Source organism: Megasphaera sp. UBA4233 (genome assembly GCF_002395615.1).
GTDB classification, from domain to species: domain Bacteria; phylum Bacillota; class Negativicutes; order Veillonellales; family Megasphaeraceae; genus Megasphaera; species Megasphaera hexanoica.
In genome coordinates, this window is sequence record NZ_DGXL01000030.1 from 4,002 (window position 1) to 61,672 (window position 57,671).

Below are 57,671 nucleotides of genomic sequence, written 5' to 3' on the forward strand. Positions count from 1 at the left end.
GAAGGAGCATGATTGGAAATCATGTGTACGGCTACAGCTGTACCGAGGGTTCAAATCCCTCTCTCTCCGCCAAAGCAATGAAACGGCTCTGTACGATATATAGCGATACATAAATCGCTTAGTACAGGGCCGTTTTCGTGTTTATAAAAATATTTCCGTATCGCATATTATCACAAAAGAACTATAGGTATTCCCTATCTATTCCCTATTAGGGAATTTTTGAGCATTTCGTTTAAAAAAAATAGGGAACGAAGGCCTATAAACCGCACAACCATGCGCTTTTCAATGGTTAGGTTATTTTTTCAATAGCTTCGACGGCTTCGTTTTCCATGGCATCGGTAACGTGCGTATAGACTGACAATGTCGTTGCCGGTTCGTTGTGACCGACACGCTGCATGATTGCTTTGAGAGATACCCCGGCTTCCGCCAGTATACTGATATGGGTATGCCGGAAGATATGCGTGCTCAGGTGTTTGTCATAATGGATCTGACGCAGAATCTTATTGACGTATGATAGATCTATGGGACCGCCATCAGTATTGGTGAAGATATATGATTCGTCATCCTTGTCATGTTGTGTTGGTTCCCAAAGGCGCCGGCGTTTATTCCGTAGCTGGAAATGTTCCAGGATTTCCCTGGCACGTTTATCCAGCTTGACATGCCGGATAGAGTAGATATTTTTCGGACTGCCACGATGTGGAATGTCTCCCTTTTTCCGTGCCCATACAAGGGTAGCATTGACATATATCTCATGCCCATCATAATCCTTGTCACGCAGTGCTGCCAGTTCCCCGAAACGCAGCCCTGTCAGTGACTGGAATTCGCAGATCAGTGCCACGGTGGGAGATTTTTCACGGATCCGTGATAATACATCATGCAGTTCCTTCCTGGACAAGAACTTTTCCCGTTTATGCTCAACGTCTTCCACAGACTGCTGTGGTTTTGGTACCGATATCCGGCGGACAACGTCGGCCGAATCTATCTGCCCCAGGCGTTCAGCTAGAAGGAATGATGCATTCAGTACAGTATATACTTTCTTGCCATATGCATAGGAAAACCGTTTTACCAGTCTGGTGATGACATCCTGCAGGTATACAGGAGTTATCAGTTGTACCTGGGTATCTTCCGGGAAGTATTCATGCAGCCGTTTTTGTACCATCTGATAGCCGAGAAGAGTAGAATCTTTTACGAATCCCTGCCGGCTGTTGATGTACGATTGAATGATATCGAAAAGCAATACATTTGTCCCGTGGCAATTGGTCTTTTCCTGTATCATCAGTTGTAGCTTTTCGGCAGCGGCCTTTTTGGCCATATTGGATTTCGATGGCATCGTCACGGATACTTTTTTCCGTTTGCCTGTCAAAGGTTCAACGTATGTTTCCCGGAAAGCATAACCGGTCTTTGTTTTTTCCATCCACATAATATCAACCTCCTTATGGATATAAAAGGCTGATTCGTGGTATACTGTAAACGTAAATCAGCCCATTGGGTGGCTTTTTACATTGCCGGTACGGTACTGGTAATACCACCGGCGCATCCCGTCTTCTGCTGGTAACAGGAGACGGGATTTTTTTATTGTTTGATAATTTCGATGTATCGTTCTAATTCGGCCTTTTCGTATTTGGCGATGAGCGATACCATTTTTTCTGGATTTTTATTGTCGGCGTGGTACGCGTCGAAGCAGTCGTAATACTTGCGTCGGTCCGTGAATTTGATGTCGACGGGGAGCAAGCCGTTTTTTATTAGCTCAAAGTTTAGCAGTAAGCGGCCTGTGCGCCCGTTGCCGTCGATGAACGGATGAACGGATTCAAATTCAAGATGGAGCAGTGCCACGGCTTCGATGATGTGCCTTTCCTGTTTCCATTCTTCATACTGTTGGATCAGCTGCTCAACGGCCGGCTGCACCATGTACGGCTGCGGCGGTGTATGGAGCGCGCCGAGAATTCGGACTGGGACGTTGCGATACTTGCCGCGGTTTTCCCTGTCGTTCATCAAGACGAGGGAATGGATCGTCTTGATGTCCGATTCCGTCAGCGGCGTGTTGTGCGACGCCAAGTCGATGATATAGTAAAAGGCGTCCTTGAAGCCGATGACATCGAGATGGTCGCGCAGGGGCTTTTCGGCAATGGTAATGCCTTCCTGCAGGATAAGGGCCGTCTCACGAAGCGTCAGCGTATTGCCCTCGATAGCGTTGGAATTGTACGTCGTCTCGATGATAAATTCATCGCGCAGCCGTTGCAGTTCGGTTTTACTCAGCGGGCGCAGGCCACGCAGTGTATTTTTTAGGGTGTCGATTTCGGTTAAGATTTGGTTCATGATATGTGCCTTTCAATATTTTATATTCTCTCTAAGGTTACGCGTTCAAATGAGTCAAGGTGCGTAATAGGGCTTTTATATATTAACTCGGACTCACTGCGTTTTTCATTGGCCGTATATCGAATTTTGTACTGCCAACCATCACAGTTTGCATATAAGTCTCGAATTTCCTCAACATTGTCGTAAGTCACTATCCAATGACGCTGTTCAAGACCTTGTATGATTTGAGATAGTTCGGCGTGATACCCTACATCAAGTGCGTTTTTGTAAAGCTTTTTCCCTTGTTTGAAATATGGTGGGTCGAAGAAAATAAATATGTTTGCATCAAATGGTTCAATGATTTGATGAATAAACTCTCGACCATCTTGATTATAAAGATGTATTCTGTTGCGCAGAGCATATATTTTTTGTATTTTTTTGACGAGCTTCGGCTTGTTAAAACGACAGTCAAGCTTATACTTAGCGGTTTGATTTAAGCCGCCAATAGGGCCGCCTTCAATAATTCCCGACCGATTTGTACGATTTAAGAAAAATGTTGCCCATGCTAAATCGAAATTATACCCATGAATATTTTTTAGTCGGTTGTATATGGCACGTTGTTTATGCCATTCTTCCAAGGTTACAGGAGTGTTTAATATTTTTTTTACCATGTTATCGGCGTGGTTAAGGATCGCATACCATACGGAATAGATTGCCGGATCGTAATCATTTAGTATGACTTGGCTTACCTTATTATTTAAGAGTAACGACATGGCCACGCCTGCACCGCCGCAAAAAGCTTCACAATATGTTGCATTTTCTAAATGGTTTATTTCTAAAATATGAGAAATGTATTTGAATAGCTGGGATTTTCCGCCAGGATAGCGTAATGGTGAATTATTACTTGGCATATTGTCACCTCCTTTGAAATTAAGTATATCAAAATCTATATAGGTTGGCCATTGCTAGTTATAGGGGAGGAAGGAAAATCCTTTTTGATAGTTTGTTATAAGCTTTTTCTAACTGATTGCGAAATTCGTTTAGTTCTTTTTCATGTTGTAAGGCATAGAAATGAAATAAGTTTGTTGCATCGAAAGTGGTCTGATATTTTTGAAACCATTTTTTATATGAATCTCTATTTACCGTATCTGGATCAGTTAAAGTCTCATGCTGGAAAAGTGTTCTGGTTATTCCGTGTAAGAAACAATCTTCTCGATCAAAATATTGGTCAGAACTTTCAGAAGAATTTCTTAAAAAATGATTTAAAGTTTGCTCAGGCGACATTCGACCAGGCAGTATTAATATAGTATAAACTTCATTATTTTTTAAATTTTCTATGGCGTGAAGTGTTGATTGATCTTGAGGGATATCGCCGTCAAAGATAACAATTTTGGTACTGGCATAGAGCGGATCTCCCTTAATTAAAGATATCATGGAATTTTTTCCAATTTTTATAGGTAAAAAGCTAAAATGATTTTCTAGTGTTGTACCTTTTATTATATTTTTTATGAACCATCTAGCTTCATCATCTTCTGTCAAAATTTGAGCCTTATGTGTATCTTGAAGAATTGGATCTTCTAGAAGCAGTGAACGAATAACGTCGTATCGGGGATTTCTAAGTGTTTTTACTTCTTCTACATTATTAGCAATACTCATATAATACAGTTCGATAACATTGTTATTATCGATAATATTATGTGCTGTTTTTTTTGAAATATAACTTAGCAAGCTTAAACTATGTGTAGTACAAACAATTTGTAAATCTAGTTCCTTTGCTGATTTTAAGAGATAATCGAATAATCTGTTTTGTGCGGAAGGATGTAACGTAGCATCTATTTCATCGATCAATAAAAGCCCGCCGTTATAATGCTCCTTACGAGACTCTTTCAGTAATCTAAAGGAATCTACTGCAAGTAAAATTTGCCCCAGATTATCCTGCCCTGCTGAATTAGTGAGATAGTCATAATTTGAAGTAGTGATTCCGACGACTTGTTTTCTAGCAGTCTCATCAATAGATATTGTACTTGTTTCTTTTATGTCATTAGGAAGTGAAAGGATTTGTGTATAAGCTTTATTTCTCTTTTCTGTGAGAGTGGGGAATTTATCTGTATATTTTTTCCTTTTTAAATCTTGGGTATCAGACTCTCCCAAAGGGTAAAATCTTGAAAGCCCTAAAAATAAAGTTGGCCAATTTTTCTTTTTAGAATGTCGCTTTTTACTTTTCTTATCTACATATTCAGGGATAATTCTTGGTCGTAATTTAATTTGCTTTTCTGCTGTTTTAAGATCAGTTTTTTTGTGTGTTTGCCAGGTTATTCTACAGACTCTAGAGTCACCGTCATCGAAATTAATAGTTAAGATATTAGATTGAGTTTGGTCAAAATCTTGACTCATTTTAAAAATTTCACTAAATTCAGTACGAAATTGCTTTTGTAGAATTGGGCGCCCGTCTTTAATTTTCAACTCACTAGAATTACCTAATATTCCTAGTAATGTTGATTTTCCAACTGCGTTAGTCCCAGAAAAAATGGTGATATATCTTCCTAAAAGAAAATCCTGATTCTTGAAAAGACGAAAATTGTTAATGCTTAATTTGCTAATTTTCAAAATAAATCACTCCTATAAGTCATTGCGATTAAGAGATTATTTCTGATGTCTTTTAAGCAATAAAAAACTCAAACTCTGACAAATCTACGATGTTTTGTTTCTGCGTATGAATCATCTTTTCAAGCAGGTCAGCCTGTTCTTCATTGGTAAAGTCATTGCCTTGAATATGCGTCAGTTCGTGCAATACGGCTGCCATTTGTCGTTTATGGCATAGGTTGGTATTAATCAGGATGGTATAGCTGCCGTCCTCGTTTTCGTGTGTAAGTGCCCGGATGTGGAAGGGCAGTATCTGATACGTCAATACAATATTCACTCTTCGTTCTTGCCTTCCTTTGCTTTCAATCCATGAATCAGATTCAGGACAATATCGATATCGTCTTTACTCAGGTCTTTGCTGGCATCGAACAAGATGCGCTTCTCCGGGTTTGTACGCAGCTCTTCAGCCAGCTGGGCAACTTCCGGGTCGGTGTAGTAGCCATCATTTGTAGGGGCGTCTGAGTCCCAGCCCATAAGTGCTCCAGGTGTAGTATGTAAGGCTATTGCGATTTTTTCAATTTTATCTGATGGAATATTTCCAATTACCCCTGATTCGTACCGCTGAATTGTTTGTTTACTAACGCCAACAATTTTGGCGACATCATCCAAAGTCATATTCTGCTGTAATCTTGCTTTTTTTATATTTCTATTTAACATCGCCATAATAAGTCCTCTCTTTTTGATATCATTAGTATGTGTCTTGCAACTGCATTATATCACAAAAATTACTTATTACGCAACAAAAAAGTGTTAAATTAGGTCGAAAATCACTTGACACGAAACAATGTAGAATGTATACTTTAACTATGAAAGTTACGTATTACGTAACAAGAAAGGGGGTGAATATAAATGGTTGATACAGACGCATTACGTGGAATTATTGCCCGCGAAAGAAAATCTCAAGTACAAGTTGCTGAATTGTTAGGAATTTCACCTAAAACCTTTTATGAAAAAATGAAAAAAGGAGTATTTGATTCAGACGAGATGTATAAAATGGTTAAAGAACTAAACATCAAAAATCCTGTAGAAATTTTTTTTGCTGATGAGGTTACGCGTTAAGTGACAAAATTAAACAGTAAGGAGGCACGTAAATGACGAACGAAGAAAAATTAGCCATTGTATTGCAATTAGTGAATGGGCTAAAAGCGAACGAATGGCGACGTATCAAAGCCATCATTGACCGTCAATATAAAGAAAAGGGCACCAAGCTGGCGCTTGATGACCTTTCCTGCGAATCAATAAAAAGATGGTTTGATATGGAATCTTCAAAAAATTAATTATCTGGAGGCTAAAATGGAAAACTATATTTTTATTTGTCTAATGATTTTAGTTTCAACCATTATTAATGTTACCGTTGCAGGATGGTTGGCCGTAAAGATGGGAGAGTTTATGTGGGAAAAAATCCAAAAACTATAGGCAAATCTTTTTAAAGACATCTCCAAAGGGTGTAATAGAAAACGACCCACTGGAAACTTCCATGCTACTGTAATTGTCTGGATGCTCTTGAACTATCTTTGTACCTTGTTTATATTCATCAAAAACTTCGTAGGCCTTGTAAATAGTTTCGTCAACGAGTGATGAAACATGGCTCAACTCAACAATTCCAAGGCGGGATAAGTTATTGATAGAAATTGCATTGTTTTCGAAGTTAGTTTCTATCAAACCTGGAATGTAGATAATGTCTTTGCCTAAAGAAGTATAGGACTTACGATCATTGGCATATAGTCTGAATTCAGCCAATGGGCCTACCTTAGGTAATATTTTCAATAGTTTGGCGTCGTTAGCAGACATTTGCTTAATGATTTCTACAAAAGCAATATGAACTTTATCAGAACTTCGTGCATCAAATTCAGCCGCTATTAATTTAGCAAACATTTTTCGTACATCCGTTTTTTCTACGTAATATTTTGATGCCTCTAATGCAGGCCCGATAACACTAATGTCGGGATTATTATTAATTGAGTCGTTTGGGATTTTACTTACTTCATCATCGATGTCTTTTGCATAACGGCGAATATTCGCTTCAACAGTTTGCTTGAGTTTTTCATCCCATCTACCAAAGGTTGCTTGCCAAAGCAGATTTAGCGTTTTTGCAGGAGCGTCAGCTCCTTTGGTAGTGAGTGAGGTCAGAGCTGCTGTTGCTACTGATACGATGATTGGATCCATTAGAATCTCTCCTTTTTTAAATAAACAGAATTAGAAGTTTATGAGCAAAAATTAATACGTATAGTCATCACTTCCCTTCATGGTCATTATACCAGATGGGAGCAGAAAGGAGATGACATAGATGGATGATTTGATTATGGAAGAGCGCCGAAAGAAAGTACAAGCATTAGATTACTTTGAAAAGGCACTGGCATTAGACGATAAACATTTCCAGTTTGATCTACTTGGAAATGAATTAGTAGAAGTAACAGACCTGCTGTCCGGATCGGTACAGTATGTAAATATCGCCTGTGATAATGTACCTGCTATGATATACGACATTTTAAAGCAGGCAGGAGATTGGATTTTATAAAGAAAGGAGATTGCCACATGACAAAAAATGTAGAAGTGGTCCGGCTGGAACAGCTATATGCCAGTCCGGCCAATCTGGCAAAGCTTTATGATTTGGGCATGACTCATACACGGGCTCTTATCAATGAGATGCGGGCCAGTAAAAAATGGCGGACCAGTGTCGTCGCATATAACCGTATGATCCGCGTCAACATTGCCGATTTTGAAAAATTCTGGAAGACAAAAAGCTTTGTTCAGTGAGGAGGGAAAAAACATGAAACAGGAATTACAGACGCCGGCACCATGGATTAATTCCCGACATAACCCAGAGCCAGAACTGGAACAATCACCGGACAATCAGGACGACTGGCTCCTGGAAGACATAATGAGACTGGAAAGCCAGGCGGACACAGCGATATCTATCGCCATGTTCCTGGGCGGATTACTCGTGATGATCCTCATGGTGGGATACATTATGTGGGTCAACAATTTGATTGTCCATTAAAAAAAAATGGCCGCTGTCTGCACCACCAGACAACGACCACATACAAAAACACTCAAATTCATTATACCAGATGGAGGTAACTTATGGAACTGCAAAATCAGAATAAAGAAAAAATCACCAATGCTTTTGAAGAACTGACATTGTTTTTAATACAGGACGCAATGCATAGTTCTGTAGCGACAATAAATCCTGATACTCTTAAGGAAATCAGAGAAAATGTGATGATAATTACCGCGCATCTTTGACGGTCGAACATATTTCCCTAAATACCTTAGATATTAACCGAATTCGCTCGTCTGTTCGAGACGATTGATTATGATTGTCAGTACATTCATCAAAGTATCCTTTTTGAATCATTGCGACTACGATTTCTTTTGTTATTTCTTCCGCGCTCATTAGGCTCACCTCCTTATGAGTGTGATTATACCATAGAAAGGATGAGATATATGTCAGTAAAAATCAGACAACTGGAAATTGAAAATGTAAAACGTGTCAAGGCTGTTACGCTGACGCCGACGGAGAACGGGCTGACCGTCATCGGCGGCCGGAATGGCCAGGGAAAGACTTCCGTATTGGATGCCATTGCCTGGGCTCTGGGGGGCAATAAACTCAAGCCGTCGGAATCACAGCGCATCGGCAGTGCCGCTCCACCGTCTATCCACATCGAACTCAGTAACGGCCTGGTAGTAGAACGCAAAGGCAAATCATCTGCACTTCATGTCATCGACCCGTCAGGGAAGAAAGCCGGTCAGCAGCTCTTAGACAGCTTCATTGAAAAACTGGCCCTGAACCTTCCAAAATTCATGGACGCCCGGAATGATGAAAAGGCGGAAACACTGTTACAGATTATCGGCGTCGGTGACCAGCTGGCCGTTTTAGACCGGGAAGAAAAATCTCTGTATAACCAGCGCCTGGAAGTCGGCCGGATTGCTGACCGGAAAAAGAAACACGCGGAAGAACTGGCCTGGTATCCCGATGCGCCGGCAGAACCGATCAGCGCATCCGAGCTCATCCAGAGACAGCAGGCCATCCTGGCAAAGAATGGAGAAAACCAGCGCAAGCGGGAAAAAGAAGCCCATTACAACAAAGTACTGGCAGAAGCGCAGATTGCCTTTGACCGGGCAAAAGCGGCACTGAAGCAGGCCGAACAGGATTGTGTAACAGCAAGGAAGGCAGCCGAAAACCTGCTGAAGCGCTATCCATCTGATATGGATGTGAAAGAGCAGCGGTTAAAGTTGGCAAAGCTGGAACAGGAATTGAAGGATGCCGGGCAGGATGATGATAACGACGTTCAGATCATTGATGATATAGGAGCGGACCATGAAGACCATAAGACTGAGTAATATCATAGCGCCTCACTTCTGGGGCTTACATCAGGACATAAAGCAGCATGACCATACCTATTATTGGCTGGAAGGCGGGCGCGGATCTACGAAGTCATCTGATATCAGTATCGAGATACCGCCGCTAATGATCAAGAATCCGGATTGTCATGCCGTCGTACTCCGGAAAGTCGGCAACACTATCAAAAACAGTGTTTATCCGCAGATGCAGTGGGGCATTGATGCCCTGGGGCTGACGGATAAGTTCCGCTTCAAGACGTCTCCTCATGAGATTACGTATAAGCGGACCGGGCAGAAAATTCTTTTCTTCGGCGTCGATGACCCGCAGAAAATTAAGTCCATCAAACTGCCGTTCGGCTACGTCGGGATTTGCTGGATAGAAGAACTGGACCAGTTCAGCGGGATGGAAGAAATCCGCAACCTGAACCAGTCACTGCTTCGCGGCGGCCCTGTCTTCTGGGAGTTCTGCTCTTTCAACCCGCCGAAAAGTCAGAACAACTGGGTCAACGAGGAAAAACTTTTTGATGATCCGGACAGACTGGTCCATCATTCGACGTATCTGGGCGTACCCCGGGAATGGCTGGGGGAACGGTTCTTTGAAGACGCTGAGAAGCTCAAAGCTAAAAATGAAATGGCTTACCGTCATGAGTACCTGGGCGAAGTCACAGGCACCGGCGGTGCTGTCTTTGAGAACGTCGAGGACATGGCCATGAGCAATGAACTTGTCGGAAATTTTGACAGGTTGTACTACGGCCTGGACTTCGGTTTTGCTGTGGATCCACTGGCTTACGTGGCTATGTACTACGACGCGAAACGGGAAGATCTGTATATCTTCGATGAAATCTATCAGCAGAAACTGACGAACAGCCAGGCGGCTGAATCTATCAGACTTCGTGCTAAAGACAGCCGTATCTTGGCTGATGCCGCTGAACCCAAGAGCATTGCTGAAATGGCAGGCTTCGGCCTTCGTATTTCTGGAGCACGCAAGGGTCCGGACAGTATAGATTTCGGAATGCGCTGGCTACAGAACCGTGCGCATATCTACATTGATAAGCGGCGCTGTCCCAATACGTACAAGGAATTCGTGGCGTATGAATATGAACGCAATAAAGACGGCCAGTTCATCAGCGCGTATCCGGATGTCAACAATCATAGCATCGATGCTGTTCGTTATGGGCTGTCTGAAATCATGAACCGGGATAAAATCGTATCCCGGCGCGTTAATTATTAGGAGGGAGCCATGGCAGAGTATCAATTATTACGGGATGCGTATTATGGGACAGGAGGATTTGCTACTGGATCGTATCTCAACAAACACAAACGTGAATCAAAGGAAGATTACCAGTTCCGCCAGGCGAATGCGTATTATTTAAATTATTTCAGCCCTATCGTTAACGCATTGGTAGATCCTATTTTTAAACGGCAGCCATTACGGGATTATCAGGGACCGGCATCTGCGACAATTAAAGCATTCCTGGAAGATGTCGATACTGCTGGTGCAGACATTCATACGTTTATGAAACGCGCGGCAATTATGGCCAAAGTGTACGGCGTATCTTTCATCGTGGTGGATAATGCCAGTGAACGGCGGTCAAGGACCGTTGCCGAAATGCTTCAGCAACGGGAAATCCCATTTGCATATGTACTGGGGCCGCAGGACCTGGAAGAATATGGGATAGATCAGACTGGGTCTTTGCTGTATGTCCGGTTCAAGGAGGTAGCCAGTATAAAAGACGGTACGTATCAGTACCGGTATACGTATTACGACCGTACTAAATGGGAGATCTGGGGTGATAATCTGATGAAATCATCGGGCGAGCATGGACTGGGCTGTGTCCCTGTCATTCCGCTTTTCCCTAGGATGCTGGAACAACGGACGATGAAGCCGACGCCGGAACTGGAACCTATTGCCCGAACCGCTAAGGCTTTGTATAATCATTGTTCCTGGCTGGGTGAGATCTTGCGTAATCAGACGTTTCCGCTGCTGACAATTCCATCCCTGGATGTCAACGATTTAGTTGTCGGGACAAACAATGCATTGGGATACCTTCCGGATAGCAGTCATGCGCCGGCGTTCATTGCGCCGCCATCTGACCCGGCTACTATCCTGCAGAATCAGATTGCGTCCCTCATCCAGGAAATGTATCGTATGGCCAGTCTGTCGTTCGTCATCAGTACGACACAGAACAATAACAGTGGGATTGCCCGTCAGTGGGAATTTGAGCGGACCAATCAGCAGTTAGCCAATTTTGCTATGCAGTGTGCTAGAGCGGAGACGGAAGTCATGGAACTGGTTGCCCGGTGGGTGAATAGTGATATTACGTATACGGTATCCTATCCGGACGATTTTGGGATTGTCGATGTAACAGACCAGCTGGCGCAGGCCCAGGCTGTATTGGATATGAATCTGACGGATGGCCTGCAGGAAGAAGTTCTGAAAAGGGTACTGGCTGTGTACTGCCCAGATATGCCGGATGAACGCTTTGATGAATTAATCGAGGACATGAAACGCCGGCAGGCAGATAAAGCGAATCAGGAACCACATGGCGGTGATTAACGATGAACAGCCCGATACAGGAAATCCTGACAGCTTTTTCGATGGCGTACAAAGAAAAGGGCCAGAAAGTCATAGCATTAGTGGCAATGTACCTGGCGGACGGTTATTCTGTTCCCGATGCTGTGGATAAGGCTATGCAGACTGCAGCTGTTTCGTCATTTTTTACTGAGGCAGTCCATACAGTGATACAGAAAGCAGCGTCTGCTGGTGCCGGCTCTGATATCCCATTGCTTCCAGAGCTTACGGGGGCATGGGATGCGTCGGGGATGACGTTGTCTGCGAAACTGCATGGTGCTGAAACCGAAATGCGTCAGGTGATTATATCGACAATACAGGCACAGCAGAGGCTTGGGGCGTCTGCGACACGGGTGGCCAGGGCATTGTATGACGGCTATAATTCTGGTCATATCATCCGCCGGCAGTCATTGCCACAGTATCTTGATACGATAACAGTATTTGCCAGACGGTCAGATCTGACAGATCAGGACCGGACAACCCTGCAACGTCTCATCCGCAGAGCCAGACGGCAGACGGAAAACATGAGTGCTGACGGAGCACCCAATAAATCGCTCCAGACGGCCTATAGGCAACTTTTGGATGCGGTCGAGACAAATGATACAGTAGCGATGGAAAACGCCGTTAGGACGGCCGTAGAGGAGAAAAGCCGGTATGTCGCGGAACGGATTGCCCGGACGGAATCGGCCCGTGCCTGGGCTGACGGGTTCCATGCCCGTTATGATACAGACGATGATGTCGCTGCCTATAAGTGGACGCTGTCAAGCCGTCATCCGCACTATGATATCTGTGACATGTATGCACAGGCTGACCTTTGGGGACTGGGGCCGGGAATTTTCCCGAAGGATAAGACGCCTATACTGCCGGTGCATCCGCACTGCCTCTGCCATCTGTCGCTGGTCTATGTGACAGAGATTGACAAGAGCAAACAGCGCAATCAAATCAGGAATGGCGGTAACGCCTATCTTAAGCGGCAATCTCATCAGAAACGCTGTTATTTACTGGGAATCGACGGCGCCCGCGCCTGGGAAAAAGGAAGGGCTGACTGGCGCCAATATATGCGTAATTGGTCATCAATCACGGCAAAGAGCCGATTGCTGGAGAACACAGCAGATGATATAATAAAATCAGAAATAAGTATAGGCCAGCAATTGATGTACAAAGATAAGGGCAAGGATGCATTTATTCCTGAACATACTATGGTAATTCCTAAAAAAGTTATTGCTGGTTTGGGTTCCGGTAGTAAATTGAGGATTGCCGATAAATTGGCACAAACTTATGGTGGGATGGCACAGGAATGGCAGAAAGTAGTCGGAGTGATTATATCTGATAAATATCTCTTTGATATTCATTGGTACCATCATAAAGATATGGGAGATATATTATTTAAAATCAAAAGTTATACAGAAAGGAGGGAATAGTCATGAAAGTCCGATATATAGGGCAGTCATTTGGAGTAGACAGTTTAACATCAAATAAGGTTTATCAATGTCTTGGTGTTGAAGGTGGATTCTTAAGGATTGTGGACGATTCTGGCGAAGATTATTTATATTCAGCTGTCAGCCCTGGGTCTTTAGATGATGATGGCATTCCCCCTGGAAAATGGGAAGTAATAGAAGACAATATTGATGGGGATTTACAACGAGCTATAAAAGGTTTATAAGGCGCTTACCTGACGTAGGCGCTTTTTTGTTGCAATTTTATATGGTGTCTTTTCGCCGCCAGACGCGGACCGCAGACGTAAAAGAACGGATCTTTTTTTATACCCGGGAGGTACAAAAATGGCATACACATTACAACAGATTTATGAAGCGTTAAGTAAGATTGAAAACGGTGGGACAATGGTCGCTGACCTGCAGGATGCGATCAGCAAGGTCCGGGCTGAAGCCGCTACGAACCGCGTGAGCCGGAACAAGGTACTGGATGCCCTCGGCCTGCGTGACGGGGAAAACATCGACGAGAACTTGCGCAATCTGACAGCAACTCTGGATATTGTCAGGAAAATTGGTGATCCTCAGCAGATGGGAACACAGATGGCCAGTATGCAGAAGCAAATCAAAGAGCTGACTGATAAATATACTGCCAGTGAAAAACTTGCCGCTGAAGAAAAAGCCAAACGTATCCAGTCAACGATGAAATCACAGATTACGGCAGCTCTTACAGATGGGAAGGCCGTGAAGCCGGATGTTTTTGCCCAGGTACTTCTGGGTAATGTGAGTGCAAAAGAGGATGGCAGCCTGATTTTCAAAGACGGAGATAAAGAAGTCTCTATTGCAGACGGGGTAAAGGGATGGCTGGAAGCGAATCCCTGGGCGGTCAAAAATGACAGTCATCCCGGAAGCGGTCAGGGAGGCGGAGGATCTCATCATGGCGCCTACACAATGGATGAATTAAAAGGAATGTCCCGGGCTGAAATCAATCAGCATTGGGATGAAATCAGTAAAGGAGTGAAGAAATAATGGCAATTACCACGTTTATCCCTACTATATGGGAGGCCAGACTGCTTGCGCATCTGGATAAGAACCTTGTTTATGGCAATCTGTGCAACCGTGATTACGAAGGCGATATTTCTCAGGCCGGTGATACGGTTACAATCAATCAGATTGGCGATATTTCTATCAAAGATTACAAAAAGACGGAAGACATTACGCTGGATGATGTAGATGGGACGCCGACCCAGTTAAAAATTGACCAGCAGAAGTATTTTGCATTCAAAGTCGATGACGTCGATGCCGCCCAGGCCAATGTCAATCTGATTGATGCCGCTATGCAGCGTGCATCTTATGGCGTCCGTGATGTTGTAGATCAGTACATTGCCGGCTTCTACAAAAAAGCCGGCGTTGTAAAAGGGCTTGGTACAGATACAACGCCGCTGGCATTGACCACGGCGGCCCAGGCATACGATGCTCTGGTAGATCTTAAATGTGCTCTGGATAATCAGAATGTCCGGGCAGACGGCCGATTTGTCGTTGTTCCGTCCTGGTTCTACGGACTGATGCTCAAGGACGACCGTTTTGTAGCCGCCGGCACGGCTAAGACTGATGCTGTCCTGGCTAATGGCCTCATCGGAACGGCTGCCGGATTCAATATTTACCAGTCTAATAATGTACCGAATACGGCCAATGCGAAATACAAAATCATTGCTGGTACGACGGATGCCATTTCTTTTGCGTCCCAGGTCACCAAGACGGAAGCTTTCCGGCCTGAAAAATCCTTCTGTGATGCCATTAAAGGATTGTTTGTTTATGGTGCCCAGGTCGTACAGCCTAATGCCCTGGCCTGCATGACGGCAAACCCGACAGCCGGCGCGTAAGTCTATGGAAATCAGGATTGAAGTCAAAGGATTAGATGAAGCTGTCAGCCGGCTGGACCGCGTTTCGGCCGGCACACAGTCACGCCTGCGGGATGCGATGCGCAGGGCCGTCGAGGATATTCAGGAACGGGCCCGGAAAGAGCATCAATTTACAACGCGCAACGGTGACGCGGAACGGTCGATTCATGGCGAAACGTCATTTCATAAAGATTCGTTCGAAGGCGTTGTCGGAACGACCCGCCTAGTGACGATTTACCTGCATCAGGGAACGCGCAGCCATATTATCCGTAACCGGTATAAACGGGCTCTGCGCTGGACTGCAGGCGGTCAGTTTGTGTTTGCGAAACGGGTGCGTCATCCCGGAACGAAAAAAGATCCATTTATTTTCAATGCCGCCGCTCATGAAAAACGGCAGGTCATTTCGCGGTTCGAACGTGCGGTACGGCAGGCAATAGGGGAGGCATACTGATGGAATTCATTACACTGGAAGACATTGCAGATACAATCTTAACATGCAGAGACTGCGATATTTCCTATGCAAATGATTATCTGCACCGGCTTGCCGTCTCATTTGGCCTGTCAGATACAGATATCCAACTGCCGGCACGTCCGGCGGTTAAGCAGCTGGGCTCTGCGATTGCCTGTAGGGAATGTGCGGCCGCCTGCGTTGGTACGGATCCGACAGTAATGGTCGATGGAAACCGGGCAGACGACGTATATTATCAGAAATACAAAATGTATGTCCAAATGGCAAAGGATATTGAAAGCCGTCTGACCTATACGGATTTTTCCGTTAAAGGGGTAGACAGTAGCGGGAAGGGAGGTGTCGGGGTAATCCGTTTATCCCGTGCATAATGAACCGTTTCCGGATGATAGCCAATGAAATCGTAGAGATTCTGAAAGATGAATTTCCTGATATGGTATGGAAATCAGCCGTCCTGGGGCCTTCTTATCCAAAAGAACTGACCGGGTATGTCTGTTGTGACACGATTACATTTGAACCGTATTCTAAAAATAGCCGTCAGGCATCGGCCGTTTTTACAATAGAAATTATCTGCCCAAATCCCAAAAACAAAGCAGACGATACGCAGTATATTGAAGATCTTGCTATGGAAGTCAAAGACGTGTTGTGCGAAAACAGAACGATTGACGGATGGGCACAGGACAGCTGTATAGACAAAATTGTTTTCGCAACGCCGGCAGGGCGTCCTGATATCGGCATTGCGATTTTTTCATTTACTGTAGAATACGAAGAATAGGAGTGATAGTATGGCACGTACATATGCAACACCAACCAAAACCGGCTCTGTGGCAACGGTCGGTAAAGATTATTTGATTTATCTGAATACGGGGGAAACGGAAGCAACACCTACCTGGACACTGCTAGGCGGTCAGCGTAGTGGCGATCTGACACGTAAGGCTGATTCCATTGATACCAGTAATAAAACATCAGGTGGCTGGAAATCGTCTTTGGCCGGACTCCGTGAATGGAGCATTGACCTGGAATCCGTTGTTATTTTGGATGATGCAGGTGCACAGTTCCTGGAAGATGCGTTTAATGATGGACAGCTTGTTCAGGTCAAATTTGAATATCCTGATAAAAAATATCGTACTGGCTGGGCAGCCATCACAGATTTCAGCCTGTCTACGAAATATGACGATGCCGCCACGATTAAAGGCACATTGTCTGGCAATGGTGCGCTGTCCGAATTGAAAACAGCAGGGGCATAAGAAAGGATGAATAGGCATGAAAAAAGTACCTTTTGACGCGTTTGGAGACGGGCAGTACCTGTATTTCAATATTGCCCGTCTCATGCAGCTAGAACAGGCAACGGGCTGTGGAATCAGCAGCATCGTCAGTCAGCGGGAATTAAATCTGAGTGTCCTGACAAAGATCTTTATGATTGGCCTGGCTCATCACAAGAAACACAATGAGCTCTGGTATGCTCAGCGGATGCAGGAAAAACTGGATCAAGGCGCAAGCCTGGAAGAAGATTTTTATGTCCCGGCAGTCAAGGCTATTGCCGGCAGTGGCATCCTGGGGAAAGCGGCGTATTATGCCGCCTTCCCGGAAGAACTGACGGAAAAGGCGAAACAGGATGTAGATGACGAAAAAAAAGATTAATGGCGGAGGGGGCAGACGATACGCCGCCCCCGTCTTTTTTTGAATGGCTGGAATGGGCTGAATCTCAGGCATATGGCCCGTTAGGATTAAAGCCATGGGAGTTTTACAGGCTGACGCCTATGGAATTGAATAAGCTGATTGAAGGGTATCAGGTACGCCGGGAAGACAGGGCGTTCATGACGGCATGGTTCGTCAGCAATATGATCAACGTCCATATTAAGCATCCCATCCAGGCAAAAGAGCTGGCCAAACCATTCCTACATGAAAAGACAAGCAGTGAAATGCGCCGTGAACGGGACGAATTTATTACATCGTTCAGGAAACAACGAGAGGAGGCGGGATTTGATGGCGACAGTGACGAGTATTTTGGTGAAGATTGGGGCGAATAGTTCCGAACTGCGGAAGGAACTGGCGGCGACCAAGGCAGAATTGAATACGACACTGGGCAGTGAAGTAATGGCAGCATCTAAAACGGCCGTTCTTGGAATTGCCGGGATTGCCGCGTCTCTTGGAGCATTGGGCGCTAAAGCCGTTCAGGCGGCAGGGAATTTCCAGCAGGTCCAGACGGCTATAACGAATATGCTGGGAAGTGCAGACCAGGCTAAGACCCTGTTGGGACAGTTGCAGGATTTTGCCGCAAAAACACCGTTTGAGTTTAATGACGTGGCTGCGGCATCGCAGAAATTCCTGGCATTTGGATTTACAGCGGAACAGATCATTCCGACATTAAGAGCTGTGGGTGATGCCGCAGCCGGTGTGGGTATGGGTAAGGAAGTGATTGACCGGATTACGCTGGCCCTTGGGCAGATGGCAGCCAAATCGAAGGTACAGAGTGACGAAATGCTTCAGCTGACAGAAGCGGGAATTCCGGCATGGCAGATGCTGGCAGATAAAATAGGCGTATCTATTCCCCAGGCGATGGATATGGTCAGCAAAGGGACTGTGAATGCTCAGACGGGTTTGCAGGCGCTTGTCGGCGGTATGGAAGAACGCTTCAGCGGCATGATGGACCAACAGTCAAAGACGATTACCGGTACATGGTCGAACATGATGGATGGGCTCAGTCAGTCTGCCATTGCTGTCGGCCAGCAGATTTCAGATGCGCTGAACCTGCCTGATCTGTTTTCTTCGTTGGGTGACAGCTTCCAGCAGTTCGCATCGCTTGTTAAAAGTGAAGGACTGGGACCGGCGTTGATTGACACGATACCACCAGAGGTGCAGATAGCTGCAGCCGGTCTTGCAACGGTACTGACAGCTGCCACTATTCCGGCACTGACCGATTTCGCAATATCGGCAAAGCTGGCAGCATTACCATTGGCGACTACATTTCTTTCCGGAATTACGAATTTAAAGACTGTTGTTATGAGTGTGCCGACTGGAATGGCGGCGGCGACGACAAGTTTTGCGCTGCTGAAAAATGGAGCTGTAACTGCAGGTGCCGGGATTGCAAGTTTGGCAACAAGTGCTAAAGGATTTGTCACGTCCATTCCGATGATGCTGGCCCGTATCGGGTCGTTTGTACTGGCATTTGGCCCATTGGGCGTTGTTGTGACTGCTGTAGCTGTCGCTATCACTGCTTTTGTTTCATCCGGCCATAAGCTGACGGATTTGCTGAACGTTATGCCAGGTACAATGGATGCTGTGAATATGGCAGGTGATTCTTTAAAACGGCTGTGGGGTGAACTGGGGCAGGCAATCAGTAATCTGGTGTCGGCTGCGTCCCCGTTGATTACTGTGATGGCAACAGTATTTACAGCAGCTATCTATGCTATTATTGCTGCTATTAATGTCGTAGTGTCTGTCTTATCCTTTTTACTGGCAACGGTATCCAATATAGTTACGGGACTGATTGCTATGTTTAACTGGATGTATGACGGGGTGTCATCGGCATTGGGCCGTGTATCTGATGCCCTGGGAGATATGGTAGATTCTGTTTTGCCGGACTGGGCAAAAAGCGGCCTTGAAACCATACGTAGTTTTGTTCAGACTGCAATAGGATGGCTGCAGGACCTGATTTCGAAAATATTCCAGACGAACAATGCCCTGAGCAATACCGGCAATAGTATGACAGATGAAGAAAAAGCCAGACGGAAAGCCGGAAGGGAAGCGCAAGAAGCATTAGATAATCCCGGCAATTCTCCGGGATATTCCATGCCGGATTTTTCCCAGTTTGGAGGTTCCGACTCTAATGGAATCAACGGTAGTGGCGCTGCAGGGAAATCTGGAACTTCTTCGGGAGGCACATATGACCCTCGTGCAGGTGCTATATACAATGCGCAATCCCTTACGGGGCTGACATATGGTACAGGTGAGGGACAGGTCGTCTGTACTACGTATATAGAAAATGCATGGGCGAATGCCGGCGTCTCTAATGCCTGGGATTTAGGGCCAAATGCGGATTACTGGGCGCAGAATGCCGGTGCAGCATTCCATCCGGCCGGAACCGGGTATGTTCCTAAACCGGGGGATGTTGCCATTACCAATGACGGTGAAGGCGACCCGACGGGGCACGTCATTATGATTGATGAAAACGGTACAGGCTATTACGCTGCAGGCGGCAGTGCCGGGGTATCGTCTCATTATGATACGGATCATCGTGATGCTTTCAACATCTACGGGTACATCAACATGGCAGAATATGCCGGATTTGCCGATACGGGCCATGGCCAGCGCCAACAGTTCAACTGGGACCAGAGTGAGTATACACAGGCTATTAAAGCGGCGGCCACGGCTTATAATCTGGATCCGGCACTGCTTCTGGCAATCGCCATGCGTGAAAGTGGTGGCGATACCATCAGCGGCCTTACTATGGAAGGCGGCAACGGTGGCGGCATGATGCAGATTCTGAGTCCGGACCAGGACGTTTCTGATGGGAATGGCGGAAGAATAAGAATTGGAGATTTGTATCAGGATTACCAGTCAAATGTTCTTTCCAATGCTATGGCTGGGGCCGCTATGCTGAAAGACAAGATTGATGTGAATGGTGGCGATGTCTGGGCCGGTGTTGCGGATTATTACGGCGGGGCCAATAAAGGCGCGTATGCTGAACAGATAAAAGCCAATTATGGCAAGGTACAAAGTCAGGGTGCCAGCGGGGCCGGGAATTTTATGCAGCAGCAGGCCCAGTATCAAAAGAAGATGATTGAGCAGGCACTGCAGACGCATCAGCAGATTGATGACAGCTATGCCCAGTCTACGGCAACGCAGGTCGAACTGACAGATCGAAAATTCCAAAAAGAATATGAAAAGCTGAATGAGTCCAAAGCCTTCAATGCGAACTATCAGAAGGATAAAGAAAAACTGGATGCCTTGTATGCCCAGGAACATCTGAAGGCAGTTGAAGCCGATGCTCAGAAAGAGCAACAGATCCGGAGCAAAGCACAGGAAATAGCCGCTAATGTCAAGACGAATGCACCGGCCGTTACGGATACGGCCAGTGAGAAAGCAATTGCGAAAATGGAAGCGGATTATGACAAGGCTATTACGTCAATCCAGTCAAAATGGCAGCAGTATTCGTCTGAGTTTGCCAGTATGACGACTACACAGAAAACGGCATTCCTGAAAGCCCTGGATGAAGAAAATATTGCCTATGAAGTGTCTGCTGATGGTCGGCTGTCATTTGCCAAAGAAATGTATGCTGAAGAACTGGCCCAATATAAAGCGTTCATCGACCAGAAGACGGCATATTACCAGCAGGCAAAAGACATTGAAGCTGATATTGAGGAAGCAAAGAACCAGGTATCTATGGAACGGCTGCAGGATGTACTGACTGAAGCAAATGCTATCCGCCTGAATGACTACGAAGCGCAGAAGGCGATGATGGAAACCTATCAGGAAACGTATTTGGCCGCACATGCGTCTACGGCTCAGATGGTGGCTGATTTGTACAGTACTGCATTCAGCGGACTCAGTTCAGCTATTACCGATACCATCATGGGAACGAAGACGCTGGGGCAGGCATTCCAAAGTCTGGGCAAATCCATGATTCAGGTCATTGTGGAATTTTACGCAAAACAACTGGCAGGGATGCTGGTCAATAATTCGATGGCCAAGGCCCAGACGGCTGCAGCTATATCCCAGACAACGGCAGAAGGTACAGCTATGGCTGCAGCATTAGGTCCGGCAGCATTCTTCAAACTGGTGTTAGATCCTGCGTCTGCCGGCGTGGCCATGGGATTGATGTCAGCAGGTACGGCGGCATCTATGGCGACTTCACTGGCATCGTCCTTTACGGGACTGGGAAGCTTATCCAATGGCGGGGCTTCCTGGTCTGAAAAACAGTCATCATTGACATCGGCTCCATGGAACGGGCCGAAGCTGGCTTCTGGTGGCATTACCAAAGGAAACACGATTGCCATGATTGGAGAAGGCCATTATGAAGAAGCAGTCTTGCCACTATCCAGGGATAAATTCGAACAGCTTGGACTGATTGACAATAATAAATCCGTCAATAATGTATCCATGAACGTCAGCACACTGGATGCATCTTCTTTCACTGATTTCCTCCGTAATGGGGGGCTGGATACCATCCGGCAGGCTTTATTTGAAAATGATCGTAATTTCGCAACAGAGGCAGGTGTATTCTAATGGCTTTACGGAAGTTTCCTATTGAACTGAACAAGCTCAGCTGGTCCAGTACGAAAGCCATGAGCTGGGATACGGAAGTACAGACGTCCGGGAGTGGTAAAGTACGGACGATGACCAACTTACTGCTGCCGAACTGGACCATTGAAACGAAGTTCGTTTACTTGACGGATGACGAATATCGTAAATTATTGGGATTCGTGGCGCTCTGCAAGGGCGCCTTTGAACCCTTCTTGTGGAAAGATCCGGAAGATTACCAGGAGAAAAAACGCCAGCTTCCTATGGTGACAGCAGGAACTTATCAGGCCATTATGACCATGGGAGATTATGTGGAACCTGTAGAGTATATCGAAGACGTCACAGTGTGGGTCGATGGGCAATTGCAGAAGGATACAGCCTATACGGTCGTGAATGGCTGTATCGTCTTCAAAACAGCACCGTCTGCAACGGCTATCGTCAAGGCCAGCTATACGTATTGGTGGAAAGTCATGTTCAAAGACGATGGTTTGACTATTGAAAAAGTTTTTCAGAACATCAATAAGACGAAGTCGTTCAAACTCGTGACAGTGAGGTGATGACATGAAGACCGTAGCAAAAGACTTGGAAACCTATCTGAACACGGCGAAAAATATGACGTCCTGCGACCTATACGAACTGACTCTGTTCAATGGCCCGACGTACTATTATGCCGATACCGACATGGATATCACCTATAATGGACATATCTACGAACATAATGCATTACTTATCAAACGGAACCAGATTAAGCTGAACAGCAGCGTTGTCGTCGATACGATGACCATCACAATAAATGCCGATGCGAACGACTTGATTGGCAGTGTTCCGGTATTACAGGCAGCACATGATGGTATCCTCGACCGGGCAAAGCTCCAGCTTCGACGTTGTTTCTTCCGAGATAAAACCATTGTTGGCTGCATCTCTCTTTTCGGCGGGACGGCCGAAGTTAAAAGTGCCGGCGGTATCAAACTACAGCTGAGCGTCAAAGCTAAAACTCAGGGGCTCAACATGCAGTTTCCGATTCGGAAGTATTACCCGCAGGGAACCTATTCGGCGAACGACAAGAGTCAGGTCATATCCAGTAAGGACACGGATGATACCTGCCTTATTGCTCCCTTCGTACCCAGAAAGGAAGTGCTCATATGACAGATGGCGAAAAAATCGCAGCGGCAGCCAGGTCATGGCTGGGAACGCCTCACGTTAACCAGGCAAGGGTCAAAGGCATTGGTGTTGATTGTGGGATGCTGCTGATTGGGGCCCTGGAAGATGCTGGCTTGATTGATAAAGGAGCTATTAAAATTGCTCCATACTCAAACGAATGGCACCTGCACCATAGCGAAGAATGGTTCTTATCTTATGTGAAACAGTACTGTACCCCTGTCACCGGGACTGATATGGCCATCGGTGATTTTTTAATGTATCAGTTTGGCCGATGCGTGTCCCATGGCGGTATCTATATTGGTGATAATCAGATTATCCATGCTGTTATCGACCAGGGCGTTATTTTGTCAGATTTGAATGACGTCATGTTCCTGGACGCTCATGGCAGAAGCCGGCTTCGTGGTATTTATCGGTTCAAGGGGGTGGAATAATGGGCATTTTCCGAGGACACACGACGACTATACGGGGAAATAAGATTGCAGACTTTACTGTTAGCACGGCCGAATACGGTGCACCGGTGCCGGAGATTCTGGGAACGACCCGTGTCAGCGGCAACGTCATTTACTATGATGATTTTACAGCCCATGAACACCGGCAGACTCAGCGCAGTGGCAAAGGCGGACACAGCAAAACGGTTACGGTATCGTATACCTATACGGTTGCCGCTGTATTGGGATTGTGTGAAGGACCGGTCAGTGGTATCAAACGGGTATGGGTAGGGAAAGATATTTATAACTATCCCAATGATGCGATACAGCTGACTCTCTGGAAAGGGACGCAGGACCAGAAGCCTTGGGCCTATGTAACCGGGAAGCATCCGGACAAGGCATTACCGTACACTGGATTGGCCTACATGGCCGGTATCATTGACCTGGGTGATAGTGGCAGTATGCCGAATTATAATTTTGAAGTGGCCGGCAAACTATTGGATACTGGCGACGGTGTTGATGTCAATCCGGCTGATTACATCCGTTATGTCCTGGATAAAGTGGGCCTGAACAGTGTCGAAATCATCGGGCTCGACAATTATCGGAGATACTGCGCCGCCGCGGACCTTCTCATTTCTACCCCGCCTGATGAAACGCAGTCGAAGAGTGCCAGGGACATCATCAATGAAATCGCTACACTGACGAACGCCTATGTATTCTGGTCTAACGACACTTTTAAAATCGTGCCTCTGGATGACCGTACATATTCATCATGGACTCCGAACAGGACTGTTTTGTATAATCTTACGGCTGACGACTTTATTCCACAGTCCGGCGGGGCACTGGTAACGTATCAGAGAAAAGACAGCAGTGAAGTTTATAACCAGTATCCTGTCGAATTCATCAATCGGACCAATGGCTATGAAAAGGAAACCGTCAGTTATGCTGTCACCGACGATATAGCAGACTATGGCCTGCGTCAGGCAAATACGACACAGGCCCATTATTTTTATACAAAAGAACGGGCTGTCAAATTAGCCGAATCTTTGGCCAGAAATGGCAAATACGGCCGGAATAAGTATACGTTTAAATTAGACTGGTCCTTCTGCCGGCTTGAAGTAGGTGACCTGGTCACATTGACAGATGAAAACTGCGGACTAAATAAACAGGTCGTGCTCATCGACAGCGTTACTGAAGGTACTGACGGGCTGTTGACTTTTACAGCTGTTTCACGCCCGGATGGCCAGTATAGTGAAGCCATATATGATGTCCATGAAACGGACCGCCCATATATCAATTACAATCAGCCGGCACCAGATACGGACAAGCCTGTTATCCTGCAGCCGCCGGCAGACCTTACGACAAACGGGCTTGAACTCTGGATTGGGGCTAAAGGAACAGCAGATATGTGGGGCGGCTGTGACGTCTTTGTCAGTGATGACAATGCTCATTATAGATTGGCGGGGCAGATTACCAATACGGCCCGTATCGGGACATTGGCAGCTACCATTTCAAAAGACACAACAACCATCGAAGTATCGGTAAATGGGACATTTTTGTCTGGCACGGAACAGGACGCAGAACGAGGGAACACCCTGTGCTGGCTTGACGGAGAATGCCTGTCATACCAGACGGCAACACTTCTGTCTAATGGCCATTATCAACTCACTGACTGTATTCGTGCCCAGTATAATACATCGGCAACGTCTCACGCCGCCGGAGCATCTTTTGCCCGATTGGATGCGACATTATTACATATTCCGTTCCACAAAGAGGATGTCGGCAAAAAGATATGGCTCAAGTTTGCATCCTACAATATTTTCGGCTCAGGAAATCAGAGCCTGGCCGAGGTAAAAGCCTACGAATATACCATCATGGCGTATTACATCCCTCCTGTATCGGATCTGACCGCCTATAACCGGTATCGCCAAATGCCAGACGGGGTTGCCCGGTATGATCTGGTAGTCACCTGGACACCTCCGGATCTGCAGAGCTACCTGAGCGGTGAGGTTTGGTATAAAACAAATCACCAACAGGCACAGTCTATCGTCATCAAAGAAGGAACGTCTGCTGATGCTATGGGTTTTGACGGAGAGTGGATCTATGGAGGAAGTGGGAAGAATCAAGTAGTCATCCCTCAAGCAGTTGTTGGGGATACCTATCGAATCTGCGTATGCACCAAAGATGAATGGGGTATATCAACGTCACCAGATATAGCGCCTTCCGTTGATATATTGGTAGCCATGAAAACGACTACGCCCAATGTTCCTGATAATTTTTCTATTGCTTTTAGCGGTACGGCTATTGTGACATGGAATGAAGTTACCAATACGGATATCGCTTACTACGAGATTAGAAATGACGCATATCCAGGGGCTGAAACAGCGGGACTCCTTGCCAGAACAAACGGGGTATCTGCTACGATTCCACTGACAAGCCGGCAGGGGAAATTATATTTATATGCCCGGAACGCATTGGGGAAATACAGCGATGCAGCCATCCTGAAATACAACAAAGGACTGCCGCCAACTCCTAATGCCCCTGTCCTTACGGCATCTATCGGCGGCTTCGGTGTCCAGGCGGAAGCGATTCCTGCCGGATGTGCTGGCATGAACGTCTATATCAATGATGATGCCAATGTCCGGACGGTAAACAATAGCCTGTCTTATACCTGTGAAGCAGGTATTTATGACGTTTGTGTCGCTTACTATGACATGTTTGGGGAGGGCGAAAAATCGGCATCATCCCGGGTTACTGTCAAAATTGAAATTGATGGCGACATGATAAAAAATGAGTCTATATCGCTGGCAAAGGTTGACCAGGCAATACAAGAAACCATTGCCAGCGGGGGAGAAGCCGGGAAAGCTGTCAAAGTCATTACTGACAACCTGAATAAAGAAGACGGCTATAAGAATTATACAGCCCTGACACAGCTCAACGATGCCATCAACTTACGGGTAAAAGCCGATGACGTCGTCAACCAAATTAACATATCCAAAGAGTCTATCCTAATTGATGGCAATAAGGTCCACATCACTGGTAAAACGACAATCGATAATAACGTCATTACGAAAGGGATGATTCAGGCCGGAGCTGTTACAGCAGAGAAAATGAGCGTATCGGAATTATCGGCTATAACGGAAAACGTCGGTACGCTGAAAGGCGGCGAAATTATCGGGACAACACTGCGCAACGACAGTAATACATTTTCCGTCGATGCAAACGGGAATATCGTCGGGGCGTCAATAAAAAGTGGAACCATTGATGGCTCGAACGTGCGGATTAACGGATATTCTGTCAAAGCTGTGGCCTTTGTCCGTGGCTCCATATCAGACGGCGGAACGATACCGCTCCCCAGCGGATATAGTGAAAGCGAATGCATGTGGGGCGTGTGGGCCACGGACAGTCAAACCATAGGCTCATGCTCCGGCCGGACAGCAATTTTTTATAAAGAAAGCGAAAAGACTGGAAAAATATCAACGTTCGGGGTTGTCATGAACGGTGGTACTTTAACCTCGGTAACCGCAGACGGGAAATACACATATATGGATTTATCACGTGGTGGCTCCGGCAGCTATTGGTGTATGGGGGTGAAACAGTATTGATGTACTATTACGGATTTAAGCAAGACGGGGCTTGTGTATTTTCTGCTGATGCCCCAGTCGAACCAGAAACAGGTATAACGGTTGTTGCATCCGAAACCCGGTACGACATCCAGAACATTGTATTGCAGAATGGAGTGATAGTAGAAAATGAATAACACGATACTGATAGGAGTCATCTTGTTTGCTGTCATCGCTGTATATGCATACCGAAAGAAATCAAAAAGCAACAAAACAGCATCTACGAATCCTCATTTCGAGTGGGTAGAAGTGCCGGAAAAACGGGAACTGAAAACCATTCAGACGACGGAACGGCAGTTTAAATATAATCCGAAAACTGGCCATAACGAATGGGTAGATGTTCCTGTGACAAAAACAGAATGGGTCGTAACAGAACCAGCACACAAAGAATACGTTTACAAGGAGGACTGATAGCATGAAACGACAGGCATTTCAGCCCGGGGAAATCCGGGACGAAAACGACGCGATTATACGTGAAGGCGCGTATGGTAAAAAGTCGGCGTTTGCTACGGCTGATAACAAGGGTATCCTGGATTACATGATTAATAACTTTGACGCGCTGAAAGACGCCATCGACGGTGGTCGGGTATACGTAGCCAGCGCATCTGACTTACCGGCGACGGGGGATATAGCAAACGTGTATATTGCCAACGATACAGGTAAATGGTACTACTGGGACCCGGAAACGTCAAAGTACGTCACCATCGACAACGCACGGACAGTCGCGAATGATGCTATATCGGCCCGGGATACGGCTAAAGCGTGGGCAGAATCAAGTAGTTCGCCTGACGGGGCCACTGACGCTGACAGCTCAACGGGAAAAACGCAGTCATCGAAATCCTGGGCGCTATACAGTAAAGACCGGGCAACCGCATCCGCATCGTCGGCGTCGGCGTCCGCATCCAGTGCATCAGCAGCTAAAACAAGCCAGTCCGATGCCGCCAGCTCTGCCAGTGCGGCAGCGTCCAGCGCCTCAGCGGCCAAATCCAGTCAGACTGCCGCAGCCACCAGCGAAACGAATGCGAAAGCGTCAGAAAAAGCCGCCGCAAGCAGTGCCGATACAGCTAAAACGTCACAAAGCGCGGCTGCATCGTCCGCTAGTCAGGCAAAAATTAGCGCGACAGATGCCGCAAATAGCGCGGCATCTTTAACTTATGCTACGGCGGATGAAGCCAAGACCGGTATAGCTGACAATCGGATTATCAGCCCTAATACGTTAAAATTAACGATTAATTATATGACAAACCAATTACAACGAAATAAAAAGTATGCTGTCGGCGATATAGCATATAGCCCTTCACTGCCTTCATGGGCCTATTTGGAATGTATTACGGCTGGAACCACTGGAAATAAAGAGCCGGATTTTAGTAATGCGGCCTCTACGGGGAGTGCGATAGCTGATATGGCCGATGGAAACGCACATTGGAGAGTAAGAGATACTCGTTGCCGCTATGAAGTCGGTGACATTATTGCTAAAACAGCTACGCCGAAAAGCTACGAATATTTACTTCCATGTAATGGGGCCTCTTTTGATAAAACAAAATATCCACTGCTTGCCAAAGTATTTACGAATGGTAAAGTACCTAATTTGACAGATGGCCGTTTCCTAGAAGGCAGTACGGCATCCGGTACTAGTAAAAATGCAGGGCTACCTAATATTACAGGCACCATAGGCGGCGGGGGTGGCTCAGGTGCCGGGTCAGGGAACGGATTATTTAGGAGTTCCCAATTAGGCGGAGCCTTAGTTGCTACTACTAGTGATAATTATGGTGATAACTTCCCTGTATTCTCCAAAAACCAACCATGGCCACAGGGTAATCCTATTATACAGGCAAAATTCGATGCATCTTTATCTAATAATATTTATGGTGCTTCAAATACCGTACAGCCTAAATCGTATACGGTGGTTTATTACGTATGTTATGGAGGTTAATGTAAGTTACAGATGGCACTAGGACAGGGGGGGGGAAGTGTAAAATGCTTGAACAGATTGCAACGAGTCTGGCTATATCTATTATAACGGGGGGCGCTACCTATCTATACGGCCGGTATTGTAGCGAGCGCGCACTCCGTCGCGGCGTGCAGGCCATCCTACGATATGACATGCTTACAGTGTATAACGCATTCCGGAAGCGCGGCTGTACCGTGTCAGAAAAACAATCCTTTGCTAACATGTATGAGTGCTATCACGCACTTGGAAAAAATGGCGTCATGACATCGATATATAATAAAGTCATGGCCATGCAGGAGGTGGATGATGAAAAATAAAATAATTACATTAGGCCGGTGGGGGCAAAAGCACTGGCTGCAGCTGATCATCATCATGAGCATTGTGATGATGATTTTTTTATTTCTTGTTTTATTCAGCTGGCTTTTTGGCTATTGGAGCAACGCATTGAGAGGTACACATTTTGAGCTAACGAGCTGTTGGAGCGGCGTGACGGCCGTCGGCGGTGGTATAGCTACGATTGTAGGATTAGCCAAAGCGGCATGGACAAAATATGGCTATGACAGCCGTTTTAATTCGGCAAGATACTCCATGCCAACGGCTACGCAAAACACGCCCACAGTGTCAAACAGTACAGAAAAAATGAAAGGATGATTAACTATGTTAGGCGATTTAAGCGCACAATACGAAAGTAATGGGGACCCGGCTTGCATCAGTGATGGCTATGGCGACCCTGGCGGAAAATCTTACGGTATGTATCAGTTCAGCTCAAATGCCGGAAGTTTAGGGCAGTTCGTCAGCTGGCTGAACGATAACTATCCACAGTACGGCGAACAACTCAACGCATACCCTTTATATAGTGATAGTTTCGATGAGGCATGGCGTAACATTGCCGCTAGTGACAGCGACGGATTTGCACAAGCACAGCATGAGTACGTCAAAGCGGCGTACTATGACCCGACTGTACAGATTCTGGCGGACAACTACTGGCATATCGAGAACCACCACGACGTTTTGAAGGACGTCGTATGGAGCCGGGCTGTGCAATACGGCGTCGGGAACATCCTCGACATGTGGAACGAAGCCGTCCACTGCATGTGGAACGTGCAATCGGGGAATTATGAAGGCTATCCAAATTTAAGCTATATCGACTCGCCGGAATACGACTACGATTTCATCGTGGCCGTATACAGCGTATGCAAGACCCCGGAATGGAACAGTTCGTCGCTACGGGACAGCTTGAACAACCGTTTCGACAGTGAAATGCATGATGCATTGTCGCGTTTATAGGAGGTGATCCATTTTGTATCTTCCGCAGCTGAAAGAGGAGGTTGATAAGATTGCTGGAAATAAAAAGATCCTTATTATTCTTATTGTTTTGCTCATTACTGTGGCTGGTGCCGGCGGCTGGCTTTTGTGCCGGCACTACGACAACCTGGAGCGGGGCGACCGTGACAATGTCCGTGCAACAATACGAAACGCTCAAGAGCTCAATAGAGACGCTCAAACGGAACTCGATCGAGCGCGAACAGCTAATCAGGACGCAGCAGACGCAAATCAAAACGCTCAACGAGCAGCTGACGATATCACAGACACAAATACAGAACTCTCAAAGCTCAATCAGTCAGACACAGACGCTATTAACACAGCAGAGCGAGTCTTTAGAGACGTTGACCGAGCAAATCAACGCTGAAAGCCATAAGTACGCAGTAGCAAAGCGTCAGCGTGATACTTGGGCCGCGGCGGCTGGTATCCTGTTAGTTGGTCTTGCTGTAAAATAAAAAGCAACTCAATGAGTTGCTTTTCTGGTTCAATTAATTCCCTATTAGTTCCCTATATATACATTATATATATGGAAACGCCTGTATCATCAAGTAAATCAGTGCATCCCCTCTCTCTCCGCCAAAGCAATGAAACGGCTCTGTACGATATGTAGCGATACATAAATCGCTTAGTACAGGGCCGTTTTTGTGTTTATAAAAATATTTTCGTATCGCATATTATCACGAAATAAATATAGGTATTCTCTATTTGGGATTTTGTGATATTTTATGATGGATTTGAGAGATGCCGGCTTCGGCAAGTATACTGAATGAGTATGTCACTGGTGTGTTTCGTGTTCCTGTTGTCATCAGGGCACATTTTTTATATGTGTCTCAAACGGATGTAGGACACAGACGTAAAAGAACAGTTTTCCATATCCAGACGGAAAAGATAGTGAATATGGTACAGTAAATAAACATAATGTATTTATATTAGAACGATTGAGTTGCGTTTAAAACATTGTGTTTTTTATAATTATATTTTATTTTATCGTTTTATAAAATAAATTTAACATTACGAATAATCATGGAATTCTAATAAATATTGTTATATAATATGAAAGTAGAATAAGAAAAATAGATTACAAGTTGATAATTTATATTTATTGATTGCTATATACATGATGTTTTGACAACGTATAGGGGGATTTTTTTGTGAGAAGGAGTCACAACAGAAAAATTAGAATCATCATAGCAGCTGCTGTTTTGGGAGCTGCTCAAGCTGTCTGTATACAAGCGGCCATCCCGGCTGGTCTGCCGGAAGGACTGCGGGATACGCCACGCAAAGCTGATGCAGGTATGCTGCAGAATGAATGGCGGGACCGGCAGCGCGCACTGACCATTCCTGAAGCATCGAAAAATATCAAGGTACAGACGCCTGAACAGGGAACATCATCGGCTATTGAGGGAAAAGAGGTCACCCTTCCCGTCCGGGAATTCAAGATTACCGGGCAGGATATCTATCCCGAACAGACGCTGCAGGCACTGCTGGCGGACAATAAGGGAAAAGACCTCACTTTTGCCCAGCTGCAGGGCGGGGCTGATGTACTCACGAAATATTTTCGTGACCATGGCTATCTTGTCGCACGGGCTTATCTGCCGCAACAGCAGGTAGACCAGGGGACTGTGACCTATGTCGTGCAAGTGGGACGGCTTGACGGGGTAACTGTTGAAAATCATACGAAAATCAACGACGCAGCCATACAGCGGCAGATTGGGTTCCTGAAAAAGGGTGATTACGTTACCCGGGCCGGACTGGAACGGGCCGTCTGGCTCTTGTCGGATCTGGCTGATGCAGACGCCAAGGTAACGCTCAGCCAGGGCAGTGAACCAGGAACGGTTCATGTCCTGCTCGATGTCGATCCATACAAGACAAAACACGGTCTGGCAACGGCTGATAACTATGGCAGCCGCTCCATGGGGTATAACCAGTATGGTGTCAATTATGATTTTACCAATCTGGCCCACGAAGGGGATCATCTGAACACGGGCATCGCTACTTCCGGCCGCAAGATGTTCGACTGGGGTGCCAATTATACGATTCCTGTCCTGACCGATGGCCTGCGCATGACTGTCGGTTACAACGTCATGAGTTATGATTTGGGAGATGAATTTTCCTATCTCGACGGGGTAGGCCAGTCCCGCGTGGCTTCCATCGGATTTGATTATGCCATCCAGCGCAGCCGGCTGCACAATTTTTATGCCGGCATCGGATACGAACACAGCCGTATGAAAGATGAATACCGCCTGTGGGATGCAACCTATGGAGATAAGACGGGGAACGCAGCCGTGTTCTCCCTGTACGGGGACAGCCAGGATAATGAAGGGTTCACGAACTGGCGTGTTGATTATAAATGGGGGCACATCACCAACGATGCACTGTATAATTCATCCAATCCTTTTGTTCCGCTTCTGGCCAACAGCCCCCGGACGACGGGAACATATGAAAAAATGCGGGGGTATATCGAACGACATCAGAATATCAACAGCCGCCTGTATCTGCTCCTGACAGCACGGGGCCAGTATGCTTTTTCCAACCTGGATTCGTCCGAACATTTCTATCTCGGCGGGCCGTACGGCGTACGGGCTTATCCGACCAGTGAAGCCTCCGGCGATACGGGATATCTGACACGGGCTGAACTGCGTTGGCAGCTGCCTATCAAGAAGAATGACCAGCAGCTGCAGCTGGCCGCTTATCTGGAACACGGCGGCATCTGGATCAATAAGGACAGCAGTCTGAATCCTGGTGCCAAAAACCACCGCAATCTGCAGGGCATCGGTCTGGGGCTTATCTGGTCCCGTCATGAAGACTGGTTTGTCCGGGCTGATTATGCATGGAAACTGGGTTCCGAAGAACCGGTCAGTGATACACGCCATAGCAATGGACAATTCTGGCTCCGCACAGGCGTATATTTCTAAGAATATGTATATATAAGAAAGGAATGAAGCGGATATATATGAGATATAGAAATAGAAACCAATGGAAACATCGGCTGACTGGCATGGTCCTCCTGGCCATGGCGCTGGGTGGCTCTGTACAGGCTATGCCTTCGGGCGGAACCATCCGGTCCGGCAATGGGTCCATTGTAGAACAAGGACAAACGATGACGGTTCAACAGAATAGCAACCGCATGGCTATTGACTGGACGCAGTTTGATATAGCTAAAAATGAAACAGTTCGTTATACACAACCTGATAAGAATGCCGTATCACTGAACCGGGTTACCGGTGGCCAGCAGTCCCTGATCGAAGGGAACCTGAATGCCAATGGACATGTTTTTCTGGTCAACCCTAATGGTGTCGTATTTGGTAAAAATGCCAGTGTCGATGTAGGAGGACTAGTCGCTTCGACGGCCCGTCTCTCTGATGACACGATGAATCGCTTCGGCAGCAGCCAGGATTCCCTGAATCTCGCTGTCGATAATGAAAACAATGCGGCTGTTATCAATGAAGGAATCATCAAGGCCCAGGGCGGTCTGGTCGCTCTTCATGCGTCAAACGTAGAAAACAGTGGTACCATTGTCAGTGATGGCGGTATGGTAGCTCTTACGGCAGCAAAGAATCTGAATCTGTCCAGTGATGCTGATGGCAAACTGAATTTCACTGTCGATGGTACGCTGGCACGGGCACAATCTCTCAACAGCGGTACGCTCAAAGCCGATGGCGGATACGTCGTCATGACGGCTAAAAGTGCCGGCGATGTCCTGAGCACGGTCGTCAACAACAGCGGCACCATTGAAGCTAAGACGCTGCGTAAAAATGAAAAAGGCCAGATCATTCTCGACGGCGGAGAACATGGACAGGTCGATGTTAGTGGAACCTTGGACGCTTCCGGTACGGAAAAAGGCCAGGACGCAGGAAATATCAAAGTCATCGGTGAAAAGACCATCGTCCATGACGGGACAAACCTCCTCGCCCGCGGTGATGTGGACGGCGGCAAAATCGAAACCTCCGGCGACGTGCTGAACCTGGGGGATAATCTCACAATCGATGCAAAAGGCGTCAGCGGCAAGGCAGGGGAATGGCTGCTGGATCCGCTGGACGTAATTATCGCCGACAGTGATCCCACAACGACAAGTAATTATGACAATGCGGAAAAGAAAACCGCCGCGGATTCTGATTTCACCAAGGGCAGTGCTTCCATCGGCTACAACGACCCCGATGCCACCACCGCCAATGCTTCTTCCGTAAACAGTGCTGTAACCTGGATTTCCACTGATATGGTGGAAAAAATGCTGAATGCGGGTACGAATGTGACCATCCAGGCAGCGGCCACTAACGGATCGGCCAATATCATCGTAAAAAACGATATCGATAAGACGGCAGGAGACGATGCCACCTTTACTCTGGATGCAATGCGGAACATCACCGTCAATGGCAATATCTCCTCTACGTCCAATAAACTGAATGTGGTATTGAATGCGGACAGCAACGGGGACCAAATCGGTGCCGTAATCATCAATGCGGATATCAACACTAACGGGGGATATTTTACATCCGCTTCCGGCGGGACGGTGAAATATACCAGTGATTCTGCAAATACCAAAGGATATGGAAAAGGTACCCTTAGCGGCAAGGCAGATCCTGCGGGCCATACGGTCGGTACCTATTTTGGCCATGTGGACAGCAGCGGTACAGCGGATGGGGCAAAGGATGACCGGATGATCAAGACCAGCGGCGGGAAGATCACCCTTAACGGGGAAATCGCCATCGGCCTCAACGGGGGAACTCTGACCCTGGATTCCGGGGGCGGAGATGTGACGGCCACCGGGATCATCAACTCCGGGAACAGCTATGGGGCCTATGTATACGGGACGGACACTTGGAATACCCTGGTGGAACAGACGGTGGAAAAATACCTGGAAAAAGGTACGGTCCCGGCCTATCATTACCAGGGTGTTAACTATGTGAAAGACACCAGCGGCAACTATGTGAAGAATGCAGACGGGACTTATCAATACACCACAGACGCCCAGAGCTTTAGCAATGGACAGCCCCATTACACCTTCTCTGAAGCCAATACCCAGAATGTCCGCTGGCTGGGAGACGGGAGCTCCACCAGCGTCAGCACAAGTGCGGGGACGGGATATGCTTCCATCGTCCTCACCAAAGGCGAAATGACCTTGGAACAATGGCTGAATTACCAGCTCACCTATAACGCAGCTAACTTTGCCAATCGATATATCAGCCAGAGCAGTGGGGTTAAGGTGGTAACTGCTACAAGTGGCGGTAAGACTACTACTTCTGTACAAAATTCGGCCGGAAAAACCATGACCACAGCCGATTTAAAAACCTATCTGACCGCGGCTGTTGAAAGCTTCACGAATGGTACGGCCAGCACCGATACCACGTTGAACGGACAGACTCTTTACGCCAATATCAAGGACGACATCAGCCATCTCCTGGCTACCAACTGGTTTGCATCCAAGGAACTGGCCCAGGGAAATACCAAAGGCGGTTCGGCTGCAGGGGATTCCTACCTGGCCACCATTACCACCATCCTGGAAAACTCCCTGACCACGCCTAACGGCCAGCAGATCCTCTGGGCCGGTGGCCGGGGTTCCGGCGTACTGAACAAAAAGGGTTCCAACAGCAGCACCAACGACAAGCTCTATCCTTATTCCTTTTACGGCATGCCCGACGATCCTACCTATCAGGACGGCATGTACTGGGTCACCGGCCCGGAAGGGGAAGCCAATAATGGCAAGGGGACCCAATTCTACAGCAATGCTGGTTCTAACTGGCAGAGCGGGAATTATGGGAAAGCCGTTTATGGGTATGTGAACTGGGATACCTATAAAGACGGGAACAAGACCCGTTCCCAGCCGGACAACAGTGCACCGTTCCTGACCGTAGGGTTTGGCACCACCGGCAAGTGGGACGATGCGGCCATGGGCGGGGATACCACCGTGGGCTTTATCAAGGAGACCAACCTGGCCAATTCCAGCCTGAACATCAAAGCCGGCAGCGGCGCTGTCAGCCTGGAAGGGGATATCGGGAAAGGCAAGGCTCTGGATACGGTGAACATTGAAAGCACCGGGGCCGTGACCATCGGGAATGAAAACAATAAAGCCACAAACTATAAATACGGCACTGTTTATGCGGACCATGGGGTCTACATTTCCGGGGGTACCGTATCGGTAGGCGGGGAAATCCATTCCGGCACCACGGATACCACCGCTTCTGCCAGTGACATCACCACCCGCAGCGATGGATACCAGAACACCGCCTTCCAGTTGGACAGTGTAACCATCAAATCAGCCGGTGACCTTACCGTCCACGGCGTGGAATCCGACGGCTATACAGATAGTGACAGCACCCTGAACGGCGGCAAGATCAGTCTGACTTCCACCGGGAAGACCGGTAAGATCACCCTGGGCGCCGGCGTGGATTACAATGGCAATGCCACAGAGGGCACCCTGGCTGCGGCCAGCACGGCAAAAGGCGCTGTGGTGGTCGATGCCCAGGGCAGCCAGGGCTCTCTGGTGAACAGCACCACCGGTACTTCTGCCATCACCACCGGCACCGGAGGCACCTGGCAGGTCTATGTGAATTCCCCCAGCGACTATGGCACCAGCCTGGGCAGCAATCTGAACAGCAGCACCAATGCCCAGTGGACGGCGAAATCCGGCTCCAACACTACGGTGAATACAAACAGCTCCAAGAACACACTGACGGACTATACTGATACCAGCAGCAACAAGTTCATCTTCCAGGTAACCCCGGTGATCACCATTTCCGGAGGCAGCCAGAAGAAAACCTACGGGGATACCCTTACCGATGACCAACTGCGGGATCTGCTGATCACCTCGGCCACCTATACGGATTCCACCGGCAAGGATGTCGATGTGACCCAGTTCAGCAATTTCAATGAAGCCGATTATCTGACCTACGTGACCAGTTCCGATGGAAACAAAACCGGAACGAATGCTGTGGCTGTTTCCAGTGATGGGGCGGCAGCAGGGGCCACCCGGACCCAGGGGGACGAAGACAAGACAGCTTCTGATGGGAACAGGGCCTTCTATGTATTCAATGTGGAGGAAAATGGGGCCAAGGCGCTGAACGGATATGACCTGAAAACGGTCAATGGGGATATCGAAATCCTCCGGAAGACACTGACCATCAACACCGATGGTACCCAGACTTATGGCAACTCCACGGTGAAGAGCGGGACGCCTTCTTACGACAAAACCCAGCTGGTAAACGGAGATACTCTGACTGATAGCGATATCAAGTATACCATTTCTACTGATGGTACTTATGCTGACAGCAAGGGTAGCAACGATACGGCCCATGTAGGCAAATATGAAGACCAATATCTGACTTCCAGTGCAGAGGTAAAGGCTAGCGATGGCAGCGATGCTTCTGCCAACTATGAGGTCACCGGCAGTGGCACCATCACGGTGAACCCGGCGGATCTCTACCTGACGGTGGGGGATGTGTCTACCACCTATGGGACAGCCTTTGACATGGACAAGTATACCTACACCATTGATACGGCAAAAGGCGGACTGGTGAACGGGGATACCCAGTCTGTACTGGGAGATCAATTCCTCAACTACACCAATACCGGGGCGAAAACTGATACCAGCAACGACAAGGTGAAGACTCAGAATGCCGGGAGTTATGAACTCCAGGGGGCTGCCAGCAAGGAACTCTCTGACTATACCGTCCATATCACCAACGGCAAATCTACGGTGGAAAAGGCCAAACTGACCTTGACGGTGGGGAATACGGAAACCACCTACGGAACTGCTTTTGATCCCAATACGTACAGCTATACCATGGAAGGCAATGCCAACGGGGATACGGCAGAGGATGTAGAACACAACAAGATCTCCGTTACATACACCAATGGCGGGGAGAAATCCGATGCGGCCAATGACAAGGTAAAGACCCAGAATGTGGGCAGCTACAATCTGATGGGAACCTTCACGCTCAGCGGGGATACGGCGCAGAACTACGAAATCGGGACCGTGAATGCCGGCAAGGCTGAAGTCACCCCGGCAGAAATCCATCTGAAGCTCAACGACGTATCCACCACCTACGGCACGGCTTTCGACACCAGCAAGTACGGCTACGATACCAGCCAGCTGGCGATGGCCAACGGGGACAGCACGGAAGTGGTGACGAAAACCATTGGCAACGGGGATATCACCTACACCAATACCGGGGACGCTACGGATCCGGACAATGAGAATGTAAAGACCCAAAACGCAGGCACAGGATACAAACTGACCGGGACTACGGAGAAGACACTGCAGAATTATAAGGTGATCATTGACGGGGCCAATTCCACCGTGGATAAAGCGGATCTGACCCTGACCCTGAAAGACGTCTCTACTACGTACGGTACACCTTTTGAAAGCAGTACCTATGGGTACAAAAAGGATGCGGCGGATCTGCAGGGGCTGACCAACGGGGATGCCGCAGCGGCCATCACCGATGTCCTCCAGGACAGTGATTTTACTTATGTGAATGGCGGGGAAAAATCCGATTCCAATAACGAAAATGTCAAGACCCAGAACGCAGGCAGTTACCAGATCACCGGCAGCACCTCCAAGAACCTGGACAACTACAACATCAAAGTGGTGAACCCGGGGACTTCCACGGTGGAAAAGGCCAAACTGACCCTGAAGGTGGGGAATACGGAAACTGCCTACGGAACTGCTTTTGATCCCAATACGTACAGTTATACTCTGGCTGGTAACACCAATGGGGATTCAGAGGACAACGTAAGGAACAATCAAATTGAAGTTTCCTATTCCAATGGCGGAGAAAAGTCTGATCCCAACAATTCCGCTGTCAAGACCCAGAATGCAGGAGACTATGGTCTGACAGGAACGTTTACCCTGAAGGGTGATACGGCTCAGAACTATGAAATCGATAAGGAAAACTCTGATTTGACCGGTACGGCCACGGTAAACAAAGCTACTGTGAAGGTGAAGCTCAACGATGTTTCCACCACTTATGGTACAGCTTTTGATACCAGCAAGTATGGTTATGATACCAGCAGTATCGAAGGCCTGACCAACGGGGACGGCTCAGGCGTGGTGACGAGTGCCCTCGATGAGACGTACGGCACGGGCAATATCACCTATACCAATACGGGCGATGCTTCCGCAGAGGAAAAACAGGCCGGCAAGGTGACCAAGACGGTGAACGGCGGGCCATACTACCTGGAAGGGTCTACCAACCAGACACTGGACAACTACAACATCGAGATCGAAAACGGCAATGCCACCATCAACAAAGCCACACTGCATCTGTTCACTGGCGACTATACGGAAGCCTATGGGGATGCCGGGGCAGTTCAGAAGGATCTGGATAGTGCTACTACGGTCAAGGGTGAAAAAAACGGGGACAGCCTGGTTGAATTGACGTCTAAAATCGGTATCACCAACACATCTGGCGCTCTCGTAAGTAAGGACCGGACCAACGATGTAAAGTACAAGACGGATGGCAGCCTGGACAGCTATGGCATTGCGACGGACTTCAATAAGTCCCTGGACAACTACGAAGTGGTGCTGGATAAGGCCGGTACGGTTACTCTGACACCGGTAGCCATCAAAGTTACCAACGACATGATTCAGACTTATGGCTCGGATAAGACAACCTTTACGGAATCGTCCAATCCCAATCTGGTGAACGGGGATACTATTTCTACGGTTGGCCTGACCATGACGCCGAAGGCTGGCGGAGCGTATGAAACCAACCGGGCCGGCCGGACTACGGCCGATGCCGGGACGTATTACAATGACATGGAATCGGATGGTGGCGGTATCGTCCATGAAAATGGCAGTGATGCCCGGAAGAACTACATCGTCACCATCGAAGGGGACATCATCGTAAATAAAGCCCCCCTCCGTATTGATACGGATGACGTATTCACCCAGTACGGTGTAGTACGGACGACCCGGTCCCGCGTTACGGGCCTGACCAACGGGGATCAGCCGGGAGGTCTGAGCTATGATTATGGTGACTATGGTCATGGCTATCTCAATGGCAATACACGGACAAACTGGCCAGGTACATATTCCTTTGGAACATTCCTCAGCGGTCCTGATTTTCTGAAGAACTATCTCGTTTCCGGTGGAGATGCGACATTGCAGATTGTTCAGACCAAACCGGATATTACGAATCAGGATGTTTGGAACCGTGAGGGTGGCCGGCCACAGCACAAAATAGAAATTTCTATGCCGATTTTCCGTGTTCAGGACAATACAGTCAAACAGTATGGCACCTATGGTGTTTCCCAGGCGGGAGAAACAACGAAGCTTTCGCCGACGGGCATGCGCCTCACGGAACCGGTACAGCCTCAGCTGCACAGCCGTTCCATCAAAACGAACATACAGACAGAAGATGGCAGTGGTATGTTCCGTCTCGATTATGATGGAGTAACCCTGCGGATTTATCCACTTGATGACGGGGCACAATACGTCGTCAAAGCCGGTGATGCAAAGAAAAACGTATCACTTTCTGAAAAGGCAATCCACGCAGCTTTTACAGAAATGGGTCTCGACCTCGTACGGCTCAAAGGTGTATATGTATATTTTGCGGATCCTGTCGTATAGTAGTAATACGAAAACTGCCGCACGAAGCAAATTTGCTTCGTGCGGCAGTTTTTTTATCATAACAGTTATCCTTTGTAAATGAGGTCAATGAGTTTCATCGTGACTTCATAGGATTTTTCCAGACTGGGAAGGGGCAGGAATTCATAACGGGAATGGAAATTCAGGCCGCCTGTAAAGTAGTTTGGCGTGAGGATGCCTTTGGTAGAGATAAAGGAACCATCCGTACCACCGCGCATGGCAATGGGTTTGGGCTGAATCTGCAATTCCTTGAATGCATCGAAAATGTAGTCGATGGCCTTGTGATTGTCATCGGTAATGGCGTCGGCAATATTGCCATAGGTATCTTCCATTTCGCAGATGATGGAAGCCCGCGGTTCCATCTGTTTCAGCTTTTCCACGTTGGCAGCAATACGCCGTTTCTTTTCTTCGTATTTTTCTTTGCTGTGGTCGCGGATATTGAGGCTGACAACGGCTTTGGACTGATTGGATTCTACGGCCTGGCACCAGATGTACCCTTCTTTTCCTTCTGTGCATTCCGGCGTTTCGCTGCGGTCGAACATATTGATGAAATCGCAGGCCAGGAGCGTCGGGTTGACCAGATTGCCCTTGGCGCTCATGGGATGGGCGCTGACACCGTGAATGGTAACTGTGGCCGAACCGGCGTTGAATGTTTCGTAGACGATTTCCCCGAGGGCACAGCTGTCTATGGTGTAGGCAAAATCGACAGGGAATTTGGAAAAGTCCATATTCTTCGAGCCGAAGAGACCACATTCTTCGTCGGGGACAAAGGCGACGTAGATATCGCCGTGATACAGGCCCGGATGGGTGGTCAGGGTGTGCAGTGCCGTCATGACGTTGGTGATGGCGGCTTTGTTATCTGCCCCGAGGACGCTGGTGCCATCTGTCGTGATCAGGTCCTGGCCGACGTAGTCGCGTAGTTCCGGATGATCACTGACGGTCATGACGATGTTTTTATTTGCGTTGAGGACGATGTCACTGCCGTCGTAATGTTCGACGAGCTGGGGATGTACGACAGGAGACAGGTCTACATCGACTGTATCCAGATGGGCGCAGAAGCCGACGGCAGGAATCTTGCGGTCGCAGCCCGGTTCAGTGTGGGCAGGGAGACAGCCTGTAAGGACGCATTTATCTGACAGAGACAGATCGATGAGCCCCATGTCTTCACATTCTTTCATGAGCGTACGGGCCATATCCCACTGCGATTCCGTGCTGGGAACCTGCGTGCCGCCATTGGGCTTGCTCTGAGACGGAATGCGGACATAGCGGCAAAAACGATGCATCATTTCTTCTTGTAATGGATTCATAGGATAGTTCCTCCTTTACTATATCCCGTTAGAACATCTGGCGGGGATATACATAATCTGCCTGGAAGCCGAGAGGAATATTGAACCACCAGAAGAGGTACAACATGATGGTCAGGGCTACGAGCAGGGCACCGGTATAAGGAAGCATCATACTGCTCAGGGTACCGACGCCGGTTTTTTTGTAATATTTCTGGCAATAAATGATAATCAGGGGATAGAAAGCAAACATCGGTGTGCAGACGTTGACGGCGGAGTCACTGACGCGGAATGCGGCCTGGGTCAGTTCCGGGGCAATGCCGACAGACATGAGCATCGGTACGAAAATCGGCGCCAGAATGGACCATTTTGCCGATGCCGATGTGATGAGCAGATTGAGAAGGGCGACGAAGACGATGACCCCGAAAATCGTAATCTGCGGCGGCAGAGCCAGGGACTTCAGGAATTCCGCACCGGATACGGCGATGAGAGCACCCAGATTGGAAGCACCGAAGGCATACATGAACTGGGCAGCGAAGAAATAGAATACGATAAGCTGTACCAGCGTCTTGGTGATTTCTTCCATGGAATGGGTGAAATCTTTGGAACTTCTGAATTTACCGCTGATGATACCGTATACGATACCCGTGACGGCACAGAGCATAAAGATGATAGCGACGATAGACTGCATGACCGGCGCTTTGAAGCTGGCCAGATTCCCCTGAGGATCACGCCAGATCGAGTCGGCCGGCATGAGACTCAGGAAGAGGCCGGCGAGCATGGCGATGAGGACAAAGGAAGCGATATAGAAAGCGCGGTTTTCTTTGGGGGTAATAGCTGTCATGGCACTTTCCGATACGTCGATGTCGGTGTCGAGAGGACAGGCTTTCCAGCACCATGGTTCTGTGATTTTTTCCGTAATCCACCAGCAGGAGCCGATGACGGCAAAGGTAGAGCCGACGGCATAGAAATAATTGCAGAGAACATTGACTTCATAGGTCGGATCGATAATCTGGGCGGCCATCTGGGTAAAGCCCTGGATGACCGGGTCGATGGCCGACGGTGTGTAGTTGGCCGCAAAGGCACCGGCGATACCGGCAAAAGATGCGGCGACGCCGGAAAGCGGGTGTTTGCCCGATGCATAGAAGAGATAGGCCGCAATAGGGATGATAATCATGTAGCCGCTATCCGGTGCCAGATGGCTGAGCATACCGACGACGATGACAATCGGCGTGAGCAGGAATTTCGGCGTTACCGTCAGGATTTTTTTGAGGCCCGTGTTGATATAGCCGGATCCGTCAGCGATGCCGATACCCAGAGTGGCTACGATAACCATGCCGAGGGGCGGGAAACCAGAGTAATTAGTGACCATCTTGGTCATGAGAGTGACCAGTGACGCCGGGCTGAGCATATTAGTGATGGCAATCTGCTTGCCTGTCGCCGGGTTGACATAATCGAACGTAAAGTACGAAAAAATCATGGAAACGATACAAGTGATGAAGAATGCGGCGATAAATAACATGGTGATATCAGGGATTTTATTACCGATTCGTTCAATCCAGCCGAGGAATCCTCCGACTTTCTGGGGCTGTACGGTTTCAGGGGTTGTGTTAGGCATAGGAATAAGCACTCCTTCTTGTATGTTGGATATCCATAGATGGGGTGCAGCTGCAGTGCTATATATATACGATCGTATTCAGCTTATTCAGTATACCATGTCCTATATAATAAGACAAATGCATGAAGTATAATTATGACAAGTATTATTTTTTAGAATATACTTTTTTATAAATAAATTTAAACGTATAACCTATAGCGTATTTGTTTTAGAAAGAAAATTTTACATGAAATTTACAAAATTTAAAACGTAAAAATGCGATAAAAATTATTTAACAATCGTAAGACTCTATGATCTATTTTTTATAAATAATAACTATAGAATAGCATAGAAAATAAAAATAAAAATCGAAAAATGGGGATGGAAATGAAAAAATGGCGGTTGCCCAACGTTCCCTTTCTTTGGTAGAATAATACAGTTAAGGTGAATGTATTATGCGGACCTGTGAGACGGGAGGAAACAATAGGAAATGAAAAAAGAATTGATTCATTTGCAGGGCGTATCAAAGTCCTTTGATGGTCATCTCGTACTGGACGGACTTGATCTGACGATTTATGAAAATGAATTCGTGACGCTGCTGGGTCCCAGTGGCTGCGGCAAAACGACGACATTGCGGCTTATTGCCGGGTTTGAAGAACCCGACACAGGTGTTGTCCTGTTTGATGGTCAGGATATTACCCACGTACCGCCCAATCGCCGCCAGGTGAATACAGTTTTTCAGAATTACGCACTTTTTTCGCATATGGACGTTTCCGGAAATATCGCGTTTGGCCCTAAAATTCATGGGAAATCCCGCGATTATATCAAGGACAAAATCCGGTATGCCCTGAAACTAGTCAATCTCGATGGCTATGAACATGCCAATATTGTCGATTTATCCGGTGGCCAGCAGCAGCGGGTTGCTATCGCCCGGGCCATCGTCAACGAACCGCGGGTACTTCTCTTGGACGAACCACTCAGTGCGCTGGACCGCAAATTGCGGCGCAGTATGCAGCTGGAGCTCATGAAAATAAAAAAGGAACTGGGCATTACCTTCGTCTTTGTTACCCACGACCAGGAAGAAGCCCTGAGTATGTCCGATACAGTCGTCGTCATGAATCAGGGCTATGTCCAGCAGATCGGTACGCCGGAAAGCGTCTACAATGAACCGGAAAATGCGTTCGTAGCCGATTTTATCGGAGACAGCAATATCGTCGACGGACTCATGGTCCACGATAAACTCGTGCGTATCCAGGGACTGGATTTTGATTGCGTCGATGTGGGATTTGGCAACAACCGCCCCGTCGATGTACAGATACGGCCGGAAGACATCGAACTTCATAAAGTCCGCGAAGGGGCACTCAACGGCACGGTGACCAAGGTCATCTTTGAAGGGATGAATTACAATATCACCGTCCGGGCCGGGAAAATCGAATGGCTGGTCAAATCGACGCGTGTCTATCACACAGGGGATGCGGTCAGTCTGTGGGTGGATCCCTTCAATATCCAGATTATGAATAAACCGGAATCGGAAGATGAAAGGGCGATGGAAAATGATTAAATCTGCGGCCATGCGCCATCTCTTTGCCCTGCCCTTTCTGCTTTGGGCAGCGCTGTTTATTTTCGTTCCCCTCGTATTTGTCGGCTGGTATGGCCTGACGGGCGGTGACGGGCAGTGGAGTCTTGCTAATGTGGGCGTCCTGCTGCAGTGGGAATATGCCAGGGCACTGGAATTATCTATTCTTCTGGCACTAGTGAGTACCTTGGTCTGTCTCCTCGTGTCGTACCCGCTATGTCTGATTCTGACGGAACGCCAACGCAGTCACGGTGCCCTCATTTTCCTCCTGTTTATCCTGCCCATGTGGATGAATTCTCTCCTGTCTACCATGGCCTGGCAGACGATCCTTGAGAAAAATGGCATTCTCAACCAGTTTCTGCGCTTGTTGTCCCTGCCGGATGTGACGCTCATTAATACGCCGGCAGCTATCGTCATCGGCATGATATACAATTTTCTGCCATATATGGTGCTGCCTTTGTATGTATCTCTCTCGAAAATCAATAAAAACGTCATCTTTGCAGCCCGGGATCTGGGGGCCAGCTCGTGGCAGACGTTTACGCGGGTTATCCTGCCGTTGTCTCTGCCGGGCGCTATCAGCGGGATTACCATGGTTTTTATTCCGTCTCTGACGACATTCTTTATCAGTGGCCTCCTCGGTGGCAATAAGGTTCTTTTAATCGGCAATATTGTCGAACAGGAATTCACCATGGCCTATGACTGGCATCTGGGGAGCGGACTATCGCTGGTCCTCATGATTTTTATTATTATCAATATGATGCTGACGGCCTATTTTGACCGCAGCGAAGGGCAGGTGAAGAAATGATGCGTCTCTGGAAAAAAGCCTATGTAGCTTTGATTTTCCTGTTTCTCTACGCCCCTATCGGCGTACTCATCGCCCAGTCGTTCAATGCCAGCCGCTACCGGGGGCACTGGACAGGCTTTACCCTCCAGTGGTACGGCGAACTGTTTCAGAATGAAGGCATCCTGGAAGCTCTGCAGAATACCATTACCATTGGCTTGTCATCCGCGGCCGTGGCGACGCTTCTCGGACTGGTGACCTGTCTGGCTCTGCGCGGTATGGGGCGGCGCCGCCGGTCCGTTTTGATGGGCGTTGCCAATATTCCCCTCCTCAACGCCGATATCGTGACGGGGATTTCCCTCATGCTGCTGTTCCTGGGCCTGGGACTGCGCCTCGGCTACGGTACCATCCTCATGGCTCACATCGTATTCAATCTGCCCTACGTCATCCTCTGTCTCATGCCGCAGATGCTGTCTCTGGACCGCAACTGCTATGATGCGGCACGCGATCTGGGGGCAACACCGCTGATGGCATTCCGCCGCGTAGTCCTGCCGGAACTGCGGCCCAGCCTGTTGGCTGGGTTTATGCTGGCCTTCACCATGTCGGCCGACGATTTCATCATTACTCACTTTACCAAAGGCGCCGGCATCGACACGCTGCCTACAGAAATCTATGCCGAACTGAAACTGGGGATCCATCCGGAAATGTATGCCCTGTCCACACTGGTATTTGTCTTTGTCCTGGTCTTTGCGTTTCTCCTGTTCTGGAACCGGAAACGCATGCAGATAGGCCAGTCAGCACGATAAGGGGGCGGTTACATGAAAAAAATATATATCGTCTCTATTTGTCTGGCTCTCTTGATGAGTATCCTGGCGTTTTCGGGTTGCGGATTTCAGGACGAAGAAGCCGAAGGCGATAGTGTAGTTTATGTGTATAACTGGGGTGACTATATCGACCCCGATACACTGGAACAGTTTGAAGAAGAAACGGGGATACACGTCGTCATGGATGAATTCGATACCAATGAAAGTATGTATCCCCTGGTAGCAGCCGGTGCGGTACGGTACGATGTCATCTGTCCGTCGGACTACATGATCCAGAAGATGATCAAACACGATCTCCTGCAGCCTCTCGATTTCTCCCGTCTTCCCAATGCCCGCCAGTACGTGGGACAGGTGTTTTATAAGCAGTCGGAGACGTTCGATCCGGGAAACATCTATTCCGTGCCGTACTGCTGGGGAACGGTTGGAATCCTGTACAACCGCACCATGGTCGATGATCCTGTAGACAGCTGGGATATTCTCTGGAATGAAAAGTATAAGAATGAAATCCTCATGCAGGATTCGCCCCGCGATGCTTATATGGTAGCCCTGAAGCGGCTGGGGTATTCTCTGAATACGACAAACCCGGATGAAATGCGTCAGGCCCGGGATATGCTCATTGCTCAGAAGCCGCTCGTCCAGGCGTATGGCATCGATGATGTCAAAGATAAACTCGTCTCCGGGGAAGCCGCCATGGGTGTCATCTTTTCCGGAGAAGCCCTGCGTATGATGCTGGAAAATGAAGACCTGGCCTACGTCGTGCCCAAAGAAGGGACCAATCTCTGGATTGATTCGTGGGTAATCCCTAAAAATGCGGCCCATGTAGAAAATGCCCATGCCTTCATCGACTTCATGAGCCGGCCCGATATTGCCCTTAAAAATTTTGAATACCTGACATATTCGACACCGAATACAGCCGTTCCGGAAATGGAAGAGGATGAAGACTATAAGGATAATCCCGTCGTATTCCCACCGCCGGAAGTTTACGAAGGACAGGAAACGTATCAGGATCTCGGTGAAGACGGCGACAAGATGTACAATGAAGGATGGATACAGGTAAAAGTGTATTAAACCTGTAACATAAAGGATGGTATAATAAGGTCATAGTAAAGGAGGGTGATGATGATGAAACAACACTTGAAAGTTATGGCTGCCCTGGCCTGTCTTATGGGGCTGGGGAGTCCAGCTGTCATGGCGGCCAGCTGGACGGATACGCTGCAGCAGCTGGCAAAGAGCGTGCCGGCAGTCAGTCAGGTTTTAAAGGAAACAGGAATTTCGTCTACTGTACCGGTACCGGGCACTGCTGCGACGACAGGAACGACGACAACTCAGAGCGGGACAGAACCGGCTGGAACGGAAAAACCGGCTGTACAGGCATCTCATCTGGAAGTCGTGCTGCTCATCGATAAGAGCGGGTCCATGAAAGGCCTGGAAGAAGATACGGTAAAAGGCTACAATTCCATGCTGGCCAAAGAACGGCAGTTGTCGGTGCCGACAAATGTGACGACCATCCTGTTCAGCAGTGATCACGAAATCCTGGCGGACCGTAAGCCGATTTCTGAGGTGCCCGATATGACCCTTGATTCGTATAAGGTCCGTGGCGCGACGGCATTGTACGATACTATTGGCGATGCCATCGAAAAAACAGAAGCGGTCAAAGGCATCGATGATACGGGCAGCAAAGTCCTGTTTGTCATCATCACGGACGGACTGGAAAACTACAGTCAGACCTATGACCAGGAAAAAGTCAGGAAACTGATTGATGCCCAGGAAGAAAAAGGCTGGGAATTTGTCTTTATCGGTGCCAATATGGATGCTGAAAAGGAAGCGGATACGATCGGCATCAAGAAAGAAAATGCCGCGACCTATGAAAATAGTGAAAAAGGCGTTCAGGCCAACTATCAGGCCGTATCCCAGATGGTACACAGCCTGGCTGCGACATCGAGCCTGGTCGGATCCCCCTGGAAAAATTCTATCGTACCGGGAAAATAGATGGATGCAGAAAAGAGAGTGCCCCGTGACCGTATCATGGTTCATGGGGCAGATTTTTTACTCTCCATCTGACTTTTTAACTTTAACCTTTTGACATTTACATTGGGAGGCGTATAATAATAGGTGAAAAGAAAAGTGCTATTTCGGTTTCCAAAAAGAGGAGATGGAATGCCATGAAAAGATTGACACACGAAGTACAAAAGAAAACGGTAGGATTGATTGTAGACCGCATTATGTCAGAAAAAAATCCGGAAGACCGGAGAAAGTCATTGAAACACTTGTCCTTTGTTATGGAACATCTTTTTGGCGACTTATTTGAAAAAGAATCCTTTGAAGAAGCCCGCCGTCTGATTGATGAAGATGGCAAATGGTTCCATTTTTTGGACCATGCGTTGAACACGCTCAACCCGAATATCGTCAAAACGGCTGTCATGGATCTGGGATTTGAAGCCGGTTTTTATGGGCTCCGTGCCCGTAATGCCGCAAAAGCGAAATATCACTGTAATATCCCCTGGGCTATTCTTTTTGATCCGACCAGTGCCTGCAATATGCATTGTATCGGATGCTGGGCTGCCGAATACGGCCATACGCTGAATCTGTCCTTCGATGTGATGGATAAAATCGTGACCCAGGGCAAGGAACTGGGCTGTCATTTCTATCTGCTGACCGGCGGGGAACCACTCGTCCGCAAAGCCGATATCATCCGCCTCTGCCGTAAACATCCCGATTGCGAATTCCATGCGTTTACCAATGGGACCCTCATTGACGATGCCTTTTGTCATGAAGTGACCGATGTAGGCAATCTGAGCTTTTCCCTCAGTGTCGAAGGATACCGGGAAGTCAACGACAGCCGCCGCGGTGCCGGTCATTTCGATAAGGTCATGCATGCCATGGATCTGCTCCGGGAACACGGCATCGTCTTTGGCACGTCTATCTGTTACACCCGCAAGAATATTGAAACGGTTACATCCGATGATTTTCTCGACCTGCTGATCCGTAAGGGCGCTTATTTCACCTGGTATTTCCATTATATGCCTGTCGGTAACGACGCGTCACCAGACCTGATGCCGACGAAGGAACAGAGAGCCTGCATGGTACGCCGTGTCCGCGAAATCCGCAGTGTCAAAGGCGGTAAACCTATTTTTGCCATCGATTTCCAGAACGACGGTCAGTATATTGACGGATGTGTAGCCGGTGGCCGGAACTATTGCCATATCAACCCCAATGGTGACGTGGAACCGTGTGTATTCATCCATTATTCCAGTGCCAATATCAAGAACCAGAGTCTGCTCGAATGTCTGCAGCAGCCTTTGTTCAAAGAATACGCCAAAGGCCAGCCGTTTAACCACAATCATCTGCGTCCGTGCCCGATGCTGGAAAACCCGCAGTATCTGGCAGCTATGGTCAAACGGAGCGGGGCGAAATCGACGGATCTGATTTCGCCGGAATCGGCAGAACACCTGTGCGCAAAGTGTAAAGAATATGCGAAACAGTGGCAGTCTGTAGCAGATACGCTGTGGAAAGAAATCCAGGAAAAAGGAAAACATGATATAGAACAAAAGAAAGACCCCTTACCGAAATGCGGTTGATGGGATAAACAGAACGACGATGCCGTACGGAGCAATCACTGCTTCGTACGGCATCGTCATTTTTATATCAGAAATCAAGGGATTTCTTCATGCTCTTTATGGATTGGTTGATGGATTTCATGCTCTGGTCCAGGCTCTTTATATTGCGGCCTATGGCGGCCTGTGTTTCTTTGCTTTCCTTATAGTTGTCGAGACCGCGGAATTCTGTCGTTTTCCCGCTTTCGGCGTCGCGGATCCGTACCGGGCTGATCTGGACATCGCCGTCTACGATGTGCAGGGCATCGGTTGCGATATCGCCCATGTCAGTGCTGATGACGACATCATAGAAATCAAGCTCGTGATAGCGGTTATTGAAGCGCCCGGAAATGGAATTGAAATGGAGAGGGAAATAGTAGCCGCTGCCAGACTGGAATGATCCATAAGCACTGAGGTGACGGGGATTGCCGTCGCAGCGCATAGTGATATCCATGGCGACGAGAGTCCGGAATTTCATGTCGTGCAGAGCCGTACTGCTGTTAAGGTCTTCCCCGTGCCCATATATGTTGTAGGCCCGGGTTTCCAGATTATAATCGCCATAGGCATCGAGTGTGCCGCCGTATACCTTTGCTTTAACCTGAGTGAACTGGAGCAGGGAATCACGGTAATAGACATCGCCTGATACATCGGTAAAACGCAAAGCCGGCAGATTCAGCCGTTCCATATGGAGGCGGCCCCGCGCTTCCGGCTGGTCCAGCGGTCCTGTAGCGTGAAATGTCAGCGTCATCTGGTCGTGGATGTTATCGCCAAAGCCCAGGGAAGATGGATCTACGTTAACGATATCCGTGTGCAGATCTATCGTAGGGATTTTAGTAGTCAGGTCGATTTTTCCCTTGATGGCGATGCCGTCGCCTACGGCCGTGCCGGCAAACCGTCCGGTAGAGACCTGGATATCCGCCCGTTTTCCCGTATATACGCCGATATGGGCATTGACGCTTTCCATGATGTAATGGCGGCTCATGTGATACGATTCCAGCTGGCAGTTGTGTAGATCCAGAGAGGCATGGAGCTTCTGGCCATTCCAATTAATATTGCGGATGCGGTCCTGAAAGGAACGGGGCTGTTTTTTTTCTGTGCCGTCCTTCTTTTCTTCATCCTGGGTCAGGATATCCAGGTGATTCTTTTCATCGAAGTATGCGACGATTGTCGCATCATTGAGGGTGATGTTGGTCAGTGTCGTCGATTTGATGGAACGGGTAATGATGTCCCAGGGACGTACGCTGAGACTACCGTCGGGAACGTAGAGAATGAGATGTCCGTCCGGGTCTTTCCAGACCAGATTGGTAAACTGGACATACCCTGTAATGTGCGGTGCCAGTGTTTCTACGGTAACGGTACCGCGGAGCATAGTCTGGCGGGCCATGGTGTGATTGAACAGGCGGGCTGCGCCGTGAATGGCTGCAAATACCAGAGCACAGAAGAGGACAGAACAGAAAATGAGGACAATCAGCGTCCGCTTCAGTGCCTTTTTATGCTGGCAGCACCCTTTCTTCACTGCATTGAATCCGTTCAATCTGGCTGCCTTCTCCGGACAGATGCCGGAGGTAATTGTATGATGGAATTCATGGTCCTCACCTCGTTGTAAGCATAGCATGGGACGCCCTTTTTTGCAATGCGGAAAGGAGTACACAATCCGGCCCCTTTATGGTATAGTAAATACGATATACTATAATAGAAAATGACGGGAGTGATATGAGATGATTCAGACGATTTATCTGGCAGGTGGCTGTTTCTGGGGTCTGCAGAAATTTTTAGATCAATTTGACGGTGTACAAGAAACGGAAACGGGGTATGCTAATGGCCGGACAGTAATGCCGACTTATGAAGACGTAAAATCCCAGCGGACCGGTCATACAGAAACAGTCAGGGTAACCTATGATGATGAAATATTGCCGACGGGACAATTGCTGGATTATTATTTTATGGTCATCGATCCGCTGTCGGTGAATAAGCAGGGGGAAGATGAAGGTATCAATTACCGGACGGGGATTTATTATGAAAACCCTGCCTTATTGACCGATATCCGCAAAGTCGTCAATCACGTAGCGGAAAAAGTGGGCCGTTCCCTGGCCGTCGAAGTGCTGCCGCTGCAGAATTTCTTCAAAGCAGAAGAATATCATCAGAAATATCTGGATAAAAATCCCGGCGGATACTGTCACATCAACCCGGCTATGATGCATATCCACGACCGGATTAAAAAAGGATAATTCCTGCCTGGACGTGAACATCCCGGTGTCCGTGCACGACACCGGGGCGTTCGGGGATTATGTTGGATGTTCTATCCTAAAACCGGACAAATGTCCGGCAGGGACAGGCTGATTACGGCAGGATGGCCTTTATGCGGGCGGCGTGGCTGATCATCTTTTTTCTGCTGTTCTTTGCGCTTGTATGCGGCCATATTCATTTCAAGGATTTTTTCCATATGCATGACATACATGGTATTCGCCCCCTCTTGCGAAATACGGTAATAAAAAAACATAAAGACACGATGTGGGATAGACATCGTCGTCTTTATGTTTGAACATATTATAAATTAAACGATTAACTTTGTCAATGATAAAATATTAAAATATCAAAGGAAATGTGGAATAATGATGAAAAAAGCAATGGCAAGCGACTTTGACAACACATTGTATTTTATGTTTCTCGATGAACCGTACCGCAAGGGAGACCGGGAATCCATCCGGGATTTCCAGCAAGCAGGCGGCTTGTTTGGCGTCAGTACAGGCCGGTCTCTCCGGGGCGTGCGTCAGGCGGCCGGGGACGATGTTCATTTTGATTTCTATATCCTGGCAACGGGGGCGTTGGTTCTCGATGGCAATTTGCAGGTACTTATGAAGAAAACCGTATCCCGGGACTGCGTCGAAGAAATATATGACCGCTACGGACGACGGGCGGATACGGTCATTCAGGCCAATGATACGGTTTATACGCTGACGCCGCCTAAATTCCCGGGGCAGACACGGATCATGTCCTTTGCCGATCTGGCAGGCAGTGACATCTACGGCATCTCTTTTTATGCTGGCAGTGATGAGGCAGCCCAGTCGATTGCCAGAGATATCCAGCATGAGTATGGAAATATACTGACTGCCTATGCCAATACGAGTGTTGTCGATGTCGTAGGGGCTGACTGCTCTAAGGGAACGGGACTTATGGCAGTCAGAGAGAAGCTGGCCATCTGTACGATGGGGGCCATCGGGGACTCGTATAATGATACGCCTATGCTCAAGGCAGCCGATGTTTCTTTTACTTTCTCTTATGCGCCAGAACCGGTACAGCAGGCGGCTACCCATATTGTCTCATCGGTCCGGGAAGCGCTGGCATATTTGTAAGAGAGGCGGATTGTTTTTTTCTGGACCATTTCGTATAATAGAAACGAATAATCTGTTTTAATATTTTGGGAAAAGAGGGAACGGATATGATATTTTTAAAAAATGACTATAGCCTGGGTGCGCATCCACAGGTCTTTCAGGCACTGGCTGATCAGAATCTGACGCCCAGCGACAGTTATAGCAATGATGCATTCTGTACAGAAACGACACAGCTCGTGCGCCAGATTACAGGGCAGCCTGATGCTGACGTGCATTTCATTGCCGGTGGTACGCTGACAAATCTGGTCTGCCTGGCTGCCTTTATGCGTCCCTATGAAGCGGTCATCGCTGCCGAATCATCTCATATCTATACCCATGAAACCGGTGCCATCGAAGCGACAGGCCACAAAGTGCTGCCCGTTCCGACGACGGACGGCAAAGTGTCTCCGGAAGACGTGGACAAAGTCGTTGCCTTCCACGATATGGAACAGATGGTACTGCCCCGGGTGGTCTACATTTCCGATACGACGGAAATGGGCGCTGTCTATACGCTGGATGAATTGAAGGCCTTGCGTGCATGCTGCGACCGCCATGGACTGTATCTGTATATTGACGGGGCACGCCTGGCTATGGCACTGGGCTCTTCCTATAATGATGTCACTCTTAAGGATATGGCGGCTCTGGCAGATGCCTTTTATTTTGGCGGTACGAAATGCGGTGCCCTTTTCGGCGAAATGGTGGTCATCGTCAACGATACGCTGAAACCGCATTTCCGTGCCATTATGCGGCAGAACGGAGCTCTTTTTGCCAAAGGGATGCTCCTGGGTATCCAGTTCCAGGCACTGTTACAAGATAACCTGTATACGAAACTGGGGTGTCAGGCAGATGCGATGGGACAGAAGCTGGCTCATGGCATTGGAGCGAAAGGATATGAATTTGCTTATACGCCGGTTTCCAATATGATATTCCCTGTCATGACACGCGAAAAGGCAGCGGAACTAGCTCAGAACGTCATGTTTGAAAAGTGGCTGGATAATGCCGATGGGACACAGACTATACGGTTCGTTACCAGCTGGGCTACGACGGAAGACGATATTGATGGCCTGCTGGCCTTATTGTAATTGCCGATGAAGACATTCAGATGTACGGGAGGATGGCATGATTTCTAAGGAAGAGTTATTGAAATTACAGAACGGCAGTGATGTCCGTGGTATCGCTATTGAAGGCATAGCAGGGGAGAAGGTCAATCTTCTGCCGGAAGCGGTAAACCGCATTACTGCCGGATTTGTCACATTTCTGGAAGACCGGCTGGGGAAAAAGGCAGATCAGCTGCAGATTGCTGTGGGTCATGATTCGCGCATATCGGCAGACAAGCTGAAGGACGCTCTGTTCCAGACACTGACGGCCATGGGCGTGACGGTATATGACTGTGGTCTGGCTTCGACGCCGGCCATGTTCATGTCCATCGTCTTCCCGCAGACGAATATGGACGGATCTATCATGATTACCGCAAGTCATCTGCCGTATAATCGTAACGGCCTGAAATTTTTTACGGAAAAAGGCGGGCTGGAAAAAGCGGAAATTACCGATGTCCTGACACGGGCCGGTTCTGAACCGGTACGCAGCGGTGACCTTGCAAAGGTACAGCCACTGGATATTATTTCCCTGTATACGGCTCATCTGCGCGGACTCATCTGTAAAGCGCTGGATACGGCTGGAAGTCAGCCTCTTTCGGGGATGCATATCATCGTCGATGCCGGCAATGGCAGTGGCGGATTCTTTGCCAGCCAGGTTCTGGCGCCGCTCGGGGCCGATACGACAGGGAGCCAGTTCCTCGAACCGGACGGCCATTTCCCGAACCATATTCCCAATCCGGAAAATGCCGAAGCTATGGCCAGTATCCGCCAGGCTGTCCTCAATAGTAAGGCTGATCTGGGGCTCATTTTCGATACGGACGTTGATCGTATGAGTGCCGTCCTTTCCGATGGAGAGACTGTGAGCCGCAATGCTTTGATTGCCATGATGGCGGCTATTCTGGCACCGGATTATCCGGGCAGTACCATTGTGACTGATTCCGTGACCAGTGATGAATTGACGACGTTCCTGCAGGATCATCTGCACCTCGTCCATCACCGGTACATGAGAGGTTATAAAAATGTCATCGATGAATGCATTCGTCTCAATCAAAAGGGCATCGTATCTCCTCTGGCTATTGAAACATCCGGTCATGGCGCTCTCAGTGAAAACTATTACCTCGATGACGGAGCCTATCTGGCTGTCAAACTGATCATTGCCGCTGCCCGTGCCCGGGCACAGGGAAGCAGTCTGGGCAGTCTTATCAAAGAGTTGGGAGAACCGGCAGAAAGCAAGGAATACCGCCTTAAAATTTCTGGCGAAAAGGCAGGAGACTTTGGAAAACAAGTTCTGGAAACCGTTGAAAAGCGGGCGGCTGCAGCCGGGATTGGCATTGCCAGCCCGTCTTATGAAGGCGTACGACTCCTGTTTCCCAATGGCTGGGCCCTGCTGCGCATGTCTCTCCATGATCCCAATATGCCTCTCAACGTAGAAAGCAGGGATGTGGGTGGCTGTCGCATGATTGCCAATCAGATACGTCCCTTGCTGGCAGGCTTTGACCGGCTGGACCTCCGCGTCCTTGACGATTGATGCCATGAAACTGGAACTCTTCTTTGCTATTCTCTTTGCCCTCATGGTGCTTCAGATTCTGGGTGCCAGGCTGCAGGTACGCCAATATCAGGCGGCAGTCCGGCGTCTGCGCCAGCGGGGGAATGTAGGGATAGGCGGCAGAAAAGGCCGTTTCGGTCCGGGATGCATCGTTCTCCTTGCCTGCAGTGGCGATGGAACTATCGTAGGTGCTGAAGTCATGCAGGGCATGACCATTTTCAGCCGCTTTCGTCCTGTACCGGACCTGTATGGACAATCGGTATATAATCTGAAGGAGGAATACGAATCCCTGCCTGATAAGCGGCGTCGTCACTATAAAGGCTATGAACAGGCTGTAGATGCGCTGATCCACCGCTTGTCTGATTCCGACGAAGGTTCTGCTGAACCTGCCCCTATACAAAATAGTAATTAATAAAAATTTTCCGTTAGTAGGTATTTTCTAAATTTTAATTTTATGATATACTAAGGGTGTAAAGAAAAAACTCATTCCTTGATTATATATTGTGCAGAAGGAGGCGCCCTTATGGTAGTAGAATCGGTAAAGAAAATCAGACATATAGCGTCGGAAGTATTTAAAGGTTATGCCAATAATACGACAGGCGGCTGTTGTGGCGTGTCGCTGCCGGAAGAACAACAACAGGAACTCAAACGTCTGAAAGAAGGCGCACAGGCAAAAAGAGCTGTCAAATGACAGCTCTTTTTAAGTACCGATGCTAAACGTACGTTCATGATACGATAAGTTTCTGAAAAAAACGTTATCAGGAGAACCTGGAAACAGGAATTGACAGGAAAGAACTGATACGATAAACTGGACATGATATAACGCACGACGGGGACACCACCTAAGGTGTCAGACGCCGTGCGTTTTTTTATATGATTGTGAGGTGTGTTCAATTGCATATTATACTCAATGGGAAACCTGATACCTGTGAAGAAACGAGTTTGTCAGCCCTGAAAGCGGCCCGCGGGTCGGGACGGGAAATTACCATCGTCAATGGATTTGCTACCAGTGAGGATCTGTCCCTTCAGGAAGGC

The 57,671-nt window shown here is 48.0% G+C and carries 56 protein-coding genes and 1 tRNA gene (2 of these 57 cut by a window edge); 46 read left to right on the forward strand and 11 right to left on the reverse strand.

Features of this window, described 5'->3' with window-relative positions:
• Window positions 1-72, forward strand: a tRNA-Ser gene (locus B2U90_RS10620); it begins 88 nt to the left of the window's first position.
• Between the two features lie 217 nt (window positions 73-289).
• Here the strand turns inward: B2U90_RS10620 and B2U90_RS10625 are convergent.
• The 6 genes from B2U90_RS10625 to B2U90_RS10650 all read right to left on the reverse strand — a co-directional run bounded on the left by B2U90_RS10625 (window position 290) and on the right by B2U90_RS10650 (window position 5,601).
• A complete protein-coding gene (locus B2U90_RS10625) occupies window positions 290-1,420 on the reverse strand; it encodes a tyrosine-type recombinase/integrase (protein ID WP_292017746.1) in 1,131 nt (376 codons plus the stop codon).
• A 152-nt stretch (window positions 1,421-1,572) separates the two neighbouring features.
• Window positions 1,573-2,316, reverse strand: a complete 744-nt coding sequence (locus B2U90_RS10630; protein ID WP_292017747.1) for a Fic family protein — start codon at window positions 2,314-2,316, stop codon at window positions 1,573-1,575.
• 20 nt (window positions 2,317-2,336) lie between these two features.
• On the reverse strand, window positions 2,337-3,206 hold the full coding sequence (locus B2U90_RS10635; protein ID WP_292017748.1) for a DNA adenine methylase: 870 nt from the start codon (window positions 3,204-3,206) through the stop codon (window positions 2,337-2,339).
• Window positions 3,207-3,264: 58 nt separating this feature from the next.
• Complete coding sequence (locus B2U90_RS10640; RefSeq protein ID WP_292017749.1) at window positions 3,265-4,902, reverse strand: ATP-dependent nuclease; 1,638 nt, start codon at window positions 4,900-4,902, stop codon at window positions 3,265-3,267.
• A gap of 52 nt (window positions 4,903-4,954) precedes the next feature.
• Window positions 4,955-5,215 (reverse strand): hypothetical protein, encoded by a 261-nt coding sequence (locus B2U90_RS10645; protein WP_292017750.1) that lies wholly within the window; start codon window positions 5,213-5,215, stop codon window positions 4,955-4,957.
• A complete protein-coding gene (locus tag B2U90_RS10650; RefSeq protein WP_292017751.1) occupies window positions 5,212-5,601 on the reverse strand; it encodes a helix-turn-helix domain-containing protein in 390 nt (129 codons plus the stop codon). Before B2U90_RS10650 ends, B2U90_RS10645 begins: the two co-directional genes overlap by 4 nt.
• 186 nt (window positions 5,602-5,787) lie before the next feature.
• Here B2U90_RS10650 and B2U90_RS10655 point away from each other — a divergent pair, with 186 nt between their 5' ends.
• Both B2U90_RS10655 and B2U90_RS10660 read left to right on the forward strand, forming a co-directional pair.
• Window positions 5,788-5,997, forward strand: coding sequence for a helix-turn-helix domain-containing protein (locus B2U90_RS10655; protein WP_292017752.1), 210 nt, complete (start codon window positions 5,788-5,790; stop codon window positions 5,995-5,997).
• Between the two features lie 32 nt (window positions 5,998-6,029).
• The gene (locus B2U90_RS10660; RefSeq protein ID WP_292017753.1) at window positions 6,030-6,215 is read left to right on the forward strand and encodes a hypothetical protein; all 186 of its coding nucleotides are present in this window, start codon (window positions 6,030-6,032) and stop codon (window positions 6,213-6,215) included.
• 133 nt (window positions 6,216-6,348) lie between these two features.
• Here the strand turns inward: B2U90_RS10660 and B2U90_RS10665 are convergent, their stop codons facing one another.
• Complete coding sequence (locus B2U90_RS10665) at window positions 6,349-7,104, reverse strand: DUF4393 domain-containing protein (protein ID WP_292017754.1); 756 nt, start codon at window positions 7,102-7,104, stop codon at window positions 6,349-6,351.
• A gap of 121 nt (window positions 7,105-7,225) precedes the next feature.
• Here B2U90_RS10665 and B2U90_RS10670 point away from each other — a divergent pair, with 121 nt between their 5' ends.
• From B2U90_RS10670 to B2U90_RS10815, 30 genes are all read left to right on the forward strand, one after another.
• Window positions 7,226-7,456 carry a hypothetical protein gene (locus tag B2U90_RS10670; RefSeq protein WP_292017755.1) on the forward strand — a complete coding sequence of 77 codons (231 nt, stop codon included), beginning with the start codon at window positions 7,226-7,228 and terminating at the stop codon, window positions 7,454-7,456.
• A gap of 17 nt (window positions 7,457-7,473) precedes the next feature.
• Entirely contained in the window at window positions 7,474-7,695 is a 222-nt protein-coding gene (locus B2U90_RS10675) for a hypothetical protein (protein ID WP_292017756.1), read from the forward strand.
• 13 nt (window positions 7,696-7,708) lie between these two features.
• On the forward strand, window positions 7,709-7,939 hold the full coding sequence (locus B2U90_RS10680) for a hypothetical protein (protein WP_292017757.1): 231 nt from the start codon (window positions 7,709-7,711) through the stop codon (window positions 7,937-7,939).
• Between the two features lie 83 nt (window positions 7,940-8,022).
• Window positions 8,023-8,184: a hypothetical protein gene (locus B2U90_RS10685; RefSeq protein ID WP_292017758.1), complete on the forward strand. Its 162-nt coding sequence runs from the start codon at window positions 8,023-8,025 to the stop codon at window positions 8,182-8,184.
• Window positions 8,185-8,385: 201 nt separating this feature from the next.
• Window positions 8,386-9,282: an ATP-binding protein gene (locus B2U90_RS10690; RefSeq protein WP_292017759.1), complete on the forward strand. Its 897-nt coding sequence runs from the start codon at window positions 8,386-8,388 to the stop codon at window positions 9,280-9,282.
• Entirely contained in the window at window positions 9,260-10,513 is a 1,254-nt protein-coding gene (locus tag B2U90_RS10695) for a PBSX family phage terminase large subunit (RefSeq protein ID WP_292017760.1), read from the forward strand. The genes B2U90_RS10690 and B2U90_RS10695 overlap by 23 nt, the downstream gene beginning before the upstream one ends.
• A 9-nt stretch (window positions 10,514-10,522) precedes the next feature.
• A complete protein-coding gene (locus B2U90_RS10700; protein ID WP_292017761.1) occupies window positions 10,523-11,839 on the forward strand; it encodes a hypothetical protein in 1,317 nt (438 codons plus the stop codon).
• Between the two features lie 2 nt (window positions 11,840-11,841).
• Window positions 11,842-13,275: a hypothetical protein gene (locus B2U90_RS10705; RefSeq protein ID WP_292017762.1), complete on the forward strand. Its 1,434-nt coding sequence runs from the start codon at window positions 11,842-11,844 to the stop codon at window positions 13,273-13,275.
• Between the two features lie 2 nt (window positions 13,276-13,277).
• Entirely contained in the window at window positions 13,278-13,517 is a 240-nt protein-coding gene (locus tag B2U90_RS10710) for a hypothetical protein (protein WP_292017763.1), read from the forward strand.
• Window positions 13,518-13,635: 118 nt separating this feature from the next.
• Window positions 13,636-14,313: a hypothetical protein gene (locus B2U90_RS10715; protein WP_292017764.1), complete on the forward strand. Its 678-nt coding sequence runs from the start codon at window positions 13,636-13,638 to the stop codon at window positions 14,311-14,313.
• Window positions 14,313-15,167: a phage capsid protein gene (locus B2U90_RS10720; protein ID WP_292017765.1), complete on the forward strand. Its 855-nt coding sequence runs from the start codon at window positions 14,313-14,315 to the stop codon at window positions 15,165-15,167. The genes B2U90_RS10715 and B2U90_RS10720 overlap by 1 nt, the downstream gene beginning before the upstream one ends.
• 4 nt (window positions 15,168-15,171) lie before the next feature.
• Window positions 15,172-15,636 carry an HK97-gp10 family putative phage morphogenesis protein gene (locus B2U90_RS10725; protein ID WP_292017766.1) on the forward strand — a complete coding sequence of 155 codons (465 nt, stop codon included), beginning with the start codon at window positions 15,172-15,174 and terminating at the stop codon, window positions 15,634-15,636.
• Window positions 15,636-16,022, forward strand: coding sequence for a hypothetical protein (locus B2U90_RS10730; protein ID WP_292017767.1), 387 nt, complete (start codon window positions 15,636-15,638; stop codon window positions 16,020-16,022). Before B2U90_RS10725 ends, B2U90_RS10730 begins: the two co-directional genes overlap by 1 nt.
• Window positions 16,023-16,036: 14 nt before the next feature.
• A complete protein-coding gene (locus B2U90_RS10735; protein WP_292017768.1) occupies window positions 16,037-16,426 on the forward strand; it encodes a hypothetical protein in 390 nt (129 codons plus the stop codon).
• 10 nt (window positions 16,427-16,436) lie between these two features.
• Window positions 16,437-16,898: a phage tail tube protein gene (locus B2U90_RS10740; protein ID WP_292017769.1), complete on the forward strand. Its 462-nt coding sequence runs from the start codon at window positions 16,437-16,439 to the stop codon at window positions 16,896-16,898.
• 16 nt (window positions 16,899-16,914) lie between these two features.
• On the forward strand, window positions 16,915-17,292 hold the full coding sequence (locus tag B2U90_RS10745) for a hypothetical protein (protein WP_292017770.1): 378 nt from the start codon (window positions 16,915-16,917) through the stop codon (window positions 17,290-17,292).
• Window positions 17,293-17,411: 119 nt separating this feature from the next.
• Window positions 17,412-17,681: a hypothetical protein gene (locus B2U90_RS10750; RefSeq protein WP_292017771.1), complete on the forward strand. Its 270-nt coding sequence runs from the start codon at window positions 17,412-17,414 to the stop codon at window positions 17,679-17,681.
• Entirely contained in the window at window positions 17,638-21,879 is a 4,242-nt protein-coding gene (locus B2U90_RS10755; RefSeq protein WP_292017772.1) for a tape measure protein, read from the forward strand. Before B2U90_RS10750 ends, B2U90_RS10755 begins: the two co-directional genes overlap by 44 nt.
• Complete coding sequence (locus B2U90_RS10760; RefSeq protein WP_292017773.1) at window positions 21,879-22,451, forward strand: DUF2460 domain-containing protein; 573 nt, start codon at window positions 21,879-21,881, stop codon at window positions 22,449-22,451. The genes B2U90_RS10755 and B2U90_RS10760 overlap by 1 nt, the downstream gene beginning before the upstream one ends.
• Window positions 22,452-22,455: 4 nt before the next feature.
• Window positions 22,456-23,040: a baseplate hub protein gene (locus tag B2U90_RS10765; protein ID WP_292017774.1), complete on the forward strand. Its 585-nt coding sequence runs from the start codon at window positions 22,456-22,458 to the stop codon at window positions 23,038-23,040.
• The gene (locus B2U90_RS10770; protein ID WP_292017775.1) at window positions 23,037-23,486 is read left to right on the forward strand and encodes a C40 family peptidase; all 450 of its coding nucleotides are present in this window, start codon (window positions 23,037-23,039) and stop codon (window positions 23,484-23,486) included. Before B2U90_RS10765 ends, B2U90_RS10770 begins: the two co-directional genes overlap by 4 nt.
• A complete protein-coding gene (locus B2U90_RS10775; RefSeq protein WP_292017776.1) occupies window positions 23,486-27,088 on the forward strand; it encodes a phage tail protein in 3,603 nt (1,200 codons plus the stop codon). Before B2U90_RS10770 ends, B2U90_RS10775 begins: the two co-directional genes overlap by 1 nt.
• A 147-nt stretch (window positions 27,089-27,235) precedes the next feature.
• The gene (locus B2U90_RS10780) at window positions 27,236-27,517 is read left to right on the forward strand and encodes a hypothetical protein (RefSeq protein ID WP_292017777.1); all 282 of its coding nucleotides are present in this window, start codon (window positions 27,236-27,238) and stop codon (window positions 27,515-27,517) included.
• Window positions 27,518-27,521: 4 nt separating this feature from the next.
• Window positions 27,522-29,039, forward strand: a complete 1,518-nt coding sequence (locus B2U90_RS10785; protein WP_292017778.1) for a hypothetical protein — start codon at window positions 27,522-27,524, stop codon at window positions 29,037-29,039.
• 44 nt (window positions 29,040-29,083) lie between these two features.
• Window positions 29,084-29,374 (forward strand): hypothetical protein, encoded by a 291-nt coding sequence (locus B2U90_RS10790; RefSeq protein ID WP_292017779.1) that lies wholly within the window; start codon window positions 29,084-29,086, stop codon window positions 29,372-29,374.
• Window positions 29,361-29,708 carry a hypothetical protein gene (locus tag B2U90_RS10795; RefSeq protein WP_292017780.1) on the forward strand — a complete coding sequence of 116 codons (348 nt, stop codon included), beginning with the start codon at window positions 29,361-29,363 and terminating at the stop codon, window positions 29,706-29,708. Before B2U90_RS10790 ends, B2U90_RS10795 begins: the two co-directional genes overlap by 14 nt.
• Window positions 29,709-29,714: 6 nt before the next feature.
• Window positions 29,715-30,344 (forward strand): hypothetical protein, encoded by a 630-nt coding sequence (locus B2U90_RS10800; RefSeq protein ID WP_292017781.1) that lies wholly within the window; start codon window positions 29,715-29,717, stop codon window positions 30,342-30,344.
• 100 nt (window positions 30,345-30,444) lie between these two features.
• Window positions 30,445-30,747: a hypothetical protein gene (locus B2U90_RS10805; protein ID WP_292017800.1), complete on the forward strand. Its 303-nt coding sequence runs from the start codon at window positions 30,445-30,447 to the stop codon at window positions 30,745-30,747.
• A 784-nt stretch (window positions 30,748-31,531) separates the two neighbouring features.
• Complete coding sequence (locus B2U90_RS10810; protein ID WP_292017782.1) at window positions 31,532-33,295, forward strand: ShlB/FhaC/HecB family hemolysin secretion/activation protein; 1,764 nt, start codon at window positions 31,532-31,534, stop codon at window positions 33,293-33,295.
• A gap of 38 nt (window positions 33,296-33,333) precedes the next feature.
• Window positions 33,334-40,950, forward strand: coding sequence for a filamentous hemagglutinin N-terminal domain-containing protein (locus B2U90_RS10815; protein WP_292017783.1), 7,617 nt, complete (start codon window positions 33,334-33,336; stop codon window positions 40,948-40,950).
• Window positions 40,951-41,015: 65 nt separating this feature from the next.
• Here the strand turns inward: B2U90_RS10815 and pepT are convergent, their stop codons facing one another.
• Both pepT and B2U90_RS10825 read right to left on the reverse strand, forming a co-directional pair.
• A complete protein-coding gene (gene pepT / locus B2U90_RS10820; RefSeq protein WP_292017784.1) occupies window positions 41,016-42,275 on the reverse strand; it encodes a peptidase T in 1,260 nt (419 codons plus the stop codon).
• 28 nt (window positions 42,276-42,303) lie between these two features.
• Complete coding sequence (locus B2U90_RS10825) at window positions 42,304-43,869, reverse strand: AbgT family transporter (protein WP_059075492.1); 1,566 nt, start codon at window positions 43,867-43,869, stop codon at window positions 42,304-42,306.
• A 469-nt stretch (window positions 43,870-44,338) separates the two neighbouring features.
• Here B2U90_RS10825 and B2U90_RS10830 point away from each other — a divergent pair, with 469 nt between their 5' ends.
• From B2U90_RS10830 to B2U90_RS10855, 6 genes are all read left to right on the forward strand, one after another.
• Window positions 44,339-45,409 carry an ABC transporter ATP-binding protein gene (locus tag B2U90_RS10830; RefSeq protein ID WP_059075491.1) on the forward strand — a complete coding sequence of 357 codons (1,071 nt, stop codon included), beginning with the start codon at window positions 44,339-44,341 and terminating at the stop codon, window positions 45,407-45,409.
• Window positions 45,402-46,229 carry an ABC transporter permease gene (locus B2U90_RS10835; RefSeq protein ID WP_059075490.1) on the forward strand — a complete coding sequence of 276 codons (828 nt, stop codon included), beginning with the start codon at window positions 45,402-45,404 and terminating at the stop codon, window positions 46,227-46,229. The genes B2U90_RS10830 and B2U90_RS10835 overlap by 8 nt, the downstream gene beginning before the upstream one ends.
• Entirely contained in the window at window positions 46,226-47,011 is a 786-nt protein-coding gene (locus tag B2U90_RS10840) for an ABC transporter permease (RefSeq protein ID WP_236699613.1), read from the forward strand. Before B2U90_RS10835 ends, B2U90_RS10840 begins: the two co-directional genes overlap by 4 nt.
• A 12-nt stretch (window positions 47,012-47,023) precedes the next feature.
• Window positions 47,024-48,097, forward strand: coding sequence for an ABC transporter substrate-binding protein (locus B2U90_RS10845; protein ID WP_083237048.1), 1,074 nt, complete (start codon window positions 47,024-47,026; stop codon window positions 48,095-48,097).
• Window positions 48,098-48,145: 48 nt separating this feature from the next.
• The gene (locus B2U90_RS10850; protein ID WP_170087947.1) at window positions 48,146-49,018 is read left to right on the forward strand and encodes a vWA domain-containing protein; all 873 of its coding nucleotides are present in this window, start codon (window positions 48,146-48,148) and stop codon (window positions 49,016-49,018) included.
• A gap of 173 nt (window positions 49,019-49,191) precedes the next feature.
• Complete coding sequence (locus tag B2U90_RS10855) at window positions 49,192-50,607, forward strand: radical SAM protein (RefSeq protein ID WP_292017785.1); 1,416 nt, start codon at window positions 49,192-49,194, stop codon at window positions 50,605-50,607.
• Between the two features lie 67 nt (window positions 50,608-50,674).
• Here the strand turns inward: B2U90_RS10855 and B2U90_RS10860 are convergent, their stop codons facing one another.
• Complete coding sequence (locus B2U90_RS10860) at window positions 50,675-52,156, reverse strand: hypothetical protein (protein WP_170087945.1); 1,482 nt, start codon at window positions 52,154-52,156, stop codon at window positions 50,675-50,677.
• A 184-nt stretch (window positions 52,157-52,340) separates the two neighbouring features.
• On the opposite strand from B2U90_RS10860, the gene msrA reads away from it, so the two are divergent.
• Window positions 52,341-52,850 carry a peptide-methionine (S)-S-oxide reductase MsrA gene (msrA, locus tag B2U90_RS10865; protein WP_059075484.1) on the forward strand — a complete coding sequence of 170 codons (510 nt, stop codon included), beginning with the start codon at window positions 52,341-52,343 and terminating at the stop codon, window positions 52,848-52,850.
• 71 nt (window positions 52,851-52,921) lie between these two features.
• Here msrA and B2U90_RS10870 read toward each other — a convergent pair whose 3' ends face one another.
• Complete coding sequence (locus tag B2U90_RS10870) at window positions 52,922-53,080, reverse strand: hypothetical protein (RefSeq protein WP_292017786.1); 159 nt, start codon at window positions 53,078-53,080, stop codon at window positions 52,922-52,924.
• A gap of 154 nt (window positions 53,081-53,234) precedes the next feature.
• Here B2U90_RS10870 and B2U90_RS10875 point away from each other — a divergent pair, with 154 nt between their 5' ends.
• The 6 genes from B2U90_RS10875 to thiF all read left to right on the forward strand — a co-directional run.
• Window positions 53,235-53,975, forward strand: coding sequence for an HAD hydrolase family protein (locus B2U90_RS10875; protein ID WP_059075483.1), 741 nt, complete (start codon window positions 53,235-53,237; stop codon window positions 53,973-53,975).
• An 86-nt stretch (window positions 53,976-54,061) separates the two neighbouring features.
• Window positions 54,062-55,075 (forward strand): threonine aldolase family protein, encoded by a 1,014-nt coding sequence (locus tag B2U90_RS10880; protein WP_292017787.1) that lies wholly within the window; start codon window positions 54,062-54,064, stop codon window positions 55,073-55,075.
• Between the two features lie 37 nt (window positions 55,076-55,112).
• Window positions 55,113-56,618: a phosphomannomutase/phosphoglucomutase gene (locus B2U90_RS10885; RefSeq protein WP_292017788.1), complete on the forward strand. Its 1,506-nt coding sequence runs from the start codon at window positions 55,113-55,115 to the stop codon at window positions 56,616-56,618.
• A gap of 4 nt (window positions 56,619-56,622) precedes the next feature.
• On the forward strand, window positions 56,623-57,048 hold the full coding sequence (locus B2U90_RS10890) for a transcriptional regulator GutM (RefSeq protein WP_059075514.1): 426 nt from the start codon (window positions 56,623-56,625) through the stop codon (window positions 57,046-57,048).
• A 111-nt stretch (window positions 57,049-57,159) separates the two neighbouring features.
• Window positions 57,160-57,327 (forward strand): hypothetical protein, encoded by a 168-nt coding sequence (locus B2U90_RS10895; protein WP_172793314.1) that lies wholly within the window; start codon window positions 57,160-57,162, stop codon window positions 57,325-57,327.
• A 203-nt stretch (window positions 57,328-57,530) separates the two neighbouring features.
• Window positions 57,531-57,671 carry the start of a sulfur carrier protein ThiS adenylyltransferase ThiF gene (thiF, locus tag B2U90_RS10900; RefSeq protein ID WP_292017789.1) on the forward strand. The gene runs 657 nt beyond the window's last position, so the window shows 141 of its 798 coding nt (coding positions 1-141); it begins with the start codon at window positions 57,531-57,533; the stop codon falls past the right edge of the window.

Excerpts from the sequence above, each read along its gene's own strand:
- B2U90_RS10625 (WP_292017746.1), bottom strand. The coding sequence starts at position 1,420 with ATGTGGATGGAAAAAACAAAGACCGGTTATGCTTTCCGGGAAACATAC.
- B2U90_RS10630 (WP_292017747.1), bottom strand. The coding sequence starts at position 2,316 with ATGAACCAAATCTTAACCGAAATCGACACCCTAAAAAATACACTGCGT.
- B2U90_RS10635 (WP_292017748.1), bottom strand. The coding sequence starts at position 3,206 with ATGCCAAGTAATAATTCACCATTACGCTATCCTGGCGGAAAATCCCAG.
- B2U90_RS10650 (WP_292017751.1), bottom strand. The coding sequence starts at position 5,601 with ATGGCGATGTTAAATAGAAATATAAAAAAAGCAAGATTACAGCAGAAT.
- B2U90_RS10655 (WP_292017752.1), top strand. The coding sequence starts at position 5,788 with ATGGTTGATACAGACGCATTACGTGGAATTATTGCCCGCGAAAGAAAA.
- B2U90_RS10660 (WP_292017753.1), top strand. The coding sequence starts at position 6,030 with ATGACGAACGAAGAAAAATTAGCCATTGTATTGCAATTAGTGAATGGG.
- B2U90_RS10665 (WP_292017754.1), bottom strand. The coding sequence starts at position 7,104 with ATGGATCCAATCATCGTATCAGTAGCAACAGCAGCTCTGACCTCACTC.
- B2U90_RS10670 (WP_292017755.1), top strand. The coding sequence starts at position 7,226 with ATGGATGATTTGATTATGGAAGAGCGCCGAAAGAAAGTACAAGCATTA.
- B2U90_RS10675 (WP_292017756.1), top strand. The coding sequence starts at position 7,474 with ATGACAAAAAATGTAGAAGTGGTCCGGCTGGAACAGCTATATGCCAGT.
- B2U90_RS10680 (WP_292017757.1), top strand. The coding sequence starts at position 7,709 with ATGAAACAGGAATTACAGACGCCGGCACCATGGATTAATTCCCGACAT.
- B2U90_RS10685 (WP_292017758.1), top strand. The coding sequence starts at position 8,023 with ATGGAACTGCAAAATCAGAATAAAGAAAAAATCACCAATGCTTTTGAA.
- B2U90_RS10690 (WP_292017759.1), top strand. The coding sequence starts at position 8,386 with ATGTCAGTAAAAATCAGACAACTGGAAATTGAAAATGTAAAACGTGTC.
- B2U90_RS10695 (WP_292017760.1), top strand. The coding sequence starts at position 9,260 with ATGAAGACCATAAGACTGAGTAATATCATAGCGCCTCACTTCTGGGGC.
- B2U90_RS10700 (WP_292017761.1), top strand. The coding sequence starts at position 10,523 with ATGGCAGAGTATCAATTATTACGGGATGCGTATTATGGGACAGGAGGA.
- B2U90_RS10705 (WP_292017762.1), top strand. The coding sequence starts at position 11,842 with ATGAACAGCCCGATACAGGAAATCCTGACAGCTTTTTCGATGGCGTAC.
- B2U90_RS10710 (WP_292017763.1), top strand. The coding sequence starts at position 13,278 with ATGAAAGTCCGATATATAGGGCAGTCATTTGGAGTAGACAGTTTAACA.
- B2U90_RS10715 (WP_292017764.1), top strand. The coding sequence starts at position 13,636 with ATGGCATACACATTACAACAGATTTATGAAGCGTTAAGTAAGATTGAA.
- B2U90_RS10720 (WP_292017765.1), top strand. The coding sequence starts at position 14,313 with ATGGCAATTACCACGTTTATCCCTACTATATGGGAGGCCAGACTGCTT.
- B2U90_RS10725 (WP_292017766.1), top strand. The coding sequence starts at position 15,172 with ATGGAAATCAGGATTGAAGTCAAAGGATTAGATGAAGCTGTCAGCCGG.
- B2U90_RS10730 (WP_292017767.1), top strand. The coding sequence starts at position 15,636 with ATGGAATTCATTACACTGGAAGACATTGCAGATACAATCTTAACATGC.
- B2U90_RS10735 (WP_292017768.1), top strand. The coding sequence starts at position 16,037 with ATGATAGCCAATGAAATCGTAGAGATTCTGAAAGATGAATTTCCTGAT.
- B2U90_RS10740 (WP_292017769.1), top strand. The coding sequence starts at position 16,437 with ATGGCACGTACATATGCAACACCAACCAAAACCGGCTCTGTGGCAACG.
- B2U90_RS10745 (WP_292017770.1), top strand. The coding sequence starts at position 16,915 with ATGAAAAAAGTACCTTTTGACGCGTTTGGAGACGGGCAGTACCTGTAT.
- B2U90_RS10750 (WP_292017771.1), top strand. The coding sequence starts at position 17,412 with ATGGAATTGAATAAGCTGATTGAAGGGTATCAGGTACGCCGGGAAGAC.
- B2U90_RS10755 (WP_292017772.1), top strand. The coding sequence starts at position 17,638 with ATGGCGACAGTGACGAGTATTTTGGTGAAGATTGGGGCGAATAGTTCC.
- B2U90_RS10760 (WP_292017773.1), top strand. The coding sequence starts at position 21,879 with ATGGCTTTACGGAAGTTTCCTATTGAACTGAACAAGCTCAGCTGGTCC.
- B2U90_RS10765 (WP_292017774.1), top strand. The coding sequence starts at position 22,456 with ATGAAGACCGTAGCAAAAGACTTGGAAACCTATCTGAACACGGCGAAA.
- B2U90_RS10770 (WP_292017775.1), top strand. The coding sequence starts at position 23,037 with ATGACAGATGGCGAAAAAATCGCAGCGGCAGCCAGGTCATGGCTGGGA.
- B2U90_RS10775 (WP_292017776.1), top strand. The coding sequence starts at position 23,486 with ATGGGCATTTTCCGAGGACACACGACGACTATACGGGGAAATAAGATT.
- B2U90_RS10780 (WP_292017777.1), top strand. The coding sequence starts at position 27,236 with ATGAATAACACGATACTGATAGGAGTCATCTTGTTTGCTGTCATCGCT.
- B2U90_RS10785 (WP_292017778.1), top strand. The coding sequence starts at position 27,522 with ATGAAACGACAGGCATTTCAGCCCGGGGAAATCCGGGACGAAAACGAC.
- B2U90_RS10790 (WP_292017779.1), top strand. The coding sequence starts at position 29,084 with ATGCTTGAACAGATTGCAACGAGTCTGGCTATATCTATTATAACGGGG.
- B2U90_RS10795 (WP_292017780.1), top strand. The coding sequence starts at position 29,361 with ATGATGAAAAATAAAATAATTACATTAGGCCGGTGGGGGCAAAAGCAC.
- B2U90_RS10800 (WP_292017781.1), top strand. The coding sequence starts at position 29,715 with ATGTTAGGCGATTTAAGCGCACAATACGAAAGTAATGGGGACCCGGCT.
- B2U90_RS10815 (WP_292017783.1), top strand. The coding sequence starts at position 33,334 with ATGAGATATAGAAATAGAAACCAATGGAAACATCGGCTGACTGGCATG.
- pepT (WP_292017784.1), bottom strand. The coding sequence starts at position 42,275 with ATGAATCCATTACAAGAAGAAATGATGCATCGTTTTTGCCGCTATGTC.
- B2U90_RS10825 (WP_059075492.1), bottom strand. The coding sequence starts at position 43,869 with ATGCCTAACACAACCCCTGAAACCGTACAGCCCCAGAAAGTCGGAGGA.
- B2U90_RS10830 (WP_059075491.1), top strand. The coding sequence starts at position 44,339 with ATGAAAAAAGAATTGATTCATTTGCAGGGCGTATCAAAGTCCTTTGAT.
- B2U90_RS10835 (WP_059075490.1), top strand. The coding sequence starts at position 45,402 with ATGATTAAATCTGCGGCCATGCGCCATCTCTTTGCCCTGCCCTTTCTG.
- B2U90_RS10840 (WP_236699613.1), top strand. The coding sequence starts at position 46,226 with ATGATGCGTCTCTGGAAAAAAGCCTATGTAGCTTTGATTTTCCTGTTT.
- B2U90_RS10845 (WP_083237048.1), top strand. The coding sequence starts at position 47,024 with ATGAAAAAAATATATATCGTCTCTATTTGTCTGGCTCTCTTGATGAGT.
- B2U90_RS10850 (WP_170087947.1), top strand. The coding sequence starts at position 48,146 with ATGATGATGAAACAACACTTGAAAGTTATGGCTGCCCTGGCCTGTCTT.
- B2U90_RS10855 (WP_292017785.1), top strand. The coding sequence starts at position 49,192 with ATGAAAAGATTGACACACGAAGTACAAAAGAAAACGGTAGGATTGATT.
- msrA (WP_059075484.1), top strand. The coding sequence starts at position 52,341 with ATGATTCAGACGATTTATCTGGCAGGTGGCTGTTTCTGGGGTCTGCAG.
- B2U90_RS10870 (WP_292017786.1), bottom strand. The coding sequence starts at position 53,080 with ATGTATGTCATGCATATGGAAAAAATCCTTGAAATGAATATGGCCGCA.
- B2U90_RS10875 (WP_059075483.1), top strand. The coding sequence starts at position 53,235 with ATGATGAAAAAAGCAATGGCAAGCGACTTTGACAACACATTGTATTTT.
- B2U90_RS10880 (WP_292017787.1), top strand. The coding sequence starts at position 54,062 with ATGATATTTTTAAAAAATGACTATAGCCTGGGTGCGCATCCACAGGTC.
- B2U90_RS10885 (WP_292017788.1), top strand. The coding sequence starts at position 55,113 with ATGATTTCTAAGGAAGAGTTATTGAAATTACAGAACGGCAGTGATGTC.
- B2U90_RS10890 (WP_059075514.1), top strand. The coding sequence starts at position 56,623 with ATGAAACTGGAACTCTTCTTTGCTATTCTCTTTGCCCTCATGGTGCTT.
- B2U90_RS10895 (WP_172793314.1), top strand. The coding sequence starts at position 57,160 with ATGGTAGTAGAATCGGTAAAGAAAATCAGACATATAGCGTCGGAAGTA.